The organism is Paenibacillus sp. PastF-3 (assembly GCF_029893135.1).
GTDB lineage: Bacteria > Bacillota > Bacilli > Paenibacillales > Paenibacillaceae > Paenibacillus_AQ > Paenibacillus_AQ nitricinens.
Genome location: NZ_JARXWM010000007.1, coordinates 1 through 57,671, shown reverse-complemented (window position 1 = coordinate 57,671; position 57,671 = coordinate 1). Strand labels below are relative to the sequence as shown.

Annotated in this window: 45 protein-coding genes and 1 riboswitch (1 of these 46 running past the window's edge); of the genes, 40 read left to right on the top strand and 5 right to left on the bottom strand. The window is 43.8% G+C overall.

Annotation, left to right across the window (positions count from 1 at the left end; all coding sequences use genetic code 11):
• The 10 genes from essC to M2444_RS15410 form a co-directional block, all read left to right on the top strand.
• A protein-coding gene (gene essC / locus M2444_RS15455) for a type VII secretion protein EssC (protein ID WP_280787395.1) crosses the window boundary here: on the top strand, positions 1-2,961 show its 3' portion. Its footprint begins 900 nt before the window's first position; only the last 2,961 of its 3,861 coding nucleotides appear in the window; its start codon lies off the left edge, out of view; the stop codon is at positions 2,959-2,961.
• A 39-nt stretch (positions 2,962-3,000) separates the two neighbouring features.
• On the top strand, positions 3,001-3,348 hold the full coding sequence (locus M2444_RS15450; protein ID WP_280787394.1) for a WXG100 family type VII secretion target: 348 nt from the start codon (positions 3,001-3,003) through the stop codon (positions 3,346-3,348).
• A gap of 42 nt (positions 3,349-3,390) precedes the next feature.
• The gene (locus M2444_RS15445; RefSeq protein ID WP_042125627.1) at positions 3,391-3,690 is read left to right on the top strand and encodes a WXG100 family type VII secretion target; all 300 of its coding nucleotides are present in this window, start codon (positions 3,391-3,393) and stop codon (positions 3,688-3,690) included.
• Between the two features lie 93 nt (positions 3,691-3,783).
• The gene (locus tag M2444_RS15440) at positions 3,784-4,923 is read left to right on the top strand and encodes an Mbeg1-like protein (RefSeq protein WP_094876485.1); all 1,140 of its coding nucleotides are present in this window, start codon (positions 3,784-3,786) and stop codon (positions 4,921-4,923) included.
• A gap of 76 nt (positions 4,924-4,999) precedes the next feature.
• Positions 5,000-5,794 carry a hypothetical protein gene (locus tag M2444_RS15435; protein ID WP_143812142.1) on the top strand — a complete coding sequence of 265 codons (795 nt, stop codon included), beginning with the start codon at positions 5,000-5,002 and terminating at the stop codon, positions 5,792-5,794.
• The gene (locus M2444_RS15430) at positions 5,794-7,725 is read left to right on the top strand and encodes an Mbeg1-like protein (RefSeq protein WP_280787393.1); all 1,932 of its coding nucleotides are present in this window, start codon (positions 5,794-5,796) and stop codon (positions 7,723-7,725) included. The genes M2444_RS15435 and M2444_RS15430 overlap by 1 nt, the downstream gene beginning before the upstream one ends.
• A gap of 155 nt (positions 7,726-7,880) precedes the next feature.
• Positions 7,881-8,732 carry a copper amine oxidase N-terminal domain-containing protein gene (locus M2444_RS15425; protein ID WP_094870529.1) on the top strand — a complete coding sequence of 284 codons (852 nt, stop codon included), beginning with the start codon at positions 7,881-7,883 and terminating at the stop codon, positions 8,730-8,732.
• 40 nt (positions 8,733-8,772) lie between these two features.
• Positions 8,773-11,481 carry a hypothetical protein gene (locus M2444_RS15420; RefSeq protein WP_280787392.1) on the top strand — a complete coding sequence of 903 codons (2,709 nt, stop codon included), beginning with the start codon at positions 8,773-8,775 and terminating at the stop codon, positions 11,479-11,481.
• A 264-nt stretch (positions 11,482-11,745) separates the two neighbouring features.
• Positions 11,746-12,627, top strand: coding sequence for an ROK family protein (locus M2444_RS15415; RefSeq protein WP_256989830.1), 882 nt, complete (start codon positions 11,746-11,748; stop codon positions 12,625-12,627).
• Between the two features lie 210 nt (positions 12,628-12,837).
• Positions 12,838-13,854, top strand: a complete 1,017-nt coding sequence (locus tag M2444_RS15410; protein ID WP_280787391.1) for an HRDC domain-containing protein — start codon at positions 12,838-12,840, stop codon at positions 13,852-13,854.
• An 82-nt stretch (positions 13,855-13,936) separates the two neighbouring features.
• Here the strand turns inward: M2444_RS15410 and corA are convergent, their stop codons facing one another.
• Positions 13,937-14,872, bottom strand: a complete 936-nt coding sequence (corA, locus tag M2444_RS15405; protein ID WP_042125638.1) for a magnesium/cobalt transporter CorA — start codon at positions 14,870-14,872, stop codon at positions 13,937-13,939.
• Between the two features lie 399 nt (positions 14,873-15,271).
• A riboswitch (SAM riboswitch) is annotated at positions 15,272-15,402 on the top strand.
• Between the two features lie 114 nt (positions 15,403-15,516).
• On the opposite strand from corA, the gene metA reads away from it, so the two are divergent.
• The 17 genes from metA (at position 15,517) to glnA (ending at position 35,768) form a co-directional block, all read left to right on the top strand.
• Complete coding sequence (gene metA / locus M2444_RS15400; RefSeq protein ID WP_042186211.1) at positions 15,517-16,437, top strand: homoserine O-acetyltransferase MetA; 921 nt, start codon at positions 15,517-15,519, stop codon at positions 16,435-16,437.
• Between the two features lie 36 nt (positions 16,438-16,473).
• Positions 16,474-17,646 (top strand): aminotransferase class I/II-fold pyridoxal phosphate-dependent enzyme, encoded by a 1,173-nt coding sequence (locus M2444_RS15395; protein WP_094870525.1) that lies wholly within the window; start codon positions 16,474-16,476, stop codon positions 17,644-17,646.
• Positions 17,647-17,913: 267 nt separating this feature from the next.
• Positions 17,914-19,050, top strand: coding sequence for a cyclic dehypoxanthinyl futalosine synthase (mqnC, locus tag M2444_RS15390; protein WP_094870524.1), 1,137 nt, complete (start codon positions 17,914-17,916; stop codon positions 19,048-19,050).
• Between the two features lie 301 nt (positions 19,051-19,351).
• Positions 19,352-20,194, top strand: coding sequence for an SPFH domain-containing protein (locus M2444_RS15385; RefSeq protein ID WP_094870523.1), 843 nt, complete (start codon positions 19,352-19,354; stop codon positions 20,192-20,194).
• Positions 20,195-20,205: 11 nt separating this feature from the next.
• Entirely contained in the window at positions 20,206-20,376 is a 171-nt protein-coding gene (locus tag M2444_RS15380) for a type II toxin-antitoxin system antitoxin (protein WP_042125648.1), read from the top strand.
• 498 nt (positions 20,377-20,874) lie between these two features.
• Positions 20,875-22,812 carry a threonine--tRNA ligase gene (gene thrS / locus M2444_RS15375; RefSeq protein WP_094870560.1) on the top strand — a complete coding sequence of 646 codons (1,938 nt, stop codon included), beginning with the start codon at positions 20,875-20,877 and terminating at the stop codon, positions 22,810-22,812.
• Between the two features lie 136 nt (positions 22,813-22,948).
• Positions 22,949-23,794, top strand: a complete 846-nt coding sequence (locus M2444_RS15370) for a 3D domain-containing protein (RefSeq protein ID WP_256989829.1) — start codon at positions 22,949-22,951, stop codon at positions 23,792-23,794.
• A gap of 176 nt (positions 23,795-23,970) precedes the next feature.
• A complete protein-coding gene (locus tag M2444_RS15365; protein WP_156113077.1) occupies positions 23,971-24,114 on the top strand; it encodes a hypothetical protein in 144 nt (47 codons plus the stop codon).
• A gap of 238 nt (positions 24,115-24,352) precedes the next feature.
• Positions 24,353-25,435 carry a cell wall-active antibiotics response protein LiaF gene (liaF, locus tag M2444_RS15360; protein ID WP_094870522.1) on the top strand — a complete coding sequence of 361 codons (1,083 nt, stop codon included), beginning with the start codon at positions 24,353-24,355 and terminating at the stop codon, positions 25,433-25,435.
• Positions 25,436-26,512: a HAMP domain-containing sensor histidine kinase gene (locus tag M2444_RS15355; protein ID WP_094870521.1), complete on the top strand. Its 1,077-nt coding sequence runs from the start codon at positions 25,436-25,438 to the stop codon at positions 26,510-26,512.
• Positions 26,513-26,515: 3 nt separating this feature from the next.
• Entirely contained in the window at positions 26,516-27,169 is a 654-nt protein-coding gene (locus M2444_RS15350; protein WP_042186223.1) for a response regulator, read from the top strand.
• 652 nt (positions 27,170-27,821) lie between these two features.
• Positions 27,822-29,492: a S1C family serine protease gene (locus tag M2444_RS15345; protein WP_094870520.1), complete on the top strand. Its 1,671-nt coding sequence runs from the start codon at positions 27,822-27,824 to the stop codon at positions 29,490-29,492.
• 102 nt (positions 29,493-29,594) lie between these two features.
• Positions 29,595-30,284: a response regulator transcription factor gene (locus tag M2444_RS15340; RefSeq protein WP_094870519.1), complete on the top strand. Its 690-nt coding sequence runs from the start codon at positions 29,595-29,597 to the stop codon at positions 30,282-30,284.
• Position 30,285: 1 nt separating this feature from the next.
• Positions 30,286-31,731, top strand: a complete 1,446-nt coding sequence (locus M2444_RS15335; protein WP_280787390.1) for a sensor histidine kinase — start codon at positions 30,286-30,288, stop codon at positions 31,729-31,731.
• 60 nt (positions 31,732-31,791) lie between these two features.
• A complete protein-coding gene (locus tag M2444_RS15330; RefSeq protein ID WP_280787389.1) occupies positions 31,792-32,748 on the top strand; it encodes a 4-hydroxy-3-methylbut-2-enyl diphosphate reductase in 957 nt (318 codons plus the stop codon).
• Between the two features lie 265 nt (positions 32,749-33,013).
• On the top strand, positions 33,014-34,060 hold the full coding sequence (gene aroF, locus M2444_RS15325; RefSeq protein ID WP_094870516.1) for a 3-deoxy-7-phosphoheptulonate synthase: 1,047 nt from the start codon (positions 33,014-33,016) through the stop codon (positions 34,058-34,060).
• A gap of 283 nt (positions 34,061-34,343) precedes the next feature.
• On the top strand, positions 34,344-35,768 hold the full coding sequence (gene glnA / locus M2444_RS15320; protein WP_060624822.1) for a type I glutamate--ammonia ligase: 1,425 nt from the start codon (positions 34,344-34,346) through the stop codon (positions 35,766-35,768).
• 138 nt (positions 35,769-35,906) lie between these two features.
• Here glnA and M2444_RS15315 read toward each other — a convergent pair whose 3' ends face one another.
• Positions 35,907-36,941, bottom strand: a complete 1,035-nt coding sequence (locus M2444_RS15315) for a LacI family DNA-binding transcriptional regulator (protein WP_094876475.1) — start codon at positions 36,939-36,941, stop codon at positions 35,907-35,909.
• A gap of 376 nt (positions 36,942-37,317) precedes the next feature.
• On the opposite strand from M2444_RS15315, the gene M2444_RS15310 reads away from it, so the two are divergent.
• The 8 genes from M2444_RS15310 to M2444_RS15275 all read left to right on the top strand — a co-directional run bounded on the left by M2444_RS15310 (position 37,318) and on the right by M2444_RS15275 (position 46,509).
• The gene (locus tag M2444_RS15310; protein WP_280787388.1) at positions 37,318-38,685 is read left to right on the top strand and encodes an ABC transporter substrate-binding protein; all 1,368 of its coding nucleotides are present in this window, start codon (positions 37,318-37,320) and stop codon (positions 38,683-38,685) included.
• 121 nt (positions 38,686-38,806) lie between these two features.
• On the top strand, positions 38,807-39,700 hold the full coding sequence (locus tag M2444_RS15305; RefSeq protein WP_042186236.1) for a carbohydrate ABC transporter permease: 894 nt from the start codon (positions 38,807-38,809) through the stop codon (positions 39,698-39,700).
• Positions 39,700-40,536, top strand: coding sequence for a carbohydrate ABC transporter permease (locus M2444_RS15300; RefSeq protein ID WP_094870513.1), 837 nt, complete (start codon positions 39,700-39,702; stop codon positions 40,534-40,536). Before M2444_RS15305 ends, M2444_RS15300 begins: the two co-directional genes overlap by 1 nt.
• Before the next feature lie 29 nt (positions 40,537-40,565).
• Positions 40,566-43,304 carry a GH36-type glycosyl hydrolase domain-containing protein gene (locus M2444_RS15295; RefSeq protein WP_280787387.1) on the top strand — a complete coding sequence of 913 codons (2,739 nt, stop codon included), beginning with the start codon at positions 40,566-40,568 and terminating at the stop codon, positions 43,302-43,304.
• A 150-nt stretch (positions 43,305-43,454) separates the two neighbouring features.
• Positions 43,455-44,342, top strand: a complete 888-nt coding sequence (locus M2444_RS15290; protein WP_094870511.1) for a hypothetical protein — start codon at positions 43,455-43,457, stop codon at positions 44,340-44,342.
• Between the two features lie 110 nt (positions 44,343-44,452).
• Positions 44,453-45,541, top strand: coding sequence for a 3-phosphoserine/phosphohydroxythreonine transaminase (gene serC, locus M2444_RS15285; protein ID WP_094876472.1), 1,089 nt, complete (start codon positions 44,453-44,455; stop codon positions 45,539-45,541).
• 124 nt (positions 45,542-45,665) lie between these two features.
• Complete coding sequence (gene trmL, locus M2444_RS15280) at positions 45,666-46,130, top strand: tRNA (uridine(34)/cytosine(34)/5-carboxymethylaminomethyluridine(34)-2'-O)-methyltransferase TrmL (RefSeq protein WP_042125678.1); 465 nt, start codon at positions 45,666-45,668, stop codon at positions 46,128-46,130.
• Positions 46,131-46,254: 124 nt separating this feature from the next.
• Entirely contained in the window at positions 46,255-46,509 is a 255-nt protein-coding gene (locus tag M2444_RS15275) for an AbrB/MazE/SpoVT family DNA-binding domain-containing protein (protein WP_039871533.1), read from the top strand.
• Between the two features lie 367 nt (positions 46,510-46,876).
• Here the strand turns inward: M2444_RS15275 and M2444_RS15270 are convergent, their stop codons facing one another.
• Complete coding sequence (locus tag M2444_RS15270; RefSeq protein WP_280787386.1) at positions 46,877-47,944, bottom strand: phosphodiester glycosidase family protein; 1,068 nt, start codon at positions 47,942-47,944, stop codon at positions 46,877-46,879.
• Positions 47,941-48,348, bottom strand: coding sequence for a hypothetical protein (locus tag M2444_RS15265; RefSeq protein WP_094870508.1), 408 nt, complete (start codon positions 48,346-48,348; stop codon positions 47,941-47,943). The genes M2444_RS15270 and M2444_RS15265 overlap by 4 nt, the downstream gene beginning before the upstream one ends.
• A 283-nt stretch (positions 48,349-48,631) precedes the next feature.
• On the opposite strand from M2444_RS15265, the gene M2444_RS15260 reads away from it, so the two are divergent.
• Together M2444_RS15260 and M2444_RS15255 are read left to right on the top strand one after the other, a co-directional pair.
• Complete coding sequence (locus tag M2444_RS15260) at positions 48,632-49,288, top strand: DNA-binding response regulator (RefSeq protein WP_042186245.1); 657 nt, start codon at positions 48,632-48,634, stop codon at positions 49,286-49,288.
• Positions 49,289-49,427: 139 nt separating this feature from the next.
• Complete coding sequence (locus M2444_RS15255) at positions 49,428-50,645, top strand: aminotransferase-like domain-containing protein (RefSeq protein WP_094876471.1); 1,218 nt, start codon at positions 49,428-49,430, stop codon at positions 50,643-50,645.
• A gap of 742 nt (positions 50,646-51,387) precedes the next feature.
• Here the strand turns inward: M2444_RS15255 and M2444_RS15250 are convergent.
• Positions 51,388-52,326, bottom strand: a complete 939-nt coding sequence (locus tag M2444_RS15250; protein WP_280787385.1) for a DUF2161 family putative PD-(D/E)XK-type phosphodiesterase — start codon at positions 52,324-52,326, stop codon at positions 51,388-51,390.
• A 181-nt stretch (positions 52,327-52,507) separates the two neighbouring features.
• Between M2444_RS15250 and M2444_RS15245 the strand changes: the two genes are divergently transcribed.
• The 3 genes from M2444_RS15245 to M2444_RS15235 form a co-directional block, all read left to right on the top strand.
• Positions 52,508-54,403 carry a PrkA family serine protein kinase gene (locus M2444_RS15245; RefSeq protein ID WP_094874370.1) on the top strand — a complete coding sequence of 632 codons (1,896 nt, stop codon included), beginning with the start codon at positions 52,508-52,510 and terminating at the stop codon, positions 54,401-54,403.
• Positions 54,404-54,870: 467 nt separating this feature from the next.
• Positions 54,871-55,797 (top strand): AraC family transcriptional regulator, encoded by a 927-nt coding sequence (locus M2444_RS15240; protein WP_280787384.1) that lies wholly within the window; start codon positions 54,871-54,873, stop codon positions 55,795-55,797.
• A 489-nt stretch (positions 55,798-56,286) separates the two neighbouring features.
• On the top strand, positions 56,287-57,671 hold a 1,385-nt coding region (locus tag M2444_RS15235; RefSeq protein ID WP_280787383.1), incomplete at its 3' end, for an S-layer homology domain-containing protein.

Here is a 57,671-nt window from a genome sequence, read left to right as displayed (position 1 = left end):
GGGGTATTGCCGCATTATCTCTTTATTGTAGAAGATACTTCTTTGCTTGAGAATGAGCTGATCAGTAAATATTTGTACAACGGCAGTGCACAAATTGGGGTATCTACCCTTTTTATCGCCAAGAATTCTGCCTATTTGCCCATGAACTGTAAAACGGTTATTCATTTGAACGGAAAAAGCGGTGAAATGGCCAATCGATTAACCGGAGAGAAGATCGTGTTTACTCCGGACCAGACAGAAATAAAGGACTTGGACCTGGTGGCGAGAAAGCTTGCGCCGCTTCGTATCAAAAATTCAAGTGCTAATTTCTCGCTTCCATCCTCCATCACGCTGATGGAAATGCTGCAGAACGAAAAGGTATCTGAAGTAAATGTAATGCTGAACTGGATCCGTAACAAAACCTATATGGGTATGAGCGTTCCTATAGGGGTGAGGGCTGGTGGAGAAGCTTTACATCTGGATATGCATGAGACGGGGTTTGGACCCCATGGTCTTGTAGCCGGGACGACGGGTTCCGGGAAAAGTGAACTGCTGCAGAGCATTATCGTCTCTCAAGCCATTCATTATCACCCCCATGATATTGCCTTTGTCCTCATCGATTATAAAGGGGGAGGCATGGCAGATGTATTCAAGGGAATGCCTCATCTGGTCGGTACCATTACGAACTTGGATGGGAATCAAACGACGAGAGCCCTCCTATCTATTAAAAGTGAGCTCATGCGGCGTCAACGTGTTTTCTCGGAATATGGCGTGAATAATATTGATAAATACCAGAAATTATTTTATAGCAACAATATCAAAGGTGATATGCCGGCTATTCCCCATCTGATTATGATTGCGGATGAGTTCGCGGAGCTGAAGCAGGATCAACCTGATTTCATGAAAGAGTTGGTGAGCACAGCGCGTGTTGGCCGAAGTCTTGGTGTTCATTTAATTCTTGCCACCCAGAAGCCTGCTGGTGTAGTGGATGACCAGATATGGAGCAACTCGAAATTCAAAATATGTCTGAAGGTACAGGATGAAGCGGATAGTAAGGATGTTATTAAACGTCCAGATGCCGCCATGATTAAGGAGCCGGGACGAGCGTATATACAGGTCGGAAATGATGAGATCTTTGAGTTATTCCAGTCTGCTTATTCCGGTGCTGATTATGATCCCAAGGGTGAACTGCAGAGACAGGAGAACAAGCCCAAACGAATCTACAAAGTGGCCCTGAATGGTAGAAGCGAGCAGATCTTTCCGCTGGAGGAAGAGAAAATCGCCAAAAACGATTCTACTTCCCAACTGCATGCCATGGTTGAATACATTACGGAGACCGCCAAGCAATATGGGATTTCTCCAATAAAAGGACCTTGGTTGCCGCCGTTGCCTGAACTAGTCTACCTTGATTCATTACTGACGAATAGCTTTGCAAATAATAGCTGGCCTCAGCAGCAGAAGCTGCTCAGTGTGCCAGTAGGAATTATGGATGATCCAAGAAAACAGAAACAGGAAACGGTGGAGATTGATTTTGCATCTGAAGGGAATCTGTTTGTCTATGGAACGCCGGGTACAGGTAAAACTGTGTTCCTCAAAACATTATGTATATCGCTGGCTCTGATGTATCCACCGGATGACGTCAACATCTACATTATGGATTTTGGCGGTAGCTCTCTCAAAGCTATGGAGAAGCTTCCTCATGTCGGTGGGGTTATGACACTGGAGCAAGAAGAAAAGATTGACCAGTGTATGCGTTTTGTGTTCAGGGTCATGGAGGAACGAAGAACGTTATTTGAAGCTACCGGTAGTGAGGGATTCAGTGATTATCGTAAAAGTGGACGAAAACTGCCAGCATTGGTAATTATGGTCGACAACTACTTCGCATTATCAGAGACTTACGAAGACTTTGACGCACAAATGGTGCTGCTGGCCCGTGAAGGCTTTAAGTACGGTATCTATATGGTAGCTACAGCTACCAATAGTGCTCTGGTCAGATATAAATTTTCGGTCAACTTTAAGATGGCGGTTAGCTTCCAAATGACGGAGAAAAGTGAATATGAAGGCATTGTAGGAAGAACAGAAGGCTTGGAACCGGTAAAGGTTGCAGGCAGAGGATTAGTACGGGGCAAGCCGCCTTTAGAATTCCAGACTTCGCTTCCTGAATATGAACATACCGCCACGGAGCTCTTATTGGAGAGAATGGAAGCTTTGAATCTTAGCGGAGCAGCTCCAATTCCGATGATGCCTTCTACCATTGACCTGAGAGCACTCAATAAGGATACAGAGATACTAGCAATAGGCTTGGCCAACAATGATTTACAGCCCGTGTTTGTAGACCTTCTCGCAACACCAGTGCTGATGGTAACGGGAGAGGCTATGTCAGGCAAGAGCACTTTACTTGTATCGTGGATGAAGCTGCTGAGTGATAAACAGGATCTTGAGGTATATGCGCTGGATTCATCCGCTATGGGCATTTATGAACTGATGAAGCAGCCTTTCGTAACGGATATAGCGAACGTGGATGATCTGGATGATTTCATTGATGGGATCAAGGATAAATTGGAATCTAGACGCAGCGAGCTTTTCTCTTGCAGGATGTCCGGCGGTGATGTTGGTGCGCTGATGAAACAGTGGAAGCAAATGATCTTTGTCATTGATCGCCTAAGTGAATTTACGAGTGGAGACATGTACATGCTGCATGAGCTGATTGAGCGGATTGTGAAGCAAGAACGCGGCATGAAGGTAGCTGTTCTAGCGGCAGACAATACAAGTGATCTTACCGCTAATTGGGATTCTTTGGGCAAGACCATAAGAGAAGAGCAGACCGGGATCTTGCTGGGTAGAATGAAAGAACAAAATCTGTACAATGTGTCTTTACCTTATGGAACCCAGGAGAAGAGTGGGGAGCAAGGCGATGGCTATCTCATTGTAAAGAACAAATACACGGGACTAAGATGCGCTGTGTTGAGCAAGGACAACTGAGTTGCTGCGGGGATGTGAGTTTAAGATGGAGGTGCAGAGATGTCAGTTAGTCCATCAGAAATTAGGGGAAAGGCTTCACAGATCCATAGACTAGCCAATGAAGTGAATAGTACTTCAAAAAAACTGCAAAGCGAGTACACACAATCGTCTAGTTACTGGACTGGCACAGCTTCTAAAGCGTTTCAAAGTGAATACGATGCGCTGGACCACGAGATAAAGGCCCTGCTTAGAACGCTAGATAGGCTCGGAAGTGGAGTTCAAAGAGTGGCTTCAGAAGTGAGCCGTGCCGAACAGGAAAGAGAAGAGAAGCGAAGACTGGCAGAGAAAGCAGCACAAGAGGTACTGAAACAAAAACAATTGGAAAAACAAAAGCAAAGCCAAAAGTAATGACGAAAACAAAGATTAATGCTTTGAAAGGAGGTGAATAAAATGGCGGGAAACAATCTTACATTTAATCCGGATCAGGCTCTAGGAGTAGCTAAGTCCATTAAGACTAAAGCAAGTAATGCGGATACACTTATCAAACAATTGCAGACTGAAATTCATGCGGTTAGCGGTTGGTGGCAAGGGGAATCACAAACAGCGTTTGTACAACAATTCGACGGACTTATGCCTAGTTTTAAAGAGCTTGTTCTCTGTGTAGAGAATATCAGTAAGAACCTAACGCAAATCGCTAACATCAAGCAACAAGCCGAGCAAGAAATGGCAAGTAAACTGCGCGGAAAATAATGCAGGTATACATAACAAGGCAGATCTTAAACTGTCTGCCTTGTTAGTAGATTTTAATTGGAATGAAATGATTTTTCTTGGGGGGATCTGTAAGTGAAGCTGACTGAACAACAATACATAAAGCTGGTATCCGTTGTAGAAGTAGCAGATGGGCTTGAGCTAACGGATAGTCTAGCCTTTGCTGGTGCAGCAGCCTATGCCTATAAAAATGAGCATGACGATAGATTAATTATCTTTACATATAAAGGCGAAGATTGGCTCGCTGATCTGCAGTCTCTGCTAAGCGGCCAAAGCAGCATGCCGGAGGAAGCCTCAAAATTTGCAATGAAGAACAAAGGAAAGGGAGACTGCCTAGTTACTGGTTATTCCATCGGTGGAGCGTTAGCTCTTTATGCAGCATCGGTTAATGAGGGGATTGGTGGTGTAGTATTCGACGCACCGGGGATCGCAAACATTCTGTCCGCTAAGCAAAATGAAAAGCTTCAGGTTAAAAATATTGTGGCCTACAACAGTCTAGTATCCGCCTTAGGCAAACATAACGAAGAGATTGTATTTGCTAAATCGGGTCTAGAAGGAACAGAATTCATGATCCCTGATTCCCTTTGGCAGCGCTATACCTTTGATTCCAAGGGGAATGTGATTACAGGTGAAAAAGGGAATACCTATGCCTTGTTGTCCAAGATTAATACGCTAACAGAAGATCATACGCCTGTTTTTGATGCTGTGATGAGCGGATTTGGAGATACAGTCGGACTAACCGAACGTGCATCTGATCATTTGGGGTATGTGATATTTACCTTAATGGATCAGCTGGATGTAGGGAAAGTGCGGGGTGCAATGATAGAAATCGCCCACAAATATGATCGAATGTTGGATGCAAAGTTCAGTGAGTGGAGAACTGAAATGAATCATATTCCGGAATCCTTCTTATTTGATGATATTCGTGCGAAGTACGAACATTTATCCGAAGCAGCCATGCTAGAGGCGGCGAAAACGGCAGAGGAGCTAAATGAAATCACACAAGCTGTCTTATCCATCCTTCTGATTTGCAGTCCGGTGGGGGATCAGCTGATGGACCACGTAGAGGAATGGTTGGATAAGCTGACAAATGCCCTCATGGAGCGTATGGAAAAACTAACCAGCCAAATGACGGCGCACCTTGATAAGGTGGTTGAAACGTACATGAATCAAATGTTCAAATATCCAGAATTGAAGCTGGATTTTGAATTCTAAGTGAGTTAATAGGATGTCATCATAAAGGAGTGAAGCCGGCATGAAAATTTTTTTTACAAGGAAGGTGTGGACTCTGATGTTGATATTATCAATGTTCAGCTTTATGGGCTGTGCCTCTAAAGATGAGAAAGCGGAAACGAAAATCTTAAGTTCTTTGCAGGAAAAGTATGGTGAGGAATTTGTTCTTGATGGTATAGGCGGCAGCTGGGGAACGATGAACAACAATACTTTGAAGGCGATTGTTCGACCGAAGCATGACGCGACCCTAAAAGTTCCTGTTGAAATCACTAAGGATCTGAAAAAGGTATATGACAAATATCTAAATCAGGCAGTAGCCAAAAATGCAGAACAGCCGATTCAAGAACTAGCAAAAAGAATTTGGCCAGACAGTAAGCTGATCATAGCTAACGATACAGGGTTAACCTACCCTGAACATTCAGATACTGGAATGTCATACAAGGAGTTTTTGGATCATTATCCGATGAACACACAACTAGTTAAAGTTTATTTGAATGCAGATGATTATATGGACGCTAAGGGAAACATGAATTCGCAAGCTGAATCCGAACATTATCTCAGCTTTGCTAATCAGCTTGCGGATAATCAATACATTAATTCTCTAATTTCGATTATTTATCTCACACCAGAGGCTTACGAGAAATTTGAGGAAGCTAAAAAATCAAAAGATACCGTAGATAATTTTTATAGTGACGAAGAGAAAAAGTCAGGCGTTCTAAGTGTGGTGACCAGAGTTGGATACACCCTTGGAATGGATGGTGAAGTTGAAGAGTCCCCCGAGAAAATTCTGGGTTTTATTGAGACCTGGAAAGAAAAAAGAGTGAAGAGCTTGGAGCAGAGAGGAGGACTATAATGGCCGATACTCTTACAGAAGTAGAACTGAAGCAAATTTCGCAGCTCGTTTATTTAGATATATTGGATTCGCAGGGAGTAGATACCAAGCTTTCTGATCAATACAAAAATAATGGCGATAAAATTGCACTCAGCGATGTAATCAAATACTATTCTTCACCCGAGGGTATGCAGAAATTAAAAGAACGTTATCCCAGTGATCTTAACGGAGAAAAAGAATACGAGCAATGGAGTCATCTGCTGCAGCAGATGAATACACCCAAATATCAGAATTGGGAAATCTCCAATGTGGTCTCCAATAATAAGCAAGAGGAATCAGGCTTTGTTGCTTTCACTGTCGATACCCAAACAGGGGAAAAAGTTGCAGCTTTTCGGGGTAGTGAACCCATAGATAACCCACTTTACCGCAATGACTGGAAAAATAACGGCACTACGGCATATTCCACCGAAGCTATTCAGCAAGCGGAAGCCAGAGAATACATGGAAAGCTTTAAGACCGACGGCAGTTATGATTTATATTTGACCGGGCATTCGCTCGGCGGCAACCTGGCCTTATATTCTTCCTTTATTTTGCCGGAGGATCTGCGTAAATATCTCGTTTCGGCTTCAACCTTCAATGCTCCGGGATTTAATGGAGATGTGCTAAATAAGTTCAAATCGAATATCGATGAAATGAATGAAAACGGACAAATCAAAGAGTTCAGAAATAAAAATGACATTGTTCCGGCCTTATTTAAAAATCCCTCATCGGGTATTTATATTGATACCAAATCAGAAGGGGAGGCCGGTCTGGCTCATCACTCTCTATTCTCACTGAAGATCGATGAGAACAATGAAACCTTTCAACGTTCTGAATCTCAGACCCGGGCCTTGGTCCCTAACCTCGTGCATAATATTACGGTTGGTTTGGAGGTCGTCCCTGATGTTCTGAAGGTGAGTATGGTTGAAGGGGTATTCAAAGTATTAGATGGAGAAGTGGATCTTTGGCCCTTAGCGTTAGCGGGAATAGCAGTAGTAGGGTTATTAATGGTAACTGTAGGGCCTGTTGCCGTTGTCACGGCAGCCGTAACTGCAGCATTAGCCGTGTTAGTCAGCACTATAAAAGCACTAGTTGCGCTCTATGTGATCGGTTTTGTCATGGACAGTGTGATTCCCTGGATAGAGCAAAAAGTAGAGGACATTAAGGAGAGAGTGGTTTCCTTCTATAATCAAAGTGTTGAATTTGTAACGAACATGGTTACAGAAGCTGTTCGAGTGACTAATTTGATTGGTGATAAAATTGTGGAATTTGCACAAAAAGTGAGACATGCAGTATCCGACTTTATGACCAAATTAAAAGATGGTTTCAATCGGTTTGTGGATAACACCATTCAATATGTAAAAGCTCAAAAGGAATATTGGATTAGTGTAAAAGACAAAGCCATGAAGAAAATGGGCGATATATTCCAAAGTGTAAAATCTAAAATCAAGAAAACCAAGGATGAATTTATCGCTGGCGTCCGCACGATTAAAGATTCAGCGATCAGCAAAATCAAATCAACCATAACAAAAACCATTATGAAGATTGCAGTTGCATCTGCTAGTGTTATTCAAGGCGCCAGGATCTTGGCGAATATGGATAAACTGGAGAGTCTGCAGAAAAGTCTGGGGCGTAAGGAAGAAAACATTGCTGAAGCTGTCGAGAGGATATTGTCCCTAGCTTCTGGAGTAAGTTCCAACGTGGGCGGAGCATACAGTGAATCTTATGTTCAAGCCCAATTAAGAGAAGTTCAGCGTTTAAGCAATGAAGTCCGAATACAGAAAAGTCGTGTAACAACAGCGATAAACAGCAAAACCGCAGGCCTAAGATACACCGTAACAAAATATCGGGAAATCGAATCCAAGATTGTTGCAGCAGCCCGTGCAAGTACTAACACTATGTACCTGAACTAAGAGATGACGTAGTGAGAGGGTGAAGCGATGAGAGCATTGCCGCTTAAATGGTTTGAGGCAAAGGACTGTAACAATGTTGTTAACTCTCAGGCTATGGGTGAGGTTTGAATTGGATTCCTAAAGTTAAAGGTTACTAAATGGAGAGGAGCAGTTAAATGAAAAAATTAATGAGTTCGCTGGTAGTTTTGCTAATGGTAACCCTGTTTTCTTCGAGTTTTATTAGTCTCGCAGCAAGTCTTCCATTGAGGGTAGTAGTAAATGGAGAAAAAGTTATTTTTCCAGATGCACAGCCTTTTATCGATGCTCAGCAAAGAGTCCAGCTTCCGGTTCGCTTTATAAGTGAAGCACTTGGAGCTAAGGTCTTATGGGACAGTAAGGCTAAAAAAGCCACAATCTCGCTTGAAGGCAAAACAATGGGTGTCTATATCGGGAAAAAAAGTTATGAGCTAAATGGAAAAACGAAACAAATGGATACGGCTGCACTATTTAAACAATCAAGAACGTTTGTCCCGCTGAGATTTGTATATGAAGGACTCGGCGTAAACGTGAAATGGGATGATGCCGTGAAGACGGTTTACATCACTACTCCGGGTAATGAGCCTCCTCCAAGCAGCAGCAAGCCTTCAACAGAGCCTAAAGAGGCGACTGTCCATGGATTTAAGATTCCGTATACAGAAATGGGACCGAATAGTGATCCAGCTTATGTATCAGCATCGAAAATGGTAGTTTATGAGACAGTGGACCCAGAACCCGACCAAATCATTATGCAATTTAGCATTAGTTTTACAAAGGTAGGCACAGATCCAGTTCAAGCTATGAATGAAGCAGAAGCTATTCTTCGCCAAAAAATTGAGGGCAATGTCGTTGATTCCATCATGAATTATGTCCGAACCAAAAAGCAAAGAAGTGATGCATTGCCGCTTAAGTGGTTTGAGGCAAAGGAGTTTAAGATTTTTGTTAATTCTCAGGCTATGGGCGAGATTGGAATTGGATTGCAAAAAAAGTAAAGTAAACGATAATCAGATCATTTATGGAATAGGTGACTAAATGAAAAAATCATTATGGTTTAGCTTTATCATTATAATCATTCAAACGCTTGTTACTTCTGTTGTCTCAGCAGAGGCGGGTGATAATATTCCAACAACAACAGCAGAAGTTATTAAACATATCAATGAGGATATGGAAAATTTATATGGTGAGGCTAATTATTATCCTATCCAATCGGGATTCGGTGCGTTAAGAACAGACTTGTTGCAAAAAAACATGGATTCAAAAACATTTAATTTTGATATGGTTTATGGACAAAGCCATGGACCGGTGTTGACCTATAAAAACAATATGTATGCCTATTCTGGATATACAGTTACTGGGGATTCCGTATCTACAGAAGGAGCCCCTTGGTATGCCGGGTGGAGTGGTACCCAAATTCAGAATTTCAACATGATTAAGGAACCATGGTTAAAAGCTGCTTTACTAGGAATTCAAAGAAATGATTTTGATAGATATACCAATACGAACAACGAATATCTACTGAAATCCAAAGGCACTTTTGAACAATCTATTATTACGGGATTAAATGAGAATTATGCAGGGAAATTGTATGAGAAATTTATGTACAACAATCAAAACAGCAATTTCAAAGACAAACCTGTGTATACAAGGGATGCAACCCCGTCTAAAGGTGGACAATGGATAGATTATGTTCACGTCCTACAGCCCCCTACATATCTTTCGTGGGGATCAGGCAGGATTTACATTCAAGGATCGGATGGAAATATTACTTACTTAGGTATTCCTATCGCTCCGTTTATTTTGCAGGCAAATGACCTATCCCCTCATTTCGAAACCATGCCGACCGGCGCAGTAGCGGGACAAGAGGTAACCGTCGGGATCAGACTGAGATCTAGCTTCGCTATCGAGAAAACGACAGATTACGCATGGAAGATCACGAGTAACGGAAAGGAAATCCCTGTAAGATACCACGGTCATGCGTCAACATTAGCAGGTGAAATTACGCTTGCGGCTAATACGGCGGACAAAATTCTTTACGCGACATTTACAATGCCTGAGGAAGATATATACATCCAGTTTAATCTGAATAGGCAGAAGTCACCTAAGGAAGTCATGTACGGAAATAATGAGCTTTACGGATGGATTAAGAAGGTCAACGCGATGCCAACAACCAAAGGCTCCTTTGATCTGGATTACAATGTGTTATCGAGAAAAGTGAAATTCGGGTTAGCAGATGGCGCAGCAATTAAGGCTGTTTTACAGCCGCCATATGCTGATTTCACTTGGAGTGGAAATGCTACCGGTGCTTTGGAAGTAACCAATAATTCGGATGCTATCTATCGCTATTTCCAAGTGAAGAACAATCCGGTGGTTGACGAGGCTGCCAGTACAATCATTAGACAACCCGACATTATAGCTAGTTTGCAGCGCCCTGATTTTGGCGATGATCCGGTTAACGGCAAATGGTATAGTAATCCGGCTCCGTACTCTCCTAATCAAAAGTCGGGCAATATCAGTTTCCAGGGTACCGTGAGCAGAAATTATACGCGTGATTATCAGGTTTGCAGCACCAGTAAGAACGCAGAAGGCCAAGATGTTGAATCTTGTCAAACGTATACGGAGAGTGGAACCACTTCGGCTCCATTTACACCTGGGCAAGATGTCAAAACCATTCGTACTTATATTTATAACGGTCTCGAACAAATCGCACCGAAGCTATACAAGAATTCAATAGACAAGAATAAGGCAGATTCTTTAATCAGAGAGCTCCTCTGGACAAGTGAGCCTTCCCCTTATAATGTAATCCGCTGGATGGCTCATGAAGATGAGAATAAGGTCCTGAAGGAATGGACGAAGGTAAGGGGGAAATTCGAGCGGATCTTTACACAGCAGGCCAGTGCAGACATTGGCTGGAAGGTTGAGAATAGCATGGCTAAAGCTTATAAGAAAGCCAGAGATACCGCTAAAAAAATGCTGAATAACAAATCTGATTACGATAATGCCGTGTTTGCAACCGATAAACAGCTGCAAGGATATGATTATCCGATTAAATCGGGATATTATTTTAACCCTGTTGGAACCTATTCCTTTACACTGGAGACGGTTACGTTTAAGGACACAGATAAAGACACGAAGGACCATAAGGAGCTTGTTGAGGACCTTACGAATTCTTTCCGCTATGAAACGGATCTTATGTATATCAATAACGATAAGGTTGCGGTTAATCTCCGGAATGAACCCCTGAGCAAAAGCGGCAATAACTTTGCAAGAAAGCCAGCAGCTTTATCTGTCGAGGATAACACGGGCGTTAATAACGCGAAATTACTTACGGTTGAGAATAGCTTTACTAAAGAGGTGGAAGAAATTCCATATTCCCAGAATAGAGAAGAGGATGAAGGCACCCATGAATTCTGGAAGAATATACTAGAGGGTTATTCACAATCTAGTACACTGGGAAGCTTCAGCAATTTCAAATACCGTGAATATGTGGGCTTGAATCAGCATATGTACAAGATCACAGAGAAGTCTACGGTGACCATTACGATCAACAAAGACAAACTTCCTGTCTATACTACAGCTGAAATGCCAGACGGCAAGTATTATGTCAAGGCTTGGCTGGCGGATGTGGAGCTGTCTAAGAGTAGCAATGCTTACAAATCTTTAGGCAAGCTGGTCGGCATTAAGCCGCTGGATCAGATTGAGGTTACGGTAAAAGGCTCCATGTTCGACGACTTGAATAACTAAATGACAGCACCCTCCATGCAAAGATGCATGGAGGGTGTTTTGTTAAAAGATAAGAAACGTATAAGTTTTACGCTATACATGATCCTTATATTTCTCGCTTAAACGCCTACCGTCATTGTTAGGACGCCAAAGGCGTTTATACTTGTTGTGATAGCGCTTCATTCGACGTATAATTAGGGCTGGTGATTGCTTTTTTTAATGGTATTATTCATTTGTGTATGGGTAGCGTATCAATTTCTAACTAGAGAAAGGGAGATAATTGCTGTGAAGCTATTGGGAGCGATTGAAGCAGGCGGAACAAAGTTTGTATGTGGGATTGGTTATGAGGACGGTACCATTGTTGACCGAGTTAGCTTTCCGACAACAACACCGGAAGAAACGATGGGACTAGTAATAGACTATTTTAAAGAGAAAAATGTAGAAGCATTCGGAATCGGATCTTTTGGACCGATTGATCCCGTACTGGACAGCCCTACTTATGGTTACATAACAACGACACCAAAACCCCACTGGGGACAATATAATCTGGTAGGCACAATGGCTGAACAATTTAACGTTCCGATCGGCTTTGACACGGATGTGAATGGTGCAGCGCTTGCGGAGAGTAAATGGGGAGCGGCTAAAGGTCTGGACAGCTGTCTTTACATAACGGTTGGGACAGGGATTGGAGCAGGAGCGGTTGTTGGCGGCCAGATGGTTCATGGATTGTCACATCCTGAGATGGGACATATTCTAGTTCGTAGACATCCAGAGGATACGTTTGAGGGTTACTGTCCTTATCATGGCGATTGTCTTGAAGGATTAGCCGCAGGTCCGGGGATCGGCAAACGCTGGGGACAACCGGCTGGAGAGCTACCAGTGGACCATCCGGCATGGGAGATGGAAGCTCACTATCTTGCCCATGCACTCATGAACTATGTGCTGATTCTGTCTCCTCAAAAAATCGTAATGGGCGGTGGTGTTATGAAGCAAAGCCACCTATTCCCGTTAATTCGCACTAAGCTGCAAGAGTTATTGAGCGGATATGTTCAACATCCATCGCTTAATGTCGACATCGATAATTATGTTGTCTCACCAGGTCTTGGAGACAATGCAGGGCTTGCTGGAGCGATTGGATTGGCTACATTAGCTCTAGCTAGAAGCTAGTATAAAAAGACATTGACTGTTCGGTAATATATGGTATTGTAGGATCTAACAGTATAGCATTTAATGAGGGAGCACCTCTTTCGCGTTTATCGTGAGAGTGGTGCTTTTTTGCGTTCGGGGTCTGATTGCGAAAGGATTTGTTCGCTCCGAAGGAAGCTCTTCCCGGAAGGTTATTGTGCTTGCTGTAAGTTGAGAAAGGTAGGGATGAATATGCAAATTGTATTTATGAACCGTTTATCCAGAATATCTGGAGTGGATCAAGAGGTGTACGCCCAGCTGTGGATTGGAGAGGAAGAGGGGATCTGGAGTCTGGGCTGGCGTGATTTTTCAGGAGGGGAGAATTACATTGAGAATTTATGGTATGAAGGTGGATCTTGGAATGAAATGCTCTGTGTATACAGGCATGAGCTAGCGGTGAAGATGGGAGATGGCTATCGACCCTTAATCGATGGGATATTCCACGAGGAGGATAGTCTTAGCGGACGTAATCAGGAGCAGCTGAAGCTTCAATATTACAGTGAACATTATGGGAATGAAGCCATTTATGAAGAGTTATGTGCTTGGCGCCGTGGTAAGGCTTCGAGTGAACGGAAGGCACCCTATATTCTCGCCAGCAATCGTCTATTGCGCTTGTTAAGTACATTTCTACCGCATACGCCAGAGGAACTGATGCAAATTCCTGGTGTAGGAGAAGGCAAGGTAGCACAGTTTGGGGCCGATTGGCTGGCTATAACTACTGCGGTGGCAAGGGAACATTCCTTCCCTCTAAATTGGGTATATGAAGTAATTGAAGAGGAGTCTTTCATATCTTGGCTTTATAAACAGAAAGAGGTCAAATATAAGAAGCAGCTAGAACGATTGCGCTTGCGGAGGATTATGTTACAGGGGATCGAGAATGGATTGGGCTTGGAACAGCTTAAGGTGAACAGTGGAGTGAACCGGCGTGAACTGATTGAAGCGGTAGAGGAGCTAGAAAGAGAGGGTTATTCCGTCGAGAAGCTGATCCATGTAGAGCTTGGCAATATGCCGCAGCATGAGCAGGATGCGATATGGAATGCCTATGAGGAGCTTGGAGACCTTTTCCTAAAACCGGTGTTACATAAGGTGTATGGTGACGATTTTTCCGCTGCTGAAGGATTGGATATTTATTATGAGCGTCTGCGATTGATCCGCATCCGTTTCCGCCGGGAGCAAACGCATAAAGTGGGCATGGCGACCAGTTTTTAAATTCGCGCAAACCAAAAAGACGAAGGCTTCCTTATACCTTTCGGTTACAGGGCCTTCGTCTTGCTTATTCGTCCGGTTCGTTTCATAGCCATTCCTTCTTACGGAAAACATACAGCATCCCACAGCCTAACGTCAACATAACACCTATAACGCCATAATAGCCATATTTTGTATGAAGCTCAGGCATATGATCAAAGTTCATACCGTATATTCCGGTAATTACGGTCAGGGGCATGAATATTGTTGTGATCGCAGTAAACACTCTCATAATTTCATTCGCACGGTTGGCGATACTGGATTGGTATGCCTCTCGTAAGTTGCCCATGAGATCGCGATATGTCTCAAAGGTTTCAGATATTTTAACCGCATTTTCATAAATGTCGCTAAAATATTTCTGCAGCTGATCATCAATCAGACGGAGGTCTTTTTTATTTAGGGTATTGATTACTTCTTTTTGTGGCCCCAGCATTTTCTTCAACCATAGAATTTCACTTCGCAGACCGATAATTTCACTGAGATGTGACTTCTTGGTATGCATGAGAATATCTTCTTCCAGCTTCTCAATCCGAGCTTCAATTCGGTCGCCGACGGAGAAATAGTTATCCACGACAAGGTCAATTAGTAAGTAAAGGAACATATCCGGTTCACTTACTTCTTGCTCCCAGAGCATAGGCTTCAGGATTCGTAGTTCATTGATCTTTTGCTTCGTGACAGTGATGATGTAATGTCTTCCAAGGAATACATTGAGCGCCCGTAGGAAAATTTCTTCATCGTCAAAGCGGATGCTATTTACAACTATAAAGTAGTGACTTTCGTATATTTCGATCTTCGGACGCTGATCCTCTTCGCTAAGGCAATCCTCAACAGCAAGATCATGTAGGTTGAATAAGGGCTGAAGCAGCTCCAAATCCTCAACATCGGCGTCAATCCAATAGAACCCTTCCGTTGGGGGTGTTAGTGTTTCATCAATTTCATCAATAGGTGTAAAAACCCCTGCATTCACCAGCCGGATTTTCATCTGATTTCACTCCTCCTATCCCCAGGTCTTCACTAGGGACTGCTAAATTAAGCACAGAGAAAAAAATCAGCTTGGCCGGGCGTTACAATCAATACATAGGGCCAAATGACGTTTCGAGGGCATGAAGAAGAACTGCTCCCGCCGCCGGCAAGCTGATGATTATCCTGTGTGGTTGCTCATTCTGTACACATATTTGCGAGCTCGGGTCGCCTTCCATTCTTCTTCTCACCTCTTCTTTTCGTTCAGGTATGAAATACTTGTCTAGTATAACAACGGAGTATGCCTCTTTCAAGCAAATTTATTGTGATTTTGAGGCTTCTTCAGCATTGTATGGACTTGACGAAAAGGAGGTTCATGATTTAAAGTGAATTTTAAAGTAATTTAATTGAATACAGCTAAATCTTATCAAGAGCAGGTGGAGGGACTAGCCCTATGAAACCCGGCAACCGGCGTGTAAACGCACGGTGCTAATTCTTGCGGAATTTCTGCAGACGTCTAATCGTCTTCAGGAATATTCTGGCAGATGAGAGAGGCGCATATGACTGTAGATATGACCTTTCTCGATTTCCGAGGAAGGTCTTTTTATTGTTCAGCAAGCCGCAGTGCGGCAAAACAACTAAATTCAGCTAAGGAGTGGAAAGACAATGCCAATTAAAATTCCCGACAGTTTACCGGCGAAAGAAGTACTATCCGGAGAAAATATTTTTGTGATGGACGAAAGTCAGGCTTTCCATCAGGATATCCGTCCACTACGGATTGCTATTCTGAACCTCATGCCGACTAAAGAGACGACAGAGACTCAATTGCTGCGTTTAATTGGAAATTCGCCACTACAAGTTGATGTTACTTTATTGCATCCGCGTTCCCATATTTCCAAGAATACTTCTGCGGAACATTTGAAGAGCTTTTACAAAACCTTTGACGAGATCAGCCACCGCCGTTTGGATGGTTTAATCGTTACAGGTGCTCCTGTAGAACAAATGGAGTTCGAGGAAGTATCGTATTGGGAAGAGCTGAAAGAGATTTTTGAATGGAGCAAGGACAATGTGACTTCAACTATGCATATTTGTTGGGCGGCACAGGCAGGCTTATATCATCATTTTGGTGTTCGTAAAGTGGCATTGCCTGAGAAATGTTTTGGCGTCTTCCCTCATACGATTAATCAAAATAACATTAAACTGTTGCGCGGCTTTGACGAGGTGTTCCATGTACCACACTCTCGTCATACCGATGTCTCCCGTGAAGATATTGAGAATAATCCAGATCTGCAGATTCTGGCGGAATCCGAAGAAGCTGGTATGTATCTAGTGGCTACAAACGACGGAAAACAAATATTTGTGACCGGACATTCCGAATATGATCCTCTATCCTTGAAATGGGAATATGACCGTGATGTGTCTAGAGGGATGGAGATGGCTTTGCCGAAACATTACTTCCCTAAAGATGATCCAGAACGTACACCTCCAGCAGTATGGCGTGCGCATGCCAATTTATTATTCTCTAACTGGCTCAATTACTATGTATATCAAGAAACGCCTTATGATATCGACCCGATTGTTTATTAATAATAACGCTACAATATAAATTAGGAGGCATTAATCATGGATGACAAACTTAGGATTGAAAGTAGACTGGCTCAAATAGGTTCTCAAGAAGATCCAGCCACTGGAGCAATTAATTTTCCAATTTATAATGCAACGGCATTTCGTCATCCAAAACTCGGTCAGAGCACAGGGTTTGATTATAGCCGCACCAAGAGTCCGACCCGTTCAGTACTTGAGAATGCAGCTGCGGAACTGGAATCTGGAGATGCAGGATTTGCTTGTAGCTCAGGGATGGCAGCGATACAAACGGTGCTTACCTTGTTCGCTCAAGGCGACCATTTGATCGTTTCGCTGGATCTTTACGGCGGTACCTATCGTTTGTTGGAACGGATTATGTCCAAGTTTGGAATCACTGCTTCTTATGTAGACACGAATGATTTGGATGCACTGGAAGCTTCACGTCGTCCAAATACGAAAGCTGTATTTATTGAAACGCCAACGAATCCACTTATGATGATCACGGATATTGAAGCTGTATGCACTTGGGCACGTCACCATGGGTTACTTAGCATTGTAGATAATACCCTGCTGACTCCATTCTTCCAACGGCCTATAGAATTAGGTGCGGATATTGTAGTTCATAGCGCTACTAAGTATTTGGGTGGTCATAATGATGTACTGGCAGGCCTAATTGTATCCAAGGGTGTAGAATTATCAGCTGAAATAGCTATTCTACATAACTCTATTGGAGCTGTACTTGGACCAACAGACAGTTATCAGTTGATGAGAGGCTTGAAGACATTGGCGCTGCGTATGGAGCGTCATGAGAGCAATGCACTAGCGATTGCTCGATACTTATTAGAGCATCCAGCGGTTGCGGAAGTGTTCCATCCAGGATTGCCGGATCATCCAGGACATGAAATCCAGAATCGCCAATCTTCAGGCAATACCGGTATTTTTTCTTTCAAATTAAAAGATGCCAGATACGTGGAGCCGCTTCTTCGTCATATTCGTCTGATTGCATTCGCAGAGAGCCTTGGCGGCGTAGAGTCACTTATGACTTATCCGGCTGTACAAACGCATGCTGATATTCCAGTGGAGATTCGAAATGCTGTGGGGGTAGATGACCGATTGCTGCGTTTCTCCGTCGGTATTGAACATGCAGAGGATTTGATTGCTGATCTTGGCCACGCCCTGGAAGCTGCTAAGACAGAAATTGACCCCGAGTAACAGCAAGAGATGTTCACTCAAGTGTTAGTGGAAAAATAGAGTATAACTAGCAGTATCGCTAAGTGCGATGCTGCTTTTCTTCTGGATGGGAATTTGCGAAGAATGTAAAAGCATTTTTCAAGCTGTTCAGATTGTGATACGATGAGGAAATGAACTGTTCAATTGTATGAGAAAGGGTTGTCATCTTGAAAAAGAGACAACGTTTTTTCTTCCTGTAATTTTGTGATTCTATCATACCCCTAAGGGTTTAGAAGGAGGATGCGAACGATGAGTGCGATAGATCTTATTTTGGACAAAGCCCTACGGGGTGAACGTCTTCAATTGGAAGATACCATCCGACTGTTCGAGAGCAACGAAATTGAGAAAATGGGTGCAGCTGCAAACACCATAATGGAACGCTGGCATCCAGACCCGATGGCCACGTTTGTAATTGGTCGTAATATTAACTATACGAATGTATGTGATGTCTACTGTCGTTTCTGCGCATTTTATCGCAGACCGGGCTCTGATGAGGGATATGTACTGCCGGATGAGACGATTTACCAAAAAATTGCTGAGACTATCGCTGTAAATGGTACAGAAATACTGATGCAAGGCGGTACGAACCCAAATCTTCCTTTCAGCTATTATACCGATATACTTCGCGGAATTAAGCAACGTTTTCCTGAGATTACAATGCATTCCTTCTCTCCTGCTGAGATTATGAAGATGAAAGAAGTATCTGGATTATCGCTCGAAGAAGTTGTGCGTGAAATCCATGCTGCTGGCCTGGATTCATTACCAGGTGGGGGAGCGGAAATTCTCGATGATCGTACACGCCGCAAGATCAGCCGACTTAAAGGCTCATGGCGCGAGTGGATGGACGTAATGCAGACAGCGCATAAGATCGGTATGAATACGACAGCTACGATGGTCATTGGACTTGGTGAGAGTATGGAAGAACGGGCACTGCACTTACTTCGTGTGCGTGAGGCTCAGGACGAGTGTATTGCCAACAAATACGATTCAGAGGGTTTCTTGGCCTTTATCTCTTGGACATTCCAACCGGACAATACCAACCTGAAGCTGGATAGACAAACGCCTGAGGAATACCTGAAGACGGTAGCCATTAGTCGCCTTGTTCTAGACAACATTAAGAACTTCCAATCCTCTTGGGTAACAATGGGACCAGAGGTCGGCAAGCTTTCCCTTCAATATGGCTGCAACGATTTCGGCAGTACAATGATTGAAGAAAACGTAGTATCTTCTGCGGGTGCGACCTACAAGGTCAACATCGAGTCGATTACTCAATTGATCCGCGAAGCAGGCAAAATCCCGGCACAGCGGAATACACGCTACGATATTCTGCGCGTGTTCGATGACCCGAATGCGAAAATTGCTAATGATTTCATCATGCAGAACTAATATATAAATCAATTTAACGCTTGTTGCTCGTTAATCCGTTTAGTGGATGATTGAGCAGCAAGCGTTTTTTTTTGTAAGGTTAAGATTTAGATCGTTAGCCAGCCTCATTGCAGAAGATGGCTGAATCTTCCCTAGTTATGTCTTCTGCGCAATCGAAGCTTGGTGTTGGGTACGCCTTGAAAATGAAGGTTAGGGATCTGTGAACATAAATTCATTATATTATTACATTTCTGTATACACATTATTATCCAAAAGTGATATCATAATCATATCAAAAGAATATCTTATGGGGGTGCTTTTTATGAAGGAGAAAACGCTTCGTCCTATCAGCGGATTTTGGGTTATTGCATTGATTGCAGTTTGTTTGGGGGGTGGAATTTACGGTGCTGTTCAGGAGTATGTCGCAGTATCGGTCATTCTATTCGTTGTAGCGGTAGTGTTAAGTACAAGTATTACGGTTGTACAACCTAATAAGTCAGTTGTAGTTACCTTTTTTGGTAAATATATTGGGACTATCGCAACGAGTGGATTGTTTGCAGTCATTCCGTTCAGCGTTCGTAAGACGGTTTCCCTACGCGTTCGTAACTTTAACAGTGTGAAGCTTAAGGTCAATGATGTCGAAGGTAATCCGATTGAAATTGCTGCAGTAATCGTCTTCAAGGTGATTAACTCCGCTAAAGCCCTCTTTGATGTAGATAAATACATGGCTTTCGTAGAGATTCAGAGTGAAACGGCGCTGCGTCATGTAGCCAGTAAATACCCTTATGATAACTTCAATGAATCTGGGATGTCCCTGCGTGCCAATGCAGATGAAATTGCTAAAGAGTTAGCGACTGAGCTTCAAGAGCGCTTGTCCTTATCTGGCGTAGAAGTCATTGAAGCCCGGCTTACACATTTGGCTTATTCAACAGAAATCGCCAGCACCATGTTGCAGCGGCAGCAAGCTTCTGCCATTCTATCTGCTCGTCAAATTATTGTTGAAGGTGCAGTTGGCATGGTCGATATGGCAATTAAACAGCTTAAAGAGAGTGGTGTAGTGGAGCTTGACGAAGAACGTAAAGCGGCCATGATCAATAATCTGATGGTGGCGATCGTGTCGGAGCGCGGAGCGAGTCCGGTCATTAACGCCGGCTCGTTGTATTAAGGCGGTGCATCATGGCGGCCAAGAAAAGCTTTCCATTGCGGATCGATCCGGATCTGCATGAGGCGTTGGAACGTTGGGCGGGAGAGGAATTTCGCAGTGTAAACGGACATATCGAATACTTGCTGCGTGAGTCTTTGAAACGTGCAGGCCGCTTACCTGAAAGGAAACGCCGAGAAGAGTAGCCTGTTAAGGACAGTTCTAGCGCAGTTGCCTGGATATAGAACTGTCTGTGTAGGTGACTGTTTCTGCGGTTTACAAAATTTTGCCCCCTCTACAGACTTGACTGTCAGAGAGGACAGATTTATAATTACTCCATAATTCACGTTAACAGCTTTGACAAAGATATGAATGGATTGTTCTGGACCGTATCAGAGAGAGGGAACATGGGCTGTAATTTCCTCCGGTATCCTACTATCGATTTACCCCTTTGTAGCTGCGGTTATGAATTCCCTGAAATGGGATAGTAAGAACCGCCGGTTCATGGTCGTTATTCCATGCTTACGAAGGATTCTGACTCGATTCTGCTTTAAGAGCGGATTGAGAGAATCGAATTTGGGTGGAACCACGGGTGCAATCGCTCGTCCCTTTGCGGGACGGGCGTTTTTTGTATGCGTGGATATTTCCGTTTCGAAAAATTTAAAATTGTTGTTTGGCTTAAGGAAATGAAGGAGGAAATTAAAATGGTAAGTATTAAACTTCCGGACGGCTCTGTTCGGGAATACGCAGAAGGTAGTAATATTGATGATGTAGCGGCTTCTATTAGTAGTGGACTTCGCAAGAATGCGGTGGCAGGGAAATTGAATGGTATTGTCGTGGATCTGTCCACTCTGCTTGAGGAAGGCGCTTTGATAGAAATCGTAACTTTGGATTCACCTGAAGGCTTGGAAGTTATGCGTCACAGTACGGCCCACTTGATGGCACAAGCTGTAAGACGTTTGTATGGAACAAAGGAAGTTAAGCTTGGTGTAGGTCCAGTTATCGAAGATGGCTTCTACTACGATATGGATTTGGAACATCCGCTTAATCCTGAGGATCTGCTAAAGATTGAAAAAGAAATGGATCGCATTATCTCTGAGAACCTTCCAATTGTACGTAAGGAAGTTAGCCGTAAGGAAGCGCTCCAAATATTCGGTGAGCTAGGTGATCCTTACAAACTTGAACTAATCGAAGCATTGCCTGAAGATAGTGTAATTTCGATCTATGAACAAGGCGAATTCTTCGACTTGTGCCGTGGACCACACTTACCGTCAACTTCTAAGATCAAAGTCTTTAAATTGATGAATGTAGCTGGTGCTTACTGGCGCGGCGATAGCAAGAATAAAATGCTTCAGCGCGTATACGGGACAGCTTGGATCAAAAAAGCACAGCTCGATGAGCATCTTCGTCTGCTTGAAGAAGCGAAGAAACGCGACCACCGTAAGCTGGGTAAAGAGCTTGAAATCTTTACATTTAATCAATTGGTAGGTCAAGGCTTGCCGATCTGGCTGCCTAAGGGTGCTAAACTGCGCAGTATTCTGGAACGTTACATTGTGGATTTGGAAGCAAGTCTAGGATACCAGCATGTATATACTCCGGTTCTCGGTAATGTTGAACTATATAAAACTTCTGGACACTGGGAGCACTATCAAGAGGACATGTTCCCTAAAATGACTATTGATAATGAAGAGTTTGTTCTTCGTCCAATGAACTGCCCGCATCACATGATGATTTATAAGAGCTCGATGCACAGCTACCGCGATCTGCCGATCCGTATTGCTGAGCTTGGTATCCAGCACCGTTATGAAATGTCAGGCGCATTGACTGGCTTACACCGTGTACGTTCGATGACTCTTAATGACTCCCATATTTTCTGCCGTCTGGACCAAATTAAAGGCGAGTTTATTCGTGTAATCGAGTTGATTAAACAGGTTTACAGTGACTTTGGTATTAATGACTACCGTTTCCGGTTGTCGTATCGTGATCCTAAGGATACTGAGAAATATTACGCGAATGACGAAATGTGGGAAACTGCACAGCGAATGCTGCGTGAAGTTGTAGAAGAAGCTGGTCTTCCATTCTACGAAGCAGAAGGCGAAGCTGCCTTCTACGGTCCAAAGCTGGATGTTCAGATTAAGACTGTATTAGGCAAAGAAGAAACGCTCTCCACTGTACAGATCGACTTCTTGCTGCCTGAACGCTTTGAACTTGAATATATCGGCGACGATGGTCAGAAACACCGTCCAGTCGTTCTGCACCGTGGTATTTTAGGGACTATGGAGCGCTTTGTTGCTTTCTTGTTAGAGAACTTTGCGGGATCACTGCCGCTTTGGTTGTCTCCACAGCAAGTTAAAGTTATTCCAGTATCCACTGCCTTCGACGATTATGCTAAGGAAGTTACGGACAAGCTGCGCCGTCGTGGGATCTCTGCTGAGCCAGATCTGCGCAATGAGAAGCTGGGTTATAAGATCCGTGAAGCACAGCTCGAGAAGCTGCCATACATGTTCGTAGTCGGCGAGAATGAAATGAATGCTCAGACAGTTTCCATCCGCAAACGTGGGGAAGGCGATATTGGAGCTAAGCCGCTTCAAGAAGTCATTGAGCTGCTGTCTCAGGAAATTGCAGACCGTGTAATCTCCTAATGACTTGAAATCATTCACACTAAAAGCACGTTAATAATGACCTCTGTCATATGCCCATGAGGATCTGGAAATGGATCCTCATGTATAAAATTTTGTGAATCGGGAAACCTTCGCTAATAAGGGGGAGGTTTATCACATGAACAAAATGGGTATATTTCAGAGGTTTTGGTGTCTTTTCGTCACAATAGTCCTACTGCTGACTGCTGCGGGTATTATTCCTGAATCCAAGCATCAAGCGGTTGTGGCCAATGGGACAGAAGACACGTTACAGCACACAGATATTAGCAAATTACCAACGAGCGAGTTGCAGCATACTCAGGCAAATGTTGTTTCTATGAAAACCAAAGAACAGCAAGCTATTCTCACCACTGGCCGTGCTACCTTGTTCTCAAATGAGCCGCATTCCAGTATACCAATCGTTCCTGCGACAACAAAAAATAAACCAGAAGCTACAAAGTCACCACAGAGCACTAAAGCTCCGATTACCAAAGGGAGTGGGGGCAAAGGCTCTTCAAAATCGCCGAATTCTGTTCCTGTAGCTGCACCAGCTCCTGATCAGATCATCACTTCAATGAAGGTGATGGCGACGGGTTATACTGCGGGTTATGAATCTACGGGTAAAACGTCTAAACATCCCGAATACGGAATCACCTATTCAGGTGTGAAAGTACGTAGAGATAAGAATACAGTCTCGACCATTGCTGCTGACCCTAAGGTAATCCCGTTAGGGAGTATACTTTATATACCAGGTTATGGATACGGCATCGTTGCTGATACAGGATCTGCCATTAAAGGGCGGAAGATTGATTTGTATTTTGCTACTACGAAGCAGGTATATAAGGAATGGGGCAAAAAATCAGTTGTAGTTCAGCTCATTAAGCGAGGAAACGGTACATGTACAGAAGTGATGCTGAAGAAGCTTACTCAGGCGATTGAGACCTATAATGCTGTACCGCAATCCCTGCTGGAAGAATCCATTTAAGATATAGCGGTTAAACTTCAATGAATTTGGTGGATTGAACTTAATTTCACTTGGTCATGCATAATAGTGACATCACCTTGCCATAATACGGACTGGGGCAGAGCATTAGCCTCATCCGAGATGTTCTCTTAGTAAGCATTATCTATGCTGCATAAGGGATAAGGGAGGTGAATTCCGTGGCTAATAATAAAAAATCTAAAGTTCAAGAAAATTACAAAACACCGAATGAAAAATACAATGCTGAGTTTGCTGTTGAAAATGACGGCGCTACTAAGCAAAGTGGAAATACTTCTAAACCAGCTCAGAAACCGCAACAATAATGCGCTTCTGAAGCAGAAGACTGTTGAATAAAGAGACTGTCCCAGATCAGTTTATAACTGAGGGACGGTCTTTTTTCATATTTATAGTACTATATAGAATAATATTCCAATCGTCTCCGTCTAGAGACTGAGTGGAAGTTCCTTCTCTCGCCGCTGTTTATGAGTGCTTCCTTCCTGTAGACTAAGGCTATAAGATTGAAGAAGAGAGCGTTCCACTAATTTAAAGGGGAAATGGAATATGAAAAGAAGGTTCACAAGTCAGATTTTTGGCGGCTTGATCCTGATAGGGATTGGAGCCATGTTTCTACTTAGACAATTGGGTTACACCGATTTTAGCTTAGGTTATTTGATCTCAAATTATTGGCCTGTTATTTTGATCCTCATGGGGATGAAGCAACTTCTGGGTACGGGCGACGAACATCAAAAAGGTGGATCTTCACCTATCGGCGGTTTATTCTTTCTGGCGATCGGAGTGTTCTTCCTCGGACGAAATTTGGACTGGTTCGATATCTCAGCCGGGGATTTTTTCAAAATGTTTATTCCAATCATGTTGATTGGCGGCGGTCTTTATGTAATTTTCAAACCACGAGGTTCAGGTTCTGTACCACCGGTGCCGCCTGCTCCACCATCACCACCTGATTACTTTCCTCCAGGAAAAAGCTCACTGGATGTAGAACCGCCAAAGCCGCTGGATTCCACATTAGATGAACAATTCGAGCAGAAATTCGGCAAACCTTCTGGTCAGCGAGACTGGAATATCAATCTGCAAAAAGATGAAGAAGACGACGAGGACGAAACGGGAGCTTATAAATCCACCGCAGAATCACGTTGGCAGGAGAAACAGGAGCGCCATGAGCGCAGACGTCAGGAACGTCATGAGCGTCACGCTAGAAGACATGGGGAATGGCATGAGGAGTTCCATGAGGTAAAGGGTAGCAAGGAGTCGACCAATCGCTCTGCTTTTATCGGGGATGTCCACATGGGGCGCGAGCATTTCCAACTGAAGAACACGAATGTCTCGCAGTTTATAGGTGATACTGTCTTGGATCTGACGAACGCACAAATTGCTTATGGCGAGACGAAGATTAATATTTCCGCTTTTATCGGCGATATCAAGGTATACATTCCGAATGATATGGATCTTGGGATCTCAGTGAACAGCAGTTCTTTTATCGGCGATATGGAAGTACTGGATCAATCACGTAGTGGATTTATGAGCAGTGTGCAATGCAAAACACCTTATTATAAAGAAGCGGGCAAAAAAGTCCGCATTAACGTAAGTGCTTTTATAGGTGACATTAAAGTTAAAACGGTGGGTTAGATGGGAACAATCTTCAGTAATACCAAATGGTTGTTGTTGTTTTACTTTTTGCTCACTGGAGCCGTTAGCGCCGGGTTGATGTATGCAGGCACTTGCCTTGGGTATATCGAAGTAATGGATTATCGCATGTGGCTATATTTATGTCTTGGAATCGTGTTGTTCACTGTTGTAATCGGCTATATGGCAGGTCAGCGCATTCAGCGGCGGATTGATCATCTGGATCTAAATATGCTGCAGGTGGCAAAAGGGAATCTGTCCGTACGTATGCCAGAGAGTGATGATCAGTCTTTTGCGAGAGTATACCATGAATTTAATGTCATGATGGATACGGTTGAGAACAAGATGCAGCTTCTTCAGCGTTTGGGTGAACAAGAGGTTATTGAGAAGGAACAGGCAGCGGAGAGTGCGGTGTTGGAGGAAAGAAGGCGTATGGCCCGGGATTTGCACGATACGGTGAGCCAACAGCTTTTTGCCATCCATATGTCGGCTTCTTCGCTGCCTAAAGTGCTGAAGGTCAATGAAGCTCAAGGTCAATTAGTAATGGATCAGTTAATTGCCATGTCACAGATGGCACAAAAGCAGATGAGAGCGCTCATTGCACAGTTGCGACCGGTGGAGCTGGAAGGCAGGAATCTTTTCGAAGCACTGGAAAAATGGTTCCCTGATTATTGCCGCCAGAACGGCTTAAAAGGAATGAAGGAGCTTGAACTGCAAGGAGAATTGTCTGAGGCCATTGAACATCAGCTGTTCCTGATTATTCAGGAGGCAATGGCGAATATTGTGAAGCATGCTGAGGCTAGACTGGTGAGTCTATCGCTGCGTGAAGGGGCTAGACAGGTTGTTCTGAGTATTAGTGACGACGGTCAAGGCTTTGAACATATACAGCAAAAACAGGGTTCCTACGGTCTTACCACCATGCGCGAACGTGCGGAGAAACTGGGTGGACAAGTGGAGATCATTAGCCGTAAGGGTGCGGGAACGACCATACGCGTACATATCCCTAAGTTTGTACAAGGGAATGCTGAGTCAGAGAGAACAAGAGCATTAGGAACAGATACAGAGGACGAGGAGGAATAGAGCATGAGTGTCATAAGAGTGTTGCTCGTAGATGATCACGATATGGTACGGATGGGTCTTAAAACATATCTGATGCTGGAGCCGACGTTTGAGGTTATAGGTGAAGCAGCGAATGGACAAGAAGCGCTGGAGATGCTGCGTGCTGGTGGACATGAAGGCTTGCCTGATCTCGTACTAATGGATCTGATGATGCCTGTGATGAATGGTGTGGAGACTACTCGTGCAGTGCTGTCAGAATTTCCTGGTCTCAAAATCGTTATCTTGACCAGCTTCCTAGAGGATGATCTTGTCGTGGATGCTATCGAAGCTGGAGCAGTCAGCTATGTGCTCAAAACCGTGTCAGCAGAGGAGCTGATCTATGCACTGCAAGGCGCATTCCGTGGTATGCCAGTCATGACTGGTGATGTATCGCAAGCATTGACGCGTGGCATACGCCAGCGTACCGTACAAGGCGATTCCTCCGGTTTGACGGAGCGTGAGAAAGAAGTCCTGCTGCTCATTGCTGAGGGGAAGACCAATAAGGACATCGGCGAGGAACTACATATCAGCATCAAGACAGTGAAGACGCATGTCAGCAACCTGCTGATGAAATGCGAGCTGGATGATCGAACCCAGTTGGCAATTTATGCTCATCGGAAGGGTTGGGCTCAGGGGTAGGGATTGGTGTTTAAGATGATTTGGAGTAGTTTATGGGACTTAAAAGTAAGTTATAGGGAAAACTTCCCTTTAGACTTGAGTTTTACGCTTGTATACAGGATTATAGGGAAATCCTCCGTATAAATTTCTTGTTTTTCTCATAAATAACTATAATGCTGAGAATTATAGGGAGGTATTCCCTTTAAATCTTGATTTCTTGTGATTTTTGGTTAATTATAGGGAGTTTTTCCCTATAACTATTGATCGTTGTTTGTTCTTTGTTCATGGACTTCGTTCAAGGACGTCTTTCTAGGGTTTTGTTCTAGGTTGTATGTTGGAAGTTCGGGCCGCGTTGTTTTCCGCGCCCGAGCTTCTTTTTTACTTCCCTGCTTAGGGAATGGGTATCAGAGCGGAAAGTTTACGTCCGCCTTTGAAATTATGTTCCACCCGCAGGGTCGATTCATAGGAACATGATTTCAAGAGCGGTGTAGCCTGAAACCCAGTCCCGCCCAACAGCGGTGTGTCTTCTGATACCTAATCCCGTCTATTCGCCTATATCTTTTATCTCCGCTTAAATTGTTTTTAATGTGACCTTAAGGTTTAAAGTACAAAATAAGAAACAAGAAAACAAATTAATCCTTGTCGGGCGACAGGATGCAGGAGGTAAATAAACATGGACGATAACAAAAACAACTTTAATCGTGACAATGGACCAGCACCAGATCGGGATTGGGACAATAATAACCATAATAGCAATAATAATCAGTCATCCGAATCCGGATCATCATACTACTATTCTTATGGACCATTTAAATCATTGAACAAAGATGAAAGTAACGTTGACGGAAGTGCTCAGCATTACAATCGGATGGAGCCGGAGCGGGTCGAGATTACACCTCCACAGCCTGTAAAACAACTTCCATATAACAGTTCATATCGCAGTACAGGCTTCGATGGTAATGGTGGTGGAAGAGGTGGAAACGGCGGAGGCGGTTCTGAAGGTGGCGGTGGCTGGCAGTTTAATAAAAAACCAAAAAGCTCAATGAAAACAATATTTGTTTCCTTCTTAGCGGGTATGGTCGTTCTCTCAGGTTCTATGTTCATGGCAGATCGAGGCAACTGGTTCACAGGAGATGCAGCTTCAACCATTGCGAGCTCAGAATCGAATGGAACGGCGAAGACGACGAATGAGAGTGCTAGTACTACACCTAATACTACAACTACATCATTGGTGAAAGGATCTCGTGATGTGACTGGCGTAGTGGATGCGGTTGGACCGGCAGTCGTCAAAATTGAGACGCTAGTGAAGTCCGGTTCACGTAATGGAAGTTCATCCAGTCCGAATTTGAGTGATCCGTTTTCTCAATTCTTTTTCGGAGATCAATATGGCAGCAATGGTTCTTCACAAAATGAGCAGGACTCGAAGTCAGGTTCAAACTCCTCATCGCAGCTTATCCCTTATGGAATTGGAACAGGCTTCATTTATGAGAAATCTGGATATATTTTGACGAATCAGCATGTCATTGAAAATGCCGATGTCATCCAAGTTACAGTGGATGGGGTGACGAAACCATACGAAGCGAAATTGCTAGGTTCCAGCAAAGATCTGGATTTGGCCGTTCTGAAGATTGAAGGAGACAGTGATTTCCCTACAGTTGCCCTGGGAGATTCGGATAGTCTGAAAGTAGGTTCAGAAGTGGTTGCTATCGGTAACCCACAAGGCTTCGACCATACAGTAACCTCTGGTGTTCTTAGTGCAAAAGGACGCAGCATCGATATTAATGAAGAAGATGGTAGTGGAACACGCAACTACAAGAACTTGCTGCAAACTGACGCTTCTATTAACCCAGGTAACTCTGGTGGTCCGCTGCTTAATATGAATGGACAGGTAATTGGTATGAATGTAGCCGTTAGTACGGATTCCCAAGGGATTGGTTTTGCTATCGCTGTGAACACGATAAAAGAAGTCGTAGATAAACTGGAAGCGAACCAAGCGATTCCAAAAGAACCCGTTCCATTTATTGGTGCAACACTTATGACGATTACGGATGAAGTTGCTAAGCAAATGGGCACAGATATTAAAGAAGGATCTGTCGTTGCAGATATTATCTTTAAATCACCAGCGTATGCCGCTGATTTGCGCCCTTACGATATCATTACAGGTGCAAATGGAACGCAATATGCAACAAACCAAGATCTGATCGCTTTCATTCAAACGTTAAAAGTCGGTGACAAAGTAACGCTGAATGTGGTGCGTGATGGTAAAAAGCTGGATCTCTCCGTTACAATCGGCAACAAAAATGATTTTGATACAACGACTACTGGGCAAAGTCAGCAACGATAACACCGGACGGTGAATCACGCGGAAGGGGCAACCCTTCCGTTTTTGTCTAATCATGGTATGACTGCTACAATATAAATAAACAGAAACAATGGGGGCTGCTTGATGCGACCGAATATTCTAATCATTGATGATGATGAAAAAATTATTTCCATGCTTCGCCGAGGACTAGCTTTTGAAGGTTACGATGTAAAGACTGCGGTGAATGGAGCGGATGGGTTACGAGCAATCCTGAGCAGTGATCCGGATGTGGTGATTCTGGATGTTATGATGCCTCAGGTGGATGGATTTGAAGTCTGTCGTCGTTTGCGTGAAGGAGGCAGTAATGTGCCTGTTCTAATGCTTACAGCCAAGGATGAAATTGAGCATCGTGTGAAAGGGCTTGATCTGGGTGCGGACGATTATCTAGTTAAACCATTTGCGCTGGAAGAATTACTTGCACGTGTACGAGCATTACTACGACGTAAGAGTGAACAAAATGGCGGCAGTGAGCAAGCGGTTACTTATGAGGATATTACCTTAGATGTAGATTCACGGGAGGTTACACGCGCCGGTAAAAGACTGGAACTGACAGCGAAGGAATTTGAGCTGCTGCATCTCTTTATGCAGAATCCGAAACGGGTGCTTTCGCGGGATCTGATTATGGATAAAATATGGGGTTATGATTATAGCGGTGAATCAAATGTACTTGAGGTATACATAGCTATGCTACGTCAAAAGACGGAGGAGCATGGCGGTAAACGCCTCATTCAAACGATCCGGGGTGCCGGTTACATTCTAAGAGGTGACAACTAACATGTCTATAAGATTGCGGCTGACTGCTTGGTATTCAGGGATTTTGGCCGTTATGCTGCTGGCCTTATCAGCCGCAATTTACGGTTTTGTCTATTTTAATACGTATGGGGACTTGAAGGATCGTCTGAAGGTACAATCTGAGCAAACGAAACTTTTATTTAGTGTTGATCGCTACAATGGTGAGCTGAAACTTGGCGGAGTCGGTCCTGAAAACTCCAATTTATATACGCAGATTTATACTTATGGCAGCAAAAGCTTGTCACAATCGACAAATATGATTAACTTTGGCCTACGGTTTGATTATCCTGCTAAAGATAAAATTGCAAAAGGATTTCGTAATGTTGTTGTGGACGGAAATCAGTTTTTGATCTACGAGATGCCTATCGAAATAGAGCATTATAATAATAATCCAGTGGCTGTATTACAAGTCGCTGCCTATGTGAATGAGCAGAATAAGCTCTTGGAGCGCTTGAAAAATATATTGCTTGTCGGTTCTTTTGCTACCTTGATCGCGGCATTTACCTTTGGACTGTTCTTAGCCAGAAAAGCGATGAGTCCGATCGGCAAGGTTATTGAGGCCGCAAATGGTATTCAAACAGGGACAGATTTAAGCTCCCGTATTGAATATGATGGACCTCCAGACGAAATAGGAAGACTTATTGAGACCGTTAACAGTATGCTTGGGCGTATGGAAGGATTCTACACAGAGCTTGAGGATTCGTATGCGGCTCAGCGTCGTTTCGTATCGGATGCTTCACATGAGCTGCGGACTCCGCTCACAACCATTCGCGGGAATATCGATCTGCTGCAAAAAGTATGGGAGATGGAGCCGGGTGAAGGGAAGATGAGCGAGGCTGAAATTCGCCAGCTCTCCATGGAATCGGTGAAGGATATCGCGGACGAGTCTAAGCGGATGAGCCGACTGGTAGCGGATATGCTCTCTCTTGCGCGTGCTGATACAGGGCGAACCTTCGAGATAGAACCCGTGGCATTGGAACCAATGATGACTGAGATTGCTCGTCGGGCGTCTTTCCTGCCTCGGCAAGCGGAGTGGGTTACTGGAGATATGTCTGCTTTAAATGGGAAATATGTTGTTGGGAATAAAGATTATTTACAACAAATGTTGTTTATTTTCATCGACAATGCTTTTAAATACACACCTTCTGGCGAGGTGAGTTTAGATACGATTTTCTATCAGAACCAGGTTGGTATTCGGATCACCGATACGGGTATAGGTATGGATAAAGATGAGGTTCCATATATTTTCGACCGTTTCTATCGTGCAGATGAATCACGTGGAATTACAGAAGGGATTGGGCTTGGTTTATCCATTGCGAAGTGGATTATTGACGAACATGGTGGGTCTGTGGAAGTTGTTACTCGTCAGGGTGAGGGAACTACTTTTGTGATCTGGCTTCCGCTTCTCTTTGCTCCGCCGCTGGAATAGGGTATAATTTAAAGTGTGTCCTATTACAGAAGTCAACGAAAGCAGAAAGTTGGTGAAGTCATGGAAGTCATTAAAATTTCTCCCCGGGGATACTGTTACGGAGTCGTCGATGCAATGGTAATGGCAAGGCAGGCTGCGCAAAATCTCGATCTTCCCCGGCCGATTTATATACTGGGCATGATTGTTCATAATAGTCATGTCACAAATTCGTTCGAAGACGATGGCATTATTACCTTGGACGGTCATAATCGTCTGGATATTCTAGATCAAGTAAACAGTGGGACTGTTATATTCACTGCTCACGGGGTTTCACCTGAGGTGCGTAAGATGGCAAGGGATAAAGGATTGACTACGGTTGATGCGACCTGTCCTGATGTCACCAAGACCCATGATCTTATTCAGGAAAAAGTAGATGATGGCTATGAGGTCATTTATATCGGCAAGAAAGGCCATCCGGAACCGGAAGGTGCTGTTGGTATTGCTCCTGAGCATGTGCATCTGATTGAAAAAGAAGATGAGATCGCCACATTATCCATCCCTTCTTCACGGATTGTTATTACGAATCAGACTACTATGAGCCAGTGGGATATTAAACATATCATGAAAAAGCTCCTAGAGACCTTCCCGGGTGCCGAAGTGCATAATGAGATATGTATGGCTACTCAGGTGCGTCAAGAGGCTGTAGCGGAGCAGGCGGGCCAGTGTGATCTATTGATTGTCGTTGGTGATCCGCGAAGCAACAATTCTAATCGTCTGGCACAGGTGTCGGAAGAAATTGCTGGAGTTCCTGCTCATCGGATTTCTGATGTGTCTGAACTGAACACAGACTGGCTGAAGGGTGTAAATATTGTGGGTGTTACTTCTGGCGCATCTACACCTACCCCAATTACCAAAGAAGTTATTCATTATTTGGAACAGTATGATTCCGAGAATCCTGAGACATGGGAGATCAAACGTACTGTAAATATGGCGAAGCTACTTCCTCCGGTTAAGAAAAAGAGTGCAAGTACATCATAATCGCTGTAAGCGAACTTATATATTTGAATTGTAACAAGAGCGCGTAACCTCGTCTATCGAGGTTACGCGCTTTTTTTTATATGAAGCAAGCGGTTTCATCTTATTAATTAGGAAACAGGATTGACGGTAAACGATTTTTAGAGTAAAATCGCTTTATCGGTTAAAAGCATAAAAGCTTAAAAGCTTAAAAGCGAACACGCGTCGTAGTGTGAGTGTATTTAGCGGAATTATTATAAATTTTAAGTGTAGAGAGGAAGTTATTAAAATGATCGTCATTACATCCAATCAAACGCCAGAAGAGCAGGTTAAAGATATTATTGCAGTTATCGAAAGAGAGGGCTTGCAGGTACATCTCTCCAAGGGTGCAGATCACACCGTTATCGGTTTAGTAGGAAGTGTCACACCTAAGCTTGCAGAGCATTTGCGGCAAATGAAGGGTGTGGAGAACGTCGTGAAAATCTCCAAGTCCTATAAGCTAGCTAGCCGTGATTTCCACCCAGAGGATACCATTATCGATATCAAGGGTGTAAAGATCGGTGGCGAGAATCTGGTAATCATGGGCGGGCCTTGTGCTGTGGAGTCACCAGAGCAGATTGATGAGATCGCTCGTCTAGTTAAAGCATCAGGTGCTCAGGTACTGCGTGGAGGCGCGTTTAAGCCCCGTACAGGTCCTTACAGCTTCCAAGGTGTAGGTGTAGAAGGTTTGACGATGATGGCTGAAGCAGGAAAGCGTCATGGCCTGTTAACCATTACAGAGGTTATGACACCAGAGTATGTGGATATTTGTGCAGAACATGCGGATATCCTCCAGGTAGGTACACGGAACATGCAGAACTTTGATTTACTGCGCAAGCTGGGTACTTGCGGAAGACCGGTCCTTTTGAAACGTGGCTTCAGTGCAACTTATGATGAGTTGCTCAATGCAGCGGAGTACATTTTGGCCGGCGGAAATAAGGATGTAATGCTCTGTGAGCGTGGTATTCGTACATTTGAGACTTATACACGTAATACACTGGATCTATCGGCTATTCCGGTTCTACAAAGCTTAAGCCACCTTCCGGTAATCTCTGACCCCAGTCATGGTACTGGACGTCGTGAATTAGTTGAACCTATGGCCAAAGCATCGGTTGCTGCTGGTGCGAATGGTCTAATCATCGAAATGCACACAGATCCGGACAATTCCATGACAGGTGACGGTGTTCAATCGTTATTCCCTGAACAGTTCGATAATCTGCTTAAGGATCTAGAAAGGCTTGCTCCAATTGTTGGACGTAAGTTTTCAACTTCGCCAGAAACAGTTTCGGCGCTATAATATGTAAGCATATCGCTACCTTGGAAGCCCTCTAAACCCGCGCTATAACGGGATAGTTGGGCTTTTTTTCTATTGGATAAGTTAGAAATGTTATGAATATTAACGAAAATAATGGATTTCACGAAAGCGTTAGAATATCTTACATTGCTGAAAGAAATACCTGACATAAGCATTGACGATGTTAGGTATGAGATTTATAATGACGACAGCAAATAAAAATGAAACAAGAACATTTGCATACTGTGAGGGGCTTAATGTTCGGAACTTGGGGGAGGAAAAATTCATGTCGGTTGAAAAAGTGTTGCAAACAATTAAAGAAAACAATATCGAGTGGGTAGATTTTCGATTCGTAGATTTAGGTGGCCGTGCTCACCACATTTCTCTGCCTGCTTCTGAAGTGGAAGACGAAACTTTTGTAAATGGGGTAGCATTCGACGGTTCTTCCATCAAAGGATTCCGTGGTATTGAAGAATCAGACATGGTTATGATGCCTGATCCGAACAGTGTGTTCATTGATCCGTTTACAGCTCATCCAACGCTGAACGTAATGTGCGACATTTTCACTCCTGATGGTGAACGCTATGAGCGCGATCCTCGCGGTATTGCTGTGAAAGCTGAAGAATTCCTGCAGAAGAGCGGAGTTGGAACATCGGCATTCTTCGCACCTGAGTCTGAATTTTTTATCTTTGATGATGTTCGTTACGAGAGCGGTATGAACAGCTCCTCATTCTTCGTAGATTCTGAAGAAGCGGCTTGGAATACGGGTCGTAAAGAAGAGGGCGGCAACCTGGCATTTAAAGTTGGCGTTAAAGGTGGATATGTACCTGTAGCACCTGTGGATTCCCAACAGGATATCCGCAGTGAAATGTGCCGTCTGCTTGCTGAAGTGGGACTACGCATTGAGCGTCATCACCACGAAGTAGCCACTGCAGGTCAAGCGGAAATTAACTTCCGTTTTGATACCTTGAAGAAAACTGCTGATAATCTCATGACTTATAAATATATTGTACAAAACACTGCACGTCAGTACGGAAAAGTAGCGACTTTCATGCCAAAACCACTGTTCGGTGATAATGGTAGCGGAATGCACGTACACCAATCCATCTTTGATGGAGACACTCCTTTGTTCTACGAAAAAGGCGCCTATGCTAACTTGAGTGAAATGGCTCTTCATTATATTGGTGGTATTTTGTACCATGCACCAGCTCTGATCGCTTTGACTAACCCAAGCACCAACTCCTTTAAACGTTTGGTTCCTGGTTACGAAGCACCGGTTAACTTGGTATACTCCAAAGGAAATCGTTCTGCAGCAGTTCGTATCCCGGTAGCAGCTGTGACACCAAAAGGCTGTCGTATCGAGTTCCGTACACCGGATTCCACGGCTAACCCTTACTTGGCATTCTCCGCCATGCTGATGGCAGGTCTGGATGGAATCAAGAACAAGATCAACCCACAAGAACTGGGTTACGGTCCTCTGGATAAGAACATCTATGAATTGTCCGATGCAGACAAAGAAAAGATCCGCAGCGTTCCAGGCAGCCTGGGCGAAGCGCTTGATTCTTTGGAAGCTGATTACGAGTTCCTTACTGAAGGCGACGTATTTACTAAGGACTTCATTGATAATTATATTGCTCTGAAACGTTCCGAGGCTCAAGAGGTTGCGATTCGTGTTCATCCACATGAATATTCTCTGTACTTCGACCTGTAAGATTGCTTAGATAAATAAAGCTTAAACGAATAAAGGTGTTCCGAAGCCATGGGAAGGGCTTAGGGACACCTTTTGTGTTGTTTAGGATATCTTTGGCCATTGATATGGCTACGGATATCCTCTTTTTTTGCTTCAGGGCTATACTAAACCCCGCTCAGGAGCGCCACAGGATTCTCTTATGATGAGCTCAGGCTCGACGCTGAAAGAGCTCGTGCCTGATTGATTGTTTATTAGATCATACAGCATTAACGCGGCTAGACGGCCGATTTTATCTTTATTTTGTTTAATCGTAGTTAAGAGTGGTGTTGTGTAATTGCAGGCTTCGATATCGTCACAGCCAATAATCGCGACGGTTCCAGGAACAGTAATAGCAGATTCCTTTAGGGCACGCATAGCTCCAATAGCTAACTGATCAGAAGCCGCGAATATCGCTCTGGGCAAGTTTCCATTTGAAATCATTCTACGCATGGTCTCATAACCGCTGGCTTCAAAGAAGTTGCTGCCGTTTAAGAACCAGCTTTCGTTGATCGGTAGTCCTAAATCTTCAAGTGCTTTGCGGAAACCACTTTCACGTATATTGGAGATTTCTGACTCAGAGGAGCTGCCGATATAACCAAGTTCTCGATAGCCTAATAAGTAAAAGTGTTCGACTACCTTGGTAGACAACTTAAAATTATCAGACATGATATAACCCGAATTGTCGCCTGACAGCTTTAAATCTACGCCGATGCATGGGATAGAACTATTATCCAATTCGCTGATGGAGGTTTCTAGCTCTTGTCCGGTAATAAGTAGGCAGCCATCTACATTAAAATGCAGACAACGGGCAAGATAATCATTAGTATCGCCACTTTGAAATTTTTCGTTAGAGAAAAAGATCAGGTCGTAACCTAATAGTCCCATTTGTTTTTTGAAGGAATTTAGGACTTCGATGAAAAAAGGGTGGGTAAAGTCAACGTTCAGCATTCCTGCAAAAATAACACCAATTAGATTCGATGATTTTGTAGCTAATGTTTTTGCTGAATTGGAGGGAGTATATCCGGTTTCCTTTATGATTTGTTGTACCCTAGTCTTGGTGTCTTCCGAAATATCGCTGTAGTTATTTATGATTTTAGATACTGTCGAAACAGAAACTCCAGCTATTTTCGCTATGTCTTTAATGTTATAGGCCAACTTTGGTCCTCCTTATAATGCGAAATACTCTATAATCTATGATAAAAGTATAGTTGAGTTAAGCTTTTTATGGATTTTCAAATATGAATTGCGAAACGTTTTCGTAAATGATTTTATAATTATATAGGTAGATAGTCAATGGGATCTTTGGTGTTCAAATAGAAATATCCTTGATTTAAAAGGCTTTTTGAGGATTTTAGTTCAAGAATTGTTCAAAGATAAAGAATAAAAAAAGTCTTTACAAAGATAAATAACGATGTAATAATAAAAACAACGAAACCGCTTTCTGTATTATAATCACTAAAGTTTCGTAATTTCAGGAATTAAGATGGTGTTTCGTTAAAAGGTCATACAAATCATCTGGGGGGTAACAAAAATGGTAAAGAAGCTTTCTACGGTATTGTTGAGCTCAGCGCTAGTACTCTCATTAGCAGCATGTGGAAGCGGCAACAACACAAATGATGAGGCTACTTCGGGCAACGGAACAAGCAAGCCCGCAAATGGTGAGAAAAAGGTTATTAAAATCTTGCACTGGAAACAAGAAAACATTAACAAGGTCATTACAGACATTAATAAGAAGTTTGAAGAAAAATATCCGGAATACAAGATTGAGTACACGACGACAGGTCCGGATGATGAATTTAAACAAGCACAAAGAGCAAGAATTACAGCTGGTGACGTAGACGTCCTTGCCGATTTGTCCGGTATGAGATTGTCTCCGAAAGATTGGACACCAGGTGCGAAAGTGCCAGACTGGCAACAATGGATTGATTCCGGTTTGATTGCTGATCTGAGCAACGAATCTTTCGTTAAAAACTATAATGCGAATGATATTGCCAAAGCGGGTACTTACAACGATAAAGTGTATGCGATCCCAACCGGTAAAGTAGCGATGTCAGGTTTCTTCTATAATAAAGAAATTTTTGAACAAAACGGTTTGACTGTTCCAACAACATGGACAGAGTTCATCAGTGTTTTAGATACTTTGAAATCCAAGAGCATTGTACCAATCGTAGTGGCTGGTAAAGATGTATGGCCTTTGAAACTGCCAGTGTTCGGTTTGCAAGCTAAGATTCTAGGTGGCGGCGACCAACAAAAATGGATTGAAGGCGTTTGGAAAGGCACTTCGGCGTTCAACGATGCTGAGGCTGTAGAAGTATTGGATAAAATGAAGACCCTTCAAGATAACTACATCATCGATGGTTTCTTGGGTATTGACTATGCAACAGCACCTTCGTACTTCGCAACAGGTAAAGCAGCTATGATTGCTGACGGTACTTGGGATGCACCTACAATCGCTGCGGCAAATCCTGATGTGAAATTTGGATACTTCCCAATCCCAGCTACTGAAGATGCTGCTAAGAACTCATCTCTTGTCGGTAAGTACGATGTAACTTGGTATGCAGCAGAAAAAGGTCCGAACAAAGAAGGCGCTTTGAAATGGCTGGAATTCTTCTCTGAACCAGAAAATTACACGGAATATGTTAAGGCTGCCGGATTTGTACCCACACAAGATAACATCGCAACTGGCAGTGACTTCATTGATAACGAACTTGCCCAATACATGGCAGAAGACTTTGAACTTGCTTATGAAATCATTATGATTAACCGCGACAATGTAGGCGAGCACATTGCTGCTGAAGGTGTTCATACTGAATACCTGGCACCAGGCGGCGAATTCAAAACTGCTAAAGAACTTGCAGATGTACAACAAAAAGAATGGGAAGCAGCAGCTCCTAAATAAGCTGTTATTCCAATAAACAGACATCAACAACATACTGTGCACCATCATGTACTACAACATCGGGGTCTGTTCGTACAGACCCCGATCATTTTATTGAATTAGGATTGGGTAGGTGAGAGAAATGTATCCGTTCGGAAAAGGTATAAAAAGATATTTACCGCTTCTGCTGCTTATGATTCCATTATCGTTGTACGTTATTTTTTATTTTGGACCCTCTATGATGACGGTCATTTATTCATTTACAGATATTACTAACGTTCCAGGAAGCAAATTGAATTTCGTAGGCCTTGACAATTATTACAGTGTTTTTAACTCCGGAAATTCAGGCGAACGATGGGATTCCATTATACGAACAGTTTATTTCATGGTCATTGTTACAATCGTACAAAACGGTGTCGGTCTCCTTATGGCCGTAGTTATTAATCAGAAGCTGAAAGGCGATTATTTTTATCGCGCAGTTTTCTTTTTGCCGGTTGTGCTCGGTGTATCGGTAGTTGCACTGGTATGGGGCTTGATGTTCGATCCGCTAAGTGGTCCCGTAAATCAATTGTATGATTCATTGTTCGGATATAAAGATATGTTCTTTGGAAGCTTCACCCATGCGTTTGGTTATATTATATTTACGCAAATTTGGATGTACATGGGTTACTCCATGCTGATTTTCCTTGCAGGACTTCAATCCGTACCGAAAGATCTGTATGAAGCTGGATATATTGATGGAACCACGAAGTGGCAATCTTTTAAAAACATTACGTTCCCGCTTATTGCACCATCGTTCACCATTAATATTATTTTGTCCATTATCGGTGCGATGTCGACCTTTGATATTATTCTCGCAACTACGGACGGTCGCTTTAACACAAGAACGATGGCTTATGACGTGTATAAAGAGACGTTCCGTGGTTCTCTCCAGATGGGACTTCCATCCGCGCTTTCTGTGGTACAGTTCCTTATGATTCTGGTCTTCGTTGTATTTGCAGTTAAACAAATGCGTAAGAGAGAGGTGGAGTATTAATGAAAGATTCCAAAACCGCCAAAACTCTCTCCTATATTCTGATTGCAGTATTGCTTGTTTTGTATATCATGCCACTATTGTTTGTAATAAACATTTCATTCAAGTCTTTTTCGGACTATTTGCTAGACCCGATCGGACTTGTGAAAAGTATTCAATGGGATAATTACAAGGAAGCTTGGTTAAAAGGTAATTTCTCTAATTATTTCATTAACAGTTTGCTGTACACTGTTGTAGCAACAGTGCTAACACTTATCGTTTCGTTATTCGGAGCTTTCCCGGTGGCGAGAAATTATGTGAAGTGGAGCGGTTTTATTTATTTGTTCTTCTTGATGTCACAGTTCTTGCCTAACCCTATGGTTGCACAGTTCAAATTGATGCTTACCATGAAACAAGAGCTTGGATTTGTGGGCTATGATACGAAGCTGGGTTATATTCTCCTAAAAACAGGAGGGACAGGGATCGTCTTCATGATGTTCGTAGGTTATATTAAAGGGATCAGCCGTGAGATGGATGAAGCTGCCGGTATGGATGGTGCTGGGTATATGCGGTATTTATTCCAGATCATTATGCCACTGATGAAACCTGTTATCGCAACAGGTGTTATCCTGACGGCGATTACGATTTGGAATGACTTTGTAGGTCCAATCATGTATTTGCCAAGTCCGGAACATTATCCAATTACCTTCGGGCTTAAAGAATTCCGCGGTCAATACGGAAACAACTGGCCTATGTTGGCGTGCGGTATCATGATCGTATCTGCACCCCTTATCGTCCTGTACACCTTCATTCAAAAGTATATCGTTGACGGTGCATTGGCAGGTGCGGTTAAAGCTTAAGTAGATGTGTAAATGAGAGGATGGGGACAATGGACCGCAAAAAAATTCAAGGCTTTGAATTCACCGGAAAGGATGGGGAGTTCAAGCTTCAGCAACCGGATCATAGTAGTTTCTTATACTTCCCTCTAGTAAATGAGGGGGGAATGATGTCGACTGTAACCCCGAAGCTTCATGGTCAGGCGACGACTGGTCATAATACATTTTTAACACCGCCCTTATCTGTTGAAGATTTGCATAATTCACGCGCCTCACGTAATTTCTGGGTTTACGTCGAAGGCAAAGGTGCTTGGTCTGCAGCTGGAAACTCTGCTAAGCAAAATGCAGCGTTCTACACCTCATCTGCTGATGATGCAGTACTTGAGGCTGGATTCCTATGGCATCGTGTGACTCGCAGCAACTCTGAGATGGGTGTCAAAGCTGAGATTACCAGCTTCGTACCTAGCGGTAATGATAAGGTAGAACTTATGAAAGTTACGTTGACGAATACGGGAACAGAGGAGCTTACTCTTACACCAACGGCTGTAGTTCCCTTGTATGCCCGTTCCGCAGATGATCTGCGCGATCACAGACATGTAACCTCCCTGCTGAACCGGATTTACACCTCAGCTTATGGTGTTGAGGTTCAACCTGCACTATCTTTCGATGAGCGTGGTCATCGCATTAATCACACTTCTTACGGTGTATTTGGTGCAGAAGGTGATGGCAGTCAGCCTGATGGTTTCTTCCCGATTCAAGAAGAATTTATCGGTGAAGGTGGAAGTCTTGACTGGCCAGAAGCTGTTATTCTGAATGCTACGCCAGAGATTGGTAAAGGTGGCGGCGTGGATAGAGAGGGTTATGAAGCCGTTGGTGGTCTTCGTTTTGCTTCAATTACCTTGTCTTCTGGTGCAAGCCATTCTTATGTCGTAGTTATGGCAATTGATAATGATAGAATTAACGTTGAAGCGTTGATGAGTAAATATGGTACATCTGAAGCTTTTGATCATCTGCTAGAGGAAACTAAAGCGTTCTGGGCAGACAAAGTGAATATGGTTGAATTTCATACCGGCGACTCGGATGCAGATCAATGGATGAAATGGGTAACCATCCAACCGGTCCTTAGGAGACTGTATGGTAACTCCTTCTTACCGTATCATGATTATGGAAGAGGCGGACGTGGCTGGCGAGATCTTTGGCAAGACTGTCTGGCACTGCTCATTATGGAGCCTGCCGAAGTTCGTAGCCTACTCTTCAACAATTACGCTGGTGTGAGAATTGATGGCAGTAACGCAACCATTATCGGTCAACAGCCAGGTGAATTTATCGCTGACCGTAACAATATCCCTCGTGTATGGATGGATCATGGGGCATGGCCGTTTTTAACAACGATGCTCTATCTGGATCAGAGTGGTGATCTTGATTTCTTGTTGCAAGAACAGACTTATTTCCGGGATACTTTTATGAGTCGTTGTAAGGAACGTGATACTTCATGGAATACCTCTGTAGGCAGTGATCTTAGAACAGCCTCTGGGGAAATCTACAAAGGTACAATTCTGGAACATATTTTGCTGCAAAATCTAGTTCCATTCTTTAATGTAGGGGAACATAATAATATCCTGCTCGAGGGAGCGGACTGGAATGATGGCCTCGATATGGGTGCGGATCGCGGAGAGAGTGTAGCATTTACATCTTTCTATGCTAGCAATCTATTGGATATTTCTCGGGTGCTGCGTAATCTTAAGACTTCCAAAGGTCAGGAAACTGTTGAATTAGCGGAAGAAATGCAGCTACTGCTGGATACTCTTAATGAGTCTGTGGATTATGGTTCTGTATCAGGTAAGCAAGAGAGATTGGATCGATATTATGCTGCCGCACCAAATAAGGTGAGTGGAGTTCGTGTATCTCTCGATATTGATAAAGTAGCTGATGATCTGGAGCAAAAAGCGGAATGGTTATTTAACCATTTGCGTAGCAACGAGTGGGTACAGAGTGAGAATGGTGATGGCTGGTTTAATGGTTATTATAATAACGATGGTGAACAGGTAGAGGGTGAATTTTCTGAAGGCGTTCGTATGACGCTAACGGGTCAAGTGTTCCCGCTTATGGGTCATGCAGCGGCTCCGGAGCAAATTCCACACATTATAGCAGCTGTAGATCGTAATCTATTTGATGATAAGATTGGATACAGGCTTAATTCCCGTTTCGGTGGGATTCAGCAAAATCTGGGTCGTGCTTTTGGTTTTGCTTTTGGCCATAAAGAAAATGGGGCCATGTTCAGTCACATGACCATCATGTATGGAAATGCGCTTTACAAACGTGGTTATGTAAAAGAAGGTCATAAGGTCCTTGAATCTCTTTACAGCTTGAGTACAGATTTCGAAAAAGCGCGTATCTACCCAGGTATTCCTGAATATATTAACGAGCAAGGCAGAGGGATGTACACGTATCTAACAGGCTCTGCAAGCTGGCTCTTGCTAACCATGGTCACTGAAGTATTCGGTGTGAAGGGCAAGCTGGGCGATCTATTGCTAGAACCTAAATTAGTAAAAGAACAATTTGATTCTGAGGGCAAAGCATCCATTAAGACAATCTTTGCAGATCGTGAATTTGAAGTGCTCTATAAAGCCACAGGAAGCTTTAACTTCGGAGAGTACCAAATACACTCCGTTACGTTGAATGGCAGTGGGGTGACGCTGCAGCGCGGCTCAGGAAGTGCGATTATTCCACGTGAAGAGCTCCTTGCTCTGCAGACAGAGAAGCTTCACGTGATTGAAGTGACTCTGGCGTAATCATAACAAAATTTATTAAAGACGTCTGCACCGTTATGAATAGCGGCTGCAGACGTTTTTTTGAAAGTTATAAAAACTAAGGTTCTTCATAAATGATATAATGGGACTAATTTACTTATTTGTTGAATGATTGAAAGGGGTTTGTGAGGGATGGGGTACAGGCTTTCAAATGGCGTATTATCTGTGGATATCGCTGATATTGGTGAAGATTATAAAGGGACTCGTTTTGACTGGACGGGGTTCATCACACAAGTTACGTTAGAAAAGGGTAACCATACGTTTTGTGTGCCAGAGAGCTTGAAGGAAGGCGAAGGTACTGGTGGAAGTGGACTATGCAACGAGTTTGGCATTTCCCGGGCAATTGGGTATGATGAAACGCCGATCGGAGGCTGGTTTCCAAAGCCCGGAGTCGGATTGTTACAAAAGCTGGATTCGCAGGGCTATAGCTTTCATAGCAAGTATCCACTAACTCCCTTTGCTATTGATATGGAGGTTAGGGTTGATTCGGTTACATATACTGTCCAGCCGATGGAAAGTAACGGATACGCAATGCTTTTGACCAAAACGATCTCTATAAAAAACGATCAATTGAAAATTGCATATGAGTTGCATAACAAAGGGGATAAGCCAATCCAAACAGAGGAGTACATCCACAATTTCGTAGGAATTGATGGCTTGAACATAGGTTCGGATTTTGAATTGCGTCTCTCGAATGGGCTCAAAATAGAAGAACCGGAATCTCAATATACGAATAATTTACTAGAGGTATCTGGTAATACACTTACTTGGTCAGAAGAGCCAGACCGATCCTTTTACTGCAAGCTGAGTGGCTGGGGAGGCCCGGAGGCTGAGTTCAATTGGGAGTTGGTCCATAAGCCTAGTGGAACAGGAGTGCGCGAGAGCGGAGATTTCCCGGTAGCACGAATGGCGCTATGGGGAGAACGCCATGTGGTCTCACCTGAAGTTTTTGTGAACATTAGTCTTTTACCGCATGAAAGCAAGTCCTGGAGCCGAACTTATCATTTTTTCACATCCTAATAAGCAGCAATCAAAGCTTTTATGTGAATAATTATACTTGCTGGTGTGTGAGATTATTGCTATCATAAGCGATATCCATATTGATAGGAGAGAAAGGGTGGGGAGTAGTTTTGAATAAGAGAGCATACAATTTTAATGCCGGACCGGCAGCGTTGCCGCTTACGGTACTGGAACGCGCACAAGCGGAGTTTGTTGATTTCCGAGAAAGTGGAATGTCTATCATGGAGATGTCGCACCGTGGAGCAATCTACGAATCCGTGCATAATGAAGCGCAGGAACGTCTGCTTTCGCTCCTCGGCAATCCGAAGGGCTATAAGGTATTGTTCGTACAAGGTGGAGCAAGCACACAGTTTGCAATGATCCCTATGAACCTGATTTCCGCAGGCCAAGTAGGTAGCTATGTTATGACGGGTAGCTGGGCAGATAAGGCTTATAAAGAAGCTAAATTGGTAGGGGGCGCTCATGTTGCTGCTTCTTCCGAAGACAAGAAATTCTTAGCTATACCTGAATTGAGTTCGATTAAAGCTGCGGAAAATGCTGCCTACCTTCACGTTACTTCCAATGAGACCATTGAAGGAACGCAATATGCAGAATATCCGGATGCTGGCTCGATTCCGCTCATCGCAGATATGTCCAGTGATATCCTTTGCCGGCCAATCGATGTCAACCAATTCGGAATGATCTACGCTGGAGCACAAAAGAACCTTGGTCCTTCCGGTGTGACTGTAGTTATTGCTAAAGAGGAATTGCTCGCAGAATCACCTTCTAACATCCCAACTATCATGCGTTACAGCACTCATTACAAAAATAACTCTCTTTACAATACACCTCCATCTTTCTCTGTATATATGGTTAACGAAGTATTAAAATGGATTGAGGAGCAAGGTGGTCTTGCTGGTATCCATTCCAAGAACCTTGAAAAAGCGGGTCTATTATATGATCACATCGATGGAAGTGACGGCTTCTACAGTGGGGTTGCTGAGAAGAGCAGTCGCTCCATTATGAACGTTACCTTCCGGATGCAATCGGAAGAACTCGAAAAACGGTTTGTTAAAGCTGCTGAACTGGAAGGTTTTGTCGGCTTAAAGGGACATCGTAGTGTGGGTGGCTTGCGCGCTTCCATTTACAATGCAGTTCCTTACGAAAGTGTTAAAGCACTTTCTGATTTCATGAACCATTTCCGGCAAACTCAAGGTTAATGAACTCTATCGTAAACCTTCCGCCTATGGGTGGAAGGTTTTCAGTTTGTTTGGAGAAGCTATGGTTATGCACTAGAGTAAAACATCTGGCTATTAAAGCCTTTAGAGAGGAAGGAACCCTATAATGGCACTCCATATCGTATTAGTTGAGCCGGAAATACCGGCCAATACTGGAAACATTGCGCGTACCTGCGCAGCAACAGGCACTCATCTTCACCTGGTTCGCCCGCTCGGATTCCGTACAGACGATGCTACATTGAAAAGAGCAGGATTGGATTACTGGCACGCTGTTAACATTGAATACCACGACTCTTTTGCTGAGGTACTTGAGAAGTACAGTGAGGGACGTTTCTTTTATGCCACGACGAAAGCAGAAAAGAGATATAGCGACTTTGATTTTCAAGATGGAGATTTCTTTGTTTTTGGTAAAGAAACGAAGGGGCTTTCTGCTGAAATTCTGGAAGCGGGTAAAGAAACAAAAATGCGCATGCCGATGAGTGATGCAGTGAGATCGCTGAATTTATCGAATTCTGCGGCTATTATTGTATATGAAGCCCTTCGACAGCTGGATTTTCCTAATCTTGTTTAGAAAAAAGACATTTTTTTGTTTTTTTTCAGCAGGATTCGACATTTTAATAACGAAATATAATGAATGAGCCGAAATATATAGTAGCTACAAATTATTAGTTGAACAGGAGAGGTGTACGTTAGATATGAAACCTGCTGGTGTAGTTCGCAAAGTGGATCAGCTGGGTAGAATTGTTCTGCCTAAGTCCCTGCGTAAAAGGTATCAGATGAATGAAGGCGACCCGGTTGAAATTTTGGTACAGGGTGACCATATCATCTTGGAGCGTTACCGTCCAAAATGTGTTTTCTGCGGTTCAATGGAAGGTGTGAGTGAATATAAAGATCGTTATATTTGCGCTGCATGCCTCTCAGAAATGACGCAATTGCCAAGACACGCCTAGGAAGTACATATTTACACATTTAGAATTCTGACAGCCTATAGTTTTCTAAACAAAGAAACTGTCCCATTCGTAGACTTCTTCTACTTATGCGGCAGTTTTTTTGTTTCAGGCTTATAAAAAAATGCCTCAGAGCCAAGTGGCTACTGAGACATTTCTTACTTATAGACCTTTTGTTTTGTCGTCGTTGTAAGATGAGGTAAGGATGCCGACCATAAATAACACAAATACGATAGTTACGATCCAAAAGGTTAATGAGAACGACATGCTGGCACCTCCATTAGCAAATGTATTCGTTATCAAGATTATACCCTGCAAATCAATAAAAATAAACGCAAATGTGATATGTTGCATAGACATTTTACTATAATCATTCAAAAAACAGGAAATTTGTCGGTACAGCTCTAAGATTTCCGTCTGAGGGCTTGTTGACTACTCTTCCGTTGAAGATGAGCGATGACGATCCTCCGCCATCCAGATTATAAGCATCCATGACGCCCATGTTATATAGCTTGTTCTGAATTTCCTCTAGCCGGGCACCAGAGCTGCCAAGCTCATTATAACCATCCGCTACAAGGATGAGAAGCTGATCATCCTTATAATTACCGATTACTGTACGTGGCGCCCGATTGGGGGACGTTTTCCACTTTTCCGGGATCGGTATTTTGACGTTGTTCTTAAGTAGAACAGGCACAAAGGTTGCACCAAATACGGGTTCGAGTTGATCTAACTGTGCACGACTGTAAAATTTCCCTCCGATTAACTGTCCGGACTTGTTCAGACCTACGAAGCTGAGATCCTTGAATGTCGGCTCGAAACCATTGAGGTACTTTCCATCAACCACAGTAGTACTTAAGGGATAGCGTTTTCCGGCTTTATCCGCAAAGCCTCCAGCATTAATACCTGCAATAGCGCCATGACTTTGTACAGCGTGCATTGTGGTTTCTGCGCCACCAGTAGCTTCTTTAGCAAGACTCATCTGCATCGCGGTTGGATCCTTCAATTTGATCTTCAAAGCATAGGCCTTATAGTTACCTGGATTCAGCTTATACAGCTCGATTCTAATCCGGTCGCTGCTAAGGACCTCAGAAGGTATTCCAAGCTTGGCAGATATCCGGCGGTTATAGATAAGCTCAGGACGGCTCGCTTGATTCTTCGCTGTCTCGACCAACTTATTCATAGCAGTAGTGGTTCCTTTATATAGCTTAGCGCTAGCGCTGACTGCATCTATGGTGTAGGATGCAGTGCCTTCGGCTAGGGTTAAATCCTTTTTTAGGACAGCTGTTTCATTCAGAGGCCCTGAGATAGGTGCGAATTGTCCTACATCAAGATCCAGCTCGAGCGGTGGTCGATACCACCACATACATATCAGTAAACCTAAAAAAGGTGCGGTTAGAAGCATAAAGAAACGGTTCACTCTTTTGACTGGTGTCATCATTTAATCAGATCCATTTCTTTCTTCAAAGCTTCTAACTGTTTGCTAACCTCGCTCAATTGCGTATATAGCTTGTTACTATTGTCTGTTTTGGCACTTGCATTATCTTTAGTGAAGGTTAATAGTTCGTTAAAACTTTGCACTGTATTCTGCAATTCCTTCACTTCTTCAGTGAGAACGGCAATTTTCGACTCATAGTCGGTCTTAAGAACGGTAAGCTGCTGCTGGCTCTGATTGCTAAGTTCGCTCAGCACTTGCTGCTTTAAATGGTTTGTGTAGCTGTATACAGCATATACACCCATTCCAATCATCACGATCCAGAACAGTAAAAACCATTTTACGGAAGAGCCGCTTCTCACAGCAGCACGGCGCGAGTGTACCGGGGACGTTTCCGCTAGCGGTTGCATTTGATCACCTCGGGTTGGTCTTTTTTTCAAGTCCCCATTCTATCAGACTTTGACTAGTTTCGCAAAAATGTAAGAGAGTGTGAAAACTAGAAAAAGTAATTGCATCCTATTAAACTACTGCGATACAATTTCTATAGATTGGAATTTCTGATAGACGTACTCAAGGTAACCAGCGAGAGAATAAACGAACAAGTCATCATACTTCCTTGCTTGCGTTTAAACCGGAAACGCTGCGGCGCTTTCCTTTCTGGATGATTATATAAAGCAGGAGGTCTGGGCATTAATGATGAAGGTTTGGCAGGTGGTTATTGTGGGGTGTCATCCTACAAGTATGCTGGGGACAAAATTGATTTTGGAAGAGGGAGGAGAGCTTAAAGTTCTAGGAATGTATTCAACTTGGGACGAAGGCGCTTCCATCGTAAGGGAAAAGAATCCCGAGCTAGTGCTGGCAGATTATCATATGCCTGAAGGTAATATTGAGAGTGTGCTGTTAAATATGAAAAAAAGCTCACCAAACTCACATTTTGTCGTGATGACGGATGAAGACGGCAGGGATCTGCTACAGCCCCTCATAGAGCTGGGAGCCAGCGGGATATTCTCGAAAGGAGCTTCTCCTCATCAGCTTTTACAGCTGATCCTGGGTTTGCGAGTGGGTTTTCTTTCAATGCCGCTAGAATGGATAGAAAAAGGATCCTGGCCGATTTCGACGTCTAAAGGGCTGGATGATGTTCTTCAATTGACGCAGACAGAGATGTTTATTATGGAGCGAATCGTTCAGGGGATTACTTATGATAAAATAGCGCTTGAAATTGCAGTAAGTCGCCGTTCGATTGACAATTACCTGCGCAAAATTTATGTGAAGCTTGATGTTTCGACACGAGCGCAAGCCATTGAGAAATTTGCTCTATTTTCAAGACAAAACAGGCAAATCTACGCATAACCCAAGCTATACGACATAATGAAGGTAAAGGCGGAATATTCTTGAAATAGAAGAAAGCATATCACGTTAAATGGATAATGGTTCTCGAAGGAGGATAACTTAGCCATTTCTACTTGGTACTAGGGAAGGGGGATTTCGCATGCTTTACCAATTTTCTGCTCGCGCGCACACACTGCTATCGTCACCGCTTCTAAGTATTCGCACCCAAACACGGAGAAGCTCCATGATATCGCTTGCTGAAGAATTACCAGCGGAAGAACTGTTCCCATTATCGCTGCTTGCCGAAGCAGCCTCTACGGTGATATCTGCAGATGCAGGAGCACTTCAATATGGTGATCCTGCAGGGTATGGTCCACTTCGGGAGTGGCTTGCCGGGGATTGGCTCAGAGAAAAAGGGGTAACTGTTACCGAGGGTGGAGTTCTGCTAACAACGGGGAGCCAGCAAGCGATTGATTTGTTATCGCGGGTGTATATTGACCCGGGAGATCGTGTATTAGTAGAAAATCCGACATCTCCAGGATTCTTGCAAACTCTTCGGATGCAGGGTGCCATTATTATTCCCGTAGAGGGTGACTTGGATGGGCTTCATCCAGATCATTTGCGGAGGCAAATTGAACTGCATAAGCCTAAGATGCTGTTCGCAACACCAAGCTTTACGAATCCAAGTGGTATCCTATGGAGCTTAGAGAGACGGCGTGAGGTGCTGGGTCTTTGTATCGCTTATAACATCCTGATTGTAGAAGATGATTCTTATGGTGATTTACATTTCCAGAAGTATGGTGAACATTGGGCCACAAGATATCCATCCTTGTATGCGCTGGAAAATATAAGTGATGGCGGACACGTATTATATATCGGTTCGTTCAGTAAGACCGTTGCGCCCGCGCTGCGGACGGGCTGGGCTGCAGGCAGCCGGGAAGTGATCGGGATGATGGCTGCTGCCAAGCAGATGGCAGACTGGCAATCGAGCGCATTAAATCAGCGGCTCTTGCATCATTTGTTGGATGTGACCGCTTTTGACCTTCGTGAGCATATTGCGCAGCTGAACCGAGAATATAATACCCGACTGAAGTTAATGGTTGAACTGCTAAAACGTCCAGCTTGGAAGGGAAGCTCCTACGACCTGCCGTCAGGAGGTATGTTTCTATGGGTATCTCCACCGGAGGGAATGGATGTTATGGCACTGCTAAAATGTGCGCTAGGTAAGGGAGTGGCATTTTTGCCAGGACCGTTATGTAGTGTCGATGGCAGCGGAAATCACATTCGTCTTAACTTCAGCCATCCCGGCCGGGATGAGCTGTTACTCGGCATGAATCTGATGAGCGAGGCGGTTAAGGAGTTCACGGCTCGGAGTTAGGTGGGTGCTGATTAAGGAATCTGATGGATCGGACGTATAAAAGTAACGAACAGGTTGATGAGCGGTCATATGCGGCAGATAGAAGTGTGGGCAGATGAACTGGCAGATCAATGTATGACACACCCTGGAAGTCATACAGGACAGAGTGGTGCATTAGGCAAGGAGTAGAGTGCGGGGGAGGTCATTATAGGTGATTTCTCCCTATAACTGGCTGATTTATATTCTGGAATGGAGATTATAGGGAATCTCTCCCTATAAATTTCGGAAAAAGCCCTTTTTATGGAGCAATCTATGCATTTATAGGGAGGAAATCCCTATAAATCGGTTTTTAGCGCGTATATTGAGGAATTATAGGGATGATTTCCCCTTAATTCAACTTGTCAGCTTGAGATTAATGCTTCGAAGGTTAGTTCTGTTTCTATGGCTTAACGGATTAGAACACAAAAAGCATCCCGTAGATGGGATGCTTTTTGGCGTTACCTAGACATTGATACGTGTGCATTAGAATAATAAGTTTAAAGTCCGAGTAAATGATTAGAACCTGATTAAAAGACGAAAATCGAAGTGAAAGATCAAAATCGAAGTGAAAGATCAAAAGCAGAGAAAAAGATAAAAGTCCGAGTGAAAGATCAAAAGCAGAGAAAAAGATAAAAGTCCGAGTGAAAGATCAAAAGCAGAGAAAAAGATAAAGGCTCCAGCAAAAATTTGAAATTGAAAGAATTTTTTGTTTAGTATAGGCAAGCTAATTACTGTGATGATTGCTGTCATGGGGTACGCCGCCAGTTATAGCGGCGTATTCTACTAGCGCGGCCTGACCGGCTGGAGTCAGGGTATAGCGCCCACGGCTGACACGGTGGAACCAGCCGTAGTAGTTGTGCTGCAGCATAGCGGCGGCGTTCGGTACGCCGCTACGCTTCCGCAGCTCGGCCGGAGAGATCCCGGCCGAGGGGGCGCTTGAGGCAGCGCTAGGGGCACCGCTTCGCGTGCCAGCCGCCGCTGCCTCCCGTGCTGCCGTGTCCCCGGCAGCACGCCCCTCCGGCGCTGAGCTCAGCGCCGGAGCCTGTGCAGCGGTGCTCGCCGCTGCACGTTTGCCCGCTGCGAGCGAAGCCTTCGCAGCGGCCTTCTCGGCAGCGACGGCGGCTTCCGCCTCCGCTGCCTGTAGAGAAAGCGCGACACGCAGCGCTTTCTCGCGGTAGGCCGTCACGAGCTTGACTCGCGTGCTGCCGCCGATGTTGTAGTCTCCGCTGCGCTCGCGGAACTCATAGAGCAGGCGCTCGCGCCGCCGCTTGTTGCTGCGCTGTGCAGGTGGTGTCTCGTTTGGCTCCACGAGCACCTCGACCAGCGGGGCTTTGGTCTTATAAAAAACAACGGTGATCAGCCCGAGACCAAGACGGCGACACAGTCCGCTAAGCTCGCCCCAGCGCTGGTTCACCGCCCCTTTTTTATCACGGACACGTTCCACTGCGAGATAGACCGTAGGACTGAGCTTTAGCCGTTCCACGCCTTGCAGGAGCAAGGCGAGGTTGAACGATTTTTTCATCTCTACGATTAGAGGGTGCTCTAAATCCTCACGAATACCCACCAAATCACAAGTCCGAACCTCTCCCTTGATGCTGTATCCTTGCTTTTCAAAAAAAACCTTCAAAGGAGCATACAGCTCCGTTTCATGTCGTACCGCCATAGTGTCACTCCCGTAGCCCTTTATTTTCGGGTTTCCATTAAGGTTTTACTGCGATTTTATGATTCTCTATTATAGCACAGCAAAAAAGAGGTCAACTATTCCGCGCTTGCCGCATAGGTATGTAATACACTTTTTAACGCTATAGGAGAGCAAGTAGGAGCGCAAGAGGAGGCAGCGAGCAATGGATATTTTTGAGCGAATAGCTTCGTATCGGGCTGAGAACGACCGTTTGGCGTGGAGCGGGACCTTCAAGCAGTATATAGAACTTTTGAAAAAAGACCCCTCTCCCGCTAAAACCGCTCACTCCCGCGTTTATGACATGATCAAGTCGCATGGCGTAGAGGACATAAACGGACGCAAACGTTATAAGTTTTTTGAACAGGAGATTTTTGGACTTGATCGTGCAGTCGAAAAGTTAGTGGAGGAATATTTTCATTCTGCAGCACGCCGGCTAGATGTTCGTAAACGGATTCTGTTATTGATGGGACCTGTCAGTGGGGGGAAATCGACCCTAGTCACGCTGCTAAAACGTGGTTTGGAACAGTACTCGCGGACCGATGCGGGTGCGGTATATGCAATAGAGGGCTGCCCGATGCATGAGGACCCACTACATTTGATCCCCCTGGAGCTTCGTCCAGAGATTGAAAAGGAGCTCGGTGTGCGTATTGAGGGCAACCTATGCCCGTCTTGCCAGATGCGGCTGAGAAATGAATATGCGGGAGATATTGAGCAGGTCAAAGTGACTCGTGTCATTTTGTCAGAAGAAGAGCGGGTAGGGATTGGTACCTTTAGTCCATCCGATCCGAAGTCGCAAGATATCGCCGATTTGACAGGAAGTATCGACTTTTCGACCATTACTGAATTTGGTTCGGAATCTGATCCACGTGCATACCGTTTTGACGGAGAGCTCAATAAAGCTAACCGTGGACTGATGGAATTTCAAGAAATGCTCAAATGCGACGAAAAATTTCTATGGAACCTGCTATCACTGACACAAGAAGGCAATTTCAAGGCTGGCCGATTCGCGCTGATCAGTGCGGACGAAATGATCATCGCTCACACCAATGAAACCGAGTATAAGTCATTTATTTCTAATAAAAAGAATGAAGCGCTCCAGTCCCGTATGATTGTCATGCCTGTTCCGTATAACCTAAGAGTGTCGGAAGAGGAAAAAATCTACGCGAAGCTGATCGCCCAGAGTGATATGAACCATGTGCATATTGCGCCGCATGCGCTGCGTGCCGCTGCTATTTTCTCGATCCTGACCCGTCTGAAAGAAAGTAAAAAACAAGGCATGGATCTGATCAAAAAGCTCCGGATGTATGATGGGGAAGAAGTTGAGGGCTACAAAGAAGCAGATCTCAAAGAGATGCAAACGGAGTATTTGGATGAAGGCATGTCCGGAATAGATCCACGGTATGTTATCAACCGGATTTCCAGCGCTTTGATCAAAGGTGATCTGCAGTGCATGAACGCACTGGATGTCCTGCGGGCTATTAAAGACGGACTGGATCAGCATCCATCGATTACAAAAGAGGAGCGGGAGCGTTATTTGAACTTCATCTCCATTGCCCGCAAAGAATATGACATTTTAGCTAAAAGCGAAGTGCAAAAGGCCTTCGTCTACTCCTTTGAGGAGTCCGCCAAGACATTATTTGAGAATTATCTTGATAATATCGAAGCCTTCTGCAATTGGTCTAAAATCCGCGATCCGTTGACGGATGAGGAGATGGAGCCGGATGAGCGGTTAATGCGTTCGATTGAAGAGCAAATTGGTATCTCTGAGAATGCGAAAAAAGCGTTCCGTGAAGAGATCCTGATCCGGATTTCCGCGTATTCACGCAAAGGGAAGAAATTCGAGTACAACAACCACGACCGCCTGCGGGAAGCAATTGAGAAGAAGCTATTCACAGATCTCAAAGATATCGTCAAAATCACCACCTCGTCCAAAACGCCGGATGAAAGTCAGCTCAAACGGATCAATGAGGTGTGCGCTAGACTGATTGATGGGCATCACTATTGCCCCATCTGCGCTAATGAGCTGCTGAAGTATGTGGGAAGTCTGCTTAATCGGTAAAAAGAGTTCCTTTAAAGTACGTGGGTGTTCCAAAAGCCATGAAAATGGCTATGGGGCACCCTTTTTTGCCCTTTCATTTTTTTATCTACCTCCTTTTACCCTCTTTATGTTGATCTTAACGCCGCCGCCCCCCATCTGACTAATTTGGTTTTTTTTTGTAGAAAGTTCGGAGCTGCTAAAGGACACAGGTGACCCTAAAGGTTGATTTTAAACACATTTCGAAGGTTATCGGACTCCATAGACGCTATTAGCAGGAAAAGCACTAAATATGAGCTGCTTTTTGAGTAATAGCTGCACTGGAGTCCGAAACTCCGCTCAAAAGGCCATATGTTTGCGAATAACGTCATCTGGGTCAGTAAGCTAATGGGGGCGATGCATTTCATTAGTGGGACAAGCTCTTGTTGTTGTACAGTTAATCATACAGCTCAGCAAAACAGGAACAATCCTCCTCGCTTGCAGTTGATATAATGAAGTCACCGTACGGGGGAAGGCTGGTGCTGCACTTGAATTACAGTAAAGATATAGAGAAATGTGTTGAATATATTGAAGCTCATATCAAAGAAAATATAACAGTGGAAGAAATAGCCGCTGAGGTTGGATATTCGGTGTATCATTTTTGCCGAGTGTTCAGCTTATGCAAGGAAATGTCCGTGATGGAATATGTGCGGAGCCGCAAATTATCTTTAGCGTCAATTGAATTGTTTGCCGGTAGAAGGATCATTGATATTGCGCTGGACTATGGTTTTGAGACACAAAGTGGATTCACTAAGGCCTTTCGCAAGGCTTTTGGCTATAGCCCGACACAGTATGCCGCACGGATGAACGGATTTACTAAAGGAAAAACACGATTTAAAATCGGAGGTTTTATAATGAACCCTGTTATTGTTCGCAAGCCTGCATTTAAGGTCGCTGGGTATGGGATCCAAACTAATGTTGCAGGAAGTATGTACACCAAGGATATTGCTTCTTTTTGGAGTTATTATGAGGGTGAGAATTTGGAGTCCAAAATGTATAAAATACTAAATCCGCCTAAACACGGAGAAGTCGGTTTGTGTATTCCTTCCTCGGATAATGGCAATGCCACCTATCTTCTAGGTGTTATTGTAGAGGACTACTCCAAGGTGGAAGAGGATATGCTGACGATGGATGTGCCGGAAGCCGAATATGCTGTGTTCACAACGCCGCCAGTGGATACTTCAACGGATACAGAGCAAATACAGTTTGCACAGGTTATAAAAAGCACTTGGAAGTATATCTTCGAAGAATGGTTTAAGGATAGTGGCTACGATTATGATGATAGTAAGCTGGATTTCGAATTCTATGATGAACGCTGCCACTCGCGGCCGGATACGGTGATGGAGATTTATGTTCCTGTGAAAAAATCGACCGAATGATGTGTAAGGGCAAATGCTGCTCAGTGATGATCGTAACTTCGGGGAATGTTTGGACCTTCGTCGCTGATGTCTCTGGATTTATTGATTATTCCTTAGCGGATTAAATCCAGAAACAGCATATGCTTTCGAAGTGAGCTTTCCTACGGAAAGCTTTCGGGCGAACGCTACGCTCCTACAGTTCCAAACTTCCCCTACGTTACTTTTACCTCAGCAGTATTTGCAAAGTTCAATTATTCAGTCGATACGGGGTGTCGACGTAAGAAGGTCCGCAGCGGGTTATACGCTGCGGGCTTTTTAACGTGCTAATAATAGAAGCATCTGGAGCGGATCTAATAGACAAGAAAACAACATATCATGATCGACAAAATAAGACACCTATGTAAAAAACAGTATGATATGATCGCTATGAATTCTCTAGCACTATTGAACTAATAGTTAAAGGATTAGAAGTATCTGTAGTTCATTTTATACATAAATAGGAGGAGTAAAGTGATTACTAAACAGGTTTTATTAAAGAAAACTATCGTATTCATGCTTATTGTTTGTCTTACCTCATTACCTTTCGGTACGATTTTTGCAAGTAAGGCTTCTGATATTCAAGGGACTTGGGCTGAAGCGCAAATTACGAAATGGATGGAGAAAGGACTAGTATCAGGTTATCCAGACGGGGATTTTAAACCGGATCATTCGATTACAAGAGCTGAATTGGTTGTGCTAATCAATAAGTCTTTTGGATTTGTTAAGACGGAGGAGCATTCTTTTAAAGATGTAAAAGCTTCAGATTGGTATTATTCAGGTCTTTTAGTGGCGAATGCGGCAGGATACATACAAGGTTATTTAGATGGTTCATTCGGGCCTAATAAGAAGGTCACACGACAAGAATTTGCGTTGATTATTAGTAAATTACTTGCACTGCCTTCTTCAGATTCAACTAATAAGTTTATCGACACATCAGCTAGTCCTGTATGGAGTAAAGGGGCTATAGGGTCTGTATACGATAAAGGAATAATGTCGGGATATGCGGATAACACCTTTCATCCAGAATCATTTGCTACTCGTGCAGAGGCTATCGTAATCTTGGACAGATCCTTAACGATCAAGAATGAAGCTTCTATAGGAAGCCTCTCGTACGATATAGCGGGTACTTATGGTCCTTTAACAGGGAATGAGAAAGTAAGCGGAGACGTAGTTATTAACTCTCCTAATGTAACACTAAGAAACATGACGATCACGGGTAACTTATTACTCGCAGAAGGAATTGCCGAGGGAGATATATTGTTAAAAGATGTCACGGTTAACGGTATTACTACGGTTAAAGGTGGGGGAGCTCACAGTGTTCAGTTCGAAAATGTTAGACTAACCTCAGTGATTGTTGATAAGAAGATAGGGACGATTAGAATTGTTGCTATAGGTTCAACAGTTATTGATAAGCTTCAGGTTCAATCTGCGGCAACTATTGAAGCTGCTAATGGAGTGAGTATTCAAACTTTGATTCTGAACGCTAGTACGAATGTTGTAGGGAATGGGACGATTGTTCATGCAATTATAAATGCACTCGGAATTATTATGGAACAAGCCCCACGTAATTTAGAAGTTGGAAAAGATGTATCTTCAAATGTGAGCATAACTATTAACGGTGTAACTAGATCAGTATCAACGCCTACACAGGCTCCTGCAGGAATAACATCTGGTTCTTCTGGTTCGCCAGGCGGATCATCACCGGGGGGAACGGGAACGGTACCAACGGTAACACCGGCACCGACACCGGTAACTACACCAACACCAACACCAACACCAACACCAACACCAACACCAACACCAACACCAACACCAACACCAACACCAACACCAACACCAACACCAACACCAACACC

Coding starts and splice junctions, on each gene's coding strand:
- M2444_RS15450 (WP_280787394.1), top strand. CDS start 3,001: ATGTCAGTTAGTCCATCAGAAATTAGGGGAAAGGCTTCACAGATCCAT.
- M2444_RS15445 (WP_042125627.1), top strand. CDS start 3,391: ATGGCGGGAAACAATCTTACATTTAATCCGGATCAGGCTCTAGGAGTA.
- M2444_RS15435 (WP_143812142.1), top strand. CDS start 5,000: ATGTTGATATTATCAATGTTCAGCTTTATGGGCTGTGCCTCTAAAGAT.
- M2444_RS15430 (WP_280787393.1), top strand. CDS start 5,794: ATGGCCGATACTCTTACAGAAGTAGAACTGAAGCAAATTTCGCAGCTC.
- M2444_RS15425 (WP_094870529.1), top strand. CDS start 7,881: ATGAAAAAATTAATGAGTTCGCTGGTAGTTTTGCTAATGGTAACCCTG.
- M2444_RS15420 (WP_280787392.1), top strand. CDS start 8,773: ATGAAAAAATCATTATGGTTTAGCTTTATCATTATAATCATTCAAACG.
- M2444_RS15410 (WP_280787391.1), top strand. CDS start 12,838: ATGCAAATTGTATTTATGAACCGTTTATCCAGAATATCTGGAGTGGAT.
- corA (WP_042125638.1), bottom strand. CDS start 14,872: ATGAAAATCCGGCTGGTGAATGCAGGGGTTTTTACACCTATTGATGAA.
- metA (WP_042186211.1), top strand. CDS start 15,517: ATGCCAATTAAAATTCCCGACAGTTTACCGGCGAAAGAAGTACTATCC.
- M2444_RS15395 (WP_094870525.1), top strand. CDS start 16,474: ATGGATGACAAACTTAGGATTGAAAGTAGACTGGCTCAAATAGGTTCT.
- mqnC (WP_094870524.1), top strand. CDS start 17,914: ATGAGTGCGATAGATCTTATTTTGGACAAAGCCCTACGGGGTGAACGT.
- M2444_RS15385 (WP_094870523.1), top strand. CDS start 19,352: ATGAAGGAGAAAACGCTTCGTCCTATCAGCGGATTTTGGGTTATTGCA.
- M2444_RS15380 (WP_042125648.1), top strand. CDS start 20,206: ATGGCGGCCAAGAAAAGCTTTCCATTGCGGATCGATCCGGATCTGCAT.
- thrS (WP_094870560.1), top strand. CDS start 20,875: ATGGTAAGTATTAAACTTCCGGACGGCTCTGTTCGGGAATACGCAGAA.
- M2444_RS15370 (WP_256989829.1), top strand. CDS start 22,949: ATGAACAAAATGGGTATATTTCAGAGGTTTTGGTGTCTTTTCGTCACA.
- liaF (WP_094870522.1), top strand. CDS start 24,353: ATGAAAAGAAGGTTCACAAGTCAGATTTTTGGCGGCTTGATCCTGATA.
- M2444_RS15355 (WP_094870521.1), top strand. CDS start 25,436: ATGGGAACAATCTTCAGTAATACCAAATGGTTGTTGTTGTTTTACTTT.
- M2444_RS15350 (WP_042186223.1), top strand. CDS start 26,516: ATGAGTGTCATAAGAGTGTTGCTCGTAGATGATCACGATATGGTACGG.
- M2444_RS15345 (WP_094870520.1), top strand. CDS start 27,822: ATGGACGATAACAAAAACAACTTTAATCGTGACAATGGACCAGCACCA.
- M2444_RS15340 (WP_094870519.1), top strand. CDS start 29,595: ATGCGACCGAATATTCTAATCATTGATGATGATGAAAAAATTATTTCC.
- M2444_RS15335 (WP_280787390.1), top strand. CDS start 30,286: ATGTCTATAAGATTGCGGCTGACTGCTTGGTATTCAGGGATTTTGGCC.
- M2444_RS15330 (WP_280787389.1), top strand. CDS start 31,792: ATGGAAGTCATTAAAATTTCTCCCCGGGGATACTGTTACGGAGTCGTC.
- aroF (WP_094870516.1), top strand. CDS start 33,014: ATGATCGTCATTACATCCAATCAAACGCCAGAAGAGCAGGTTAAAGAT.
- glnA (WP_060624822.1), top strand. CDS start 34,344: ATGTCGGTTGAAAAAGTGTTGCAAACAATTAAAGAAAACAATATCGAG.
- M2444_RS15310 (WP_280787388.1), top strand. CDS start 37,318: ATGGTAAAGAAGCTTTCTACGGTATTGTTGAGCTCAGCGCTAGTACTC.
- M2444_RS15305 (WP_042186236.1), top strand. CDS start 38,807: ATGTATCCGTTCGGAAAAGGTATAAAAAGATATTTACCGCTTCTGCTG.
- M2444_RS15300 (WP_094870513.1), top strand. CDS start 39,700: ATGAAAGATTCCAAAACCGCCAAAACTCTCTCCTATATTCTGATTGCA.
- M2444_RS15295 (WP_280787387.1), top strand. CDS start 40,566: ATGGACCGCAAAAAAATTCAAGGCTTTGAATTCACCGGAAAGGATGGG.
- M2444_RS15290 (WP_094870511.1), top strand. CDS start 43,455: ATGGGGTACAGGCTTTCAAATGGCGTATTATCTGTGGATATCGCTGAT.
- trmL (WP_042125678.1), top strand. CDS start 45,666: ATGGCACTCCATATCGTATTAGTTGAGCCGGAAATACCGGCCAATACT.
- M2444_RS15275 (WP_039871533.1), top strand. CDS start 46,255: ATGAAACCTGCTGGTGTAGTTCGCAAAGTGGATCAGCTGGGTAGAATT.
- M2444_RS15270 (WP_280787386.1), bottom strand. CDS start 47,944: ATGATGACACCAGTCAAAAGAGTGAACCGTTTCTTTATGCTTCTAACC.
- M2444_RS15265 (WP_094870508.1), bottom strand. CDS start 48,348: ATGCAACCGCTAGCGGAAACGTCCCCGGTACACTCGCGCCGTGCTGCT.
- M2444_RS15260 (WP_042186245.1), top strand. CDS start 48,632: ATGATGAAGGTTTGGCAGGTGGTTATTGTGGGGTGTCATCCTACAAGT.
- M2444_RS15255 (WP_094876471.1), top strand. CDS start 49,428: ATGCTTTACCAATTTTCTGCTCGCGCGCACACACTGCTATCGTCACCG.
- M2444_RS15250 (WP_280787385.1), bottom strand. CDS start 52,326: ATGGCGGTACGACATGAAACGGAGCTGTATGCTCCTTTGAAGGTTTTT.
- M2444_RS15245 (WP_094874370.1), top strand. CDS start 52,508: ATGGATATTTTTGAGCGAATAGCTTCGTATCGGGCTGAGAACGACCGT.
- M2444_RS15240 (WP_280787384.1), top strand. CDS start 54,871: ATGAAGTCACCGTACGGGGGAAGGCTGGTGCTGCACTTGAATTACAGT.